The following is a 45,717-nucleotide window of genomic DNA, read 5'->3' as shown; positions in this document are numbered from 1 at the left end:
AGTGGCGGCTCTTGTCAACTTGCGCTATCGCTGTATTTAGGAAAGATGTCTATTATAAACATAACATTCAGCCCTCTTTTTTAGTGAGATACAGCTCTTCAACCTGCTTTCTAGCCCACTCGGTCTTCCTTAAAAACGTCAAGCTCGATTTGATGCTGGGGTCGTTATTAAAACACCGAATATCGATCAACCTGCCCAGTTCGGCCCAGCCGTAATCCGCTACCAGCTCGGTAAGCATCCTTTCCAAAGTAACGCCGTGCAGTGGATTTCCCGGTTGTTTGTCACTCATAGCCTAATCTTCATGCTCATAACGTCGTTGTATCGCTTCATCTCGCGCATCATTGATTTCCCGCATGATGCTGCGAACATCGGCGACTTTATTACTGGCCTTGAAACGGCCGGTCAATTCGACTTGCGGAGTCAAATCACCTGTCTCATAGAGTTTCCAAATCTCTTTGCCATACTCGGTAGCAAGCAGTTCGGGAGCAAAGCGGCCAAAATAATCGGCCAAATTGTCAACGTCGCGCTCCAGCATTCTGGCGGCATTATTGTTCGCCGCCGCATCAACCGCCTGAGGCAGATCGATGATGACCGGGCCGTTGGCATCTACCAGGATGTTGTATTCGGAAAGGTCGCCATGCACCAGTCCGGCACAAAGCATCCTGACCACTTCCTTAATCAGCAAGCCGTGATATTCAAGGGCTTGCTCCCGGCTCAATTCAAGATCGTTCAATCTGGGCGCGGCGCTGCCATGTTCGTCAGTCACCAACTCCATCAACAATACACCCTCGACGAAGTTGTACGGCTGCGGAACGCGCACACCGGCGGCGGCAAGGCGGTATAGCGCATCGACTTCGGCATTTTGCCAAACCTCTTCCTGCTGCTGCCGCCCAAACCGGCTGTTTTTTTCCATCGCGCGCGCCTGACGGCTGTTTCGCACCTTGCGACCTTCCTGATACTGGGCCTGCTTGTGGAAACCGCGTTTGTTAACATCTTTATAGACTTTAGCGCAGCGTATCTGGCCTTCGGAAAGAACAACGTAGACAGCAGCCTCTTTACCGCTCTTTAACGGACGGATAACCTCGTCGACAAGGCCATCCCGCACCAATGGTTCAATACTTTTTGGAGTTTTCATAGCCGCCCTTATACGCTGCCCTGGTAAAAATTAAAAATATTAGCGACGTTTTTCTTCGACATAGATTTGATCCGGTAATTCTAATGTTTATATTTTAGTTTATTTTGTGGTATTGACGTCACGGGTGAGCAATTTGCCTTCAGTTTGCAACCAGGACAAAACTCCCTCCCCTGCAACACGCCCGCTGGCAAAACAGGCGGTTAACAAATAGCCACCGGTCGGCGCTTCCCAATCCAGCATCTCACCGGCGCAGAATACGCCCGGCATCGAACGTATCATTAACCGTTCATCGACTGCTGCAAAGGTAACGCCGCCCGCACTGCTGATAGCCTCATCAATCGGTCTGGCCGCGACCAGCTTAACCGGCAACGCCTTGATCGTTTCGCAAAGACGAATCGGGTCATCAAAATCTTGTTTCGACAAAACTTCCCTCAACAAGCCGATCTTTAAGCTATCAATGCCGATCCGCTTACGGAGATGATTTACCACTGTGTTCTTGCCGCGCGGCTTTGAAACGCTGCCGATCAGAAACCGTTTGTCCTTACCGGGAGCAAGATCGAGATAAATCAACGCTGTTCCCGATGCCGTAATCTGATCACGCAACAGTGCGGACATCTTATAAATCAAGCTGCCTTCAACGCCATCCGCAGTGACGACCAACTCGCCCAGTTGACAAAACTCATCGCCGACCGAATTGACAAAAGACGCCTGCACTGATTTCAAAGGCTGTCCGGCAAAACGATTGCTAAAAAACTCGCTCCAACCTACGTCAAACCCGCAGTTTGACGGCTGTAGCGGAGCGACCGAAACACCTTTTTGAGCCAGCAGCGGCGCCCAAGCGCCTGTAGAGCCAAGTCGCGCCCAGCTACCGCCGCCTAAAGCCAGCACCACGGCATCGGCCCTGACTTTCACTTCACCGTCAGGGGTTAAAAAATGCAGGCCCCCATCATCCCAGCCTAGCCATTGATGGCGCATATAAAAACTGACAGCGTTTACACGCAATCGGTGCAACCATGCGCGCAATAAAGGCGCGGCCTTCATATCGACAGGAAATACTTTGCCTGACGAACCGATAAACGTTTCAATACCTAAATCCCGCACCCATGCTCGTAAAGCCTCAGGGCCAAACGTATCGAGCATCGGTTTGATATTGGCTCGACCAGAGCCGTAACGAGATAAGAACTTATCGAAAGACTCGGAATGTGTAATATTCATTCCGCCCTTCCCTGCCATCAAAAATTTCCGTCCCACGGAAGGCATTGCATCGTAAAGATCAACCTTCACACCCGCTTGGCTTAAAACTTCCGCAGCCATGAGTCCGGCAGGGCCGCCGCCGATAATTGCAACGGCTTGGTGGTTATCTTGGTTCCTTTCCGCCAGGCTTATCAATCTATTACTGATTGTCTTACTCTCTATAATTAAATTGATTTATTGCTATTTAAAGACTATCCGCATAACAAACAACAGCTATTATACAATACCATTTTGCCCTTGAATTCATAAAAAAACCGCTATCCACTCAAAAAACCAAATGAATCCCGCCAATTCCAATATTTTTAAAAACATACCGGAGCAATTACCGGAAGAACTGTTCGAATGCATTTTCAAGCGGGAGAATATTCAAATTGAACGCATTGTATCCCAAGGCCATATTACTCCGGCAGGACAATGGTACGATCAGGATTGGGATGAATGGGTCATACTGCTTCAGGGACAGGCCATTATTCTTTACGAAAAAGACCGGCAGACCTTTCATTTGAATGCCGGCGACTATTTACTGATCCCTGCACATACCAAGCACCGGGTTGAATGGACTCTGCCTGACCTCCACACCCTCTGGATGGCTGTTCATTTACATTAAACAGAGCTTTATCGAGTCTGCGTTGCCCGTCCATTTACATATTTTACACAGCCTGACACATACATTATTTAACTTGATTTTGAGTCTATTTTTATACTTTTTTCAGGGTGGATGAAATAGATTAATCGCATTGTAATAAATTCGTCAAAAAGCGAAGTTATACTTTGGGGCTATGAAAAAAACCAAAATTGAAAAACATAAGCTTCTACTTCGGCATCTAACCCTTGATGATTACGATAATATTGCGATTTTAATGGAGCATGTTTACGGTAATTTAGGCGGAGCCTGGAAAAAAGACCAGTATACGTCCCAGCTTACTCGCTTTCCTCAAGGGCAGATTGTCATTGAAGATAACGGAAAACTGGTCGCCGCAGCATTAAGTATGATTGTCGATTATGCCCGCTTCGGCGATGTCCATACCTACGCGCAAATTACCAGTAACGGTTACCTGACCCACCATGACCCGCACGGCGACACCTTGTACGGCGTTGATATTTTCGTCCATCCAAAGTATCGGGGACTGCGCTTAGGCCGAAGATTGTATGATGCGCGCAAAGAATTATGCCGAAACCTGAACCTGCGCCGCTTTATTGCCGGCGGACGCATTCCCGGCTATGCCAAATATGCCGACAACCTAACGCCGGTGCGCTATATCGAAGAAGTCAAAAACAGGGAAATTTATGACCCGGTACTTTCGTTTCAGTTGTTTAACGGCTTTCATGTCCGTAAAGTATTGACCGGCTATCTCCCTGTCGATGCTGACTCAAAAGGCTATGCGACGCTGCTTGAATGGGTCAATCTTGATTATGTAGAAAAAACGGCTTCACTTGGCGCGTCTAAAAGTGTCATCCGCTTAGGCGTTGTGCAATGGCAGATGCGAACGCTGACCAGCGTCGAAGAATTGCTCAAACACGCCGAATTTTTTATTGATGCGGTAGCCGGTTACCATGCCGATTTTGTGCTCTTTCCCGAGTACATGAGCGCGCCGCTGATGGGATTGTTTAATGATAAAAACCCTCCCGACGCCATTCGCGCGTTAGCCGGTTTTACCAGTGAAATCAGGAATGGCTTATTGGAAATGGCGATGTCTTACAATATCAATATTATTGCCGGTTCCATGCCCGAGTATAGCGCCCATGAACTCTATAATGTATCGTGGCTGCTCAGGCGCGACGGTACTTTCGAGGCTCAATACAAAATCCATGTCACCATTGATGAAGTCAGCTGCTGGGGCGTTCAAGGCGGCAATGCGTTGAAAGTGTTCGATACCGATTGCGGCAAAATCGCAGTATTAATCTGTTACGATTCCGAATTCCCCGAATTGGCACGCTTGGCAACCATGCAGGGCGCGCAAATCATTTTTGTGCCGTTCTGGACCGATACCAAAAATGCCTACCAACGGGTGCGTTATTGCTCACATGCCCGCGCCATTGAAAATGAATGTTTTGTGGCGATTACCGGCAGTGTCGGCAATTTACCCTATGCTGAAAATATGGACATCCAATACGCGCAAGCGGCCATTTTCAGCCCCAGTGACTTTTCATTTCCGCATGATGCGATATTAGCGGAAGCCACTCCAAACACCGAAATGACATTAATTGCCGATGTTAACCTGGATCTATTAAAGCAAGTCCGTACTCGCGGCGCTGCACGTAATCTTACTAATAGACGCCCGGATTTGTATCGTTTAGAGTGGTTCTAAATAAAATCCCAAGCAACAGTGACTCAAAGCAGCTGGGTTGTCCAACTAGGGAATTTATTCATTACTTAAATTTAATAATGCTACCCTAGGTTACTTATGACATCTCCTAAAACTGTTCTCGTCGTCGGCGGCGCCGGCTATATCGGCTCCCATATGGTCTGGCTACTCGGCCAAAAAGGCGTCAATGTCGTTACTCTCGACAATCTTTCCAGCGGACACCGTGACGCGGTATTGCATGGCCAATTCGTACACGGCGATATTGCCGACCGGCTGATACTCGATAAAGTGTTTCGCGAACACAAATTTGATGCTGTCATGCATTTCGCTTCGTTCATCCAGGTCGGTGAATCGATGCAGGACCCCGCCAAGTATTACCAAAATAACGTCGTCAACACCCTGAATCTGCTCAACGCAATGTGTACTTACGGCGTTGATAAATTCATTTTCTCATCGACCGCCGCCATCTTTGGCGAACCGGACTATACCCCTATCGATGAAGCCCATCCGAAACAGCCTATTAATCCCTACGGCTGGAGTAAACGGATGGTTGAGCAGGCCTTAGCCGATTACGACCACGCTTACGGTCTCAAATCCGTGTGCTTGCGTTACTTCAATGCGGCCGGAGCGCATCCTGCCGGCTTGCTTGGCGAGCGGCACGATCCCGAAACGCACCTGATCCCGCTGGTATTGCAGGCAGCCTCCGGCCGCCGTCCGCACATTACCGTTTTCGGGCGTGATTATGATACGCCGGACGGCACCTGCATCCGCGATTACATTCATATTCTTGATTTGGCCGAAGCGCATTGGCTGGCTCTGCAATATCTGCAATCAGGCAACGATTCTAACGCATTTAATCTGGGCAATGGCAACGGCTATTCCGTAGAGAACGTCATCCAGGCGGCCAGGCGAGTCACCGGCAAGACTATTTCAGTACAGGAAGGCCAACGCCGTGAAGGCGATCCCGCCCGGTTAGTGGCCAATGCCGATAAAATAAAGCAGGAATTGGGTTGGCAGCCTGCCTATGCGGACTTGGATGCGATAGTGGAGCACGCTTGGCGGTGGGAATATAACCACACGCCCGATTCACAAAGATCACATAAACTTCAAATACCACGCGCGGCGGCAATTACCGCTTGACCTAATGCCAAACCACCATCGTTCATCGGATAGCGTTGCGGCGACAGCACGGTAAGACCGTGCTGCTGCAATTGCCCGGTCACCGCTTCCAATAACAAGCGGTTTTGAAATACACCACCGCTGAGCACTATGTTATCAATACCTGTTTGGCGGCTAAGATCGTTCAAAAGCGCAACTGTAGCGACAACCAAGCTGTGGTGGATACGGGCGGCAATGCGAGCTTTATTAACACCTTGCTTAAGATCGGTCAGCACCGCCTGCCATAATCCTAGCCAGTTTAACACCGACAAGCCTTCGCTACGGTCGATTGCCCAAGCTTGCGGATAGGATTGCTCATCCGAAAACAACGGCGTCGCCAGAATTTCCAGCGCAATCGCAGCTTGACCTTCATACTGGACCTGTTCACTATGCAGGCCCAGTGCAGCGGCAAAAGCGTCGAACCAGCGGCCGCAAGAAGTGCTGGGCGGCGAATTGATATTTTTGCCGATCATCGTCGCTACGGTTGCAAGCGGTTTGCTCGCCAATAACTTGATAACGTCCAAATCGGCATAATCCTGTTGCAGCGATTGCCAGTCGAAATAATGCAGCAGTTGCGCATAAGTATTGCGCCAAGGTTCGCGCATGGCCTGCACGCCGCCGGGCAAAGCGATAGCCTGGAAATGGCCGAGTCGGGTGTAATGCTTATAATCGCCCAACAGAAATTCGCCTCCCCATAATCCGCCTTCATCACCCATACCCAAACCGTCGAAGATCGCGGCCAATACCGGCGGCGCATCCAGCGCGACACCATGTTCGGCCAGACAAGCGGCCAGATGGGCGTGATGATGCTGCACCGGTACTAAAAGCGCCGCTTCGGATTCGGCCAATAATTGGCCGTATTGCTTCGATAGATAGCCCGGATGATGATCGACCGCAACGTACTGGGGCTTGAATCCATACAATTGCTTGTACAAACCGATAGCATTGCGGTAATCGGCTTGAACAGCAGCATTTTCCAGGTCTCCGATATGCTGGGAAACGACAGCTTGGCCGTTTTTCAGCAAACAAAAACTGTTCTTAAGCTCCGCCCCCATTGCCAGAATATTACCGGCCTGCTCGAAACCGGGCGGCAATACCAATGCCTCCGGACTGTATCCGCGGGCCCGGCGCAGTATGCGCATATTGCCGGCCATCTCCCGCATTACCGAATCGTCCAGCCGATTGACGATGTCCCGGTCATGCAGCAGCAGATAATCGGCAATGCCTGTCAGCTTTTCCCGAGCCTCGTCGTTGTCCGTGCATTGCGGTTCGTCGCTGATATTGCCTGACGTCAGCACGATAGGCGTATCCAAATCCTGTAATAACAACGTGTGAAGCGGCGTATAAGGCAGCATGAAACCGAGCTTGTCATCGCCCGGCGCGACACCAGGTGCAAGCGTTAAACCATGCGCTGACAGCAGCACTATCGGCGCGGCTTTGTCGTGCAGAGCCTGCTTTTCCTGATCGTTCAGCATCGCATAGCGGACGATGGTTCCCACATCCCAGGCCATCAACGCAAACGGTTTGGCATAACGGCGCTTGCGTTCGCGCAGCCGGTTGACCGCATCCGCATCGGCCGCGTTGCAAGCCAGATGAAAACCGCCCAAGCCTTTAATTGCAATAATGTAGCCTTGGCGAATCAATTCGGCGGCCTGTTTTAGCGGGTCGATGCGATCCGGCGTCTGGCCGTGGCTATCTTCCAGCCAAACCTTGGGACCGCAGTCCGGACAGCAATTAGCTTGGGCATGGAAGCGACGGTCGGCAGGATCATCGTATTCCTGCTGACACTGCGGACACATCGCAAACTTCGACATGCTGGTATGACAGCGATCGTAAGGCACACGCCGGATAATCGACAGGCGTGGCCCGCAGTGGGTGCAATTGGTGAACGGATAGCGGTAGCGGCGGTTGCCGGGATCGGCGATTTCGGCAAGGCAATCAGGGCAAGTAGCTGCATCGGCAGCGATAGGCGTCTCTATACCATTTTGCCGGCTGGCGACGATGCGAAATTCCTCTCCATCTTGCTGTTCGCCCAGGGTTTGCACCTCCAGACTGTCAAGCTTAGCCAGTGGAGGAAGTTGCAGCGGTATCTGCCGAATGAAAGTCTCAAGGTCTTCGTTGCTGCCAAAGGCATGAATCATCACGCCCAGTCCGTCGTTCCAGACCTCGCCGGTCAATCGGTATTGCCGGGCCAGTCGCCAGATTGTCGGTCTGAAGCCTACGCCCTGGACAATGCCGCGAACCCGAATCGCCCTGCCGTGCATTAACAGATACGCGGCAACTGCTCGCCAACCGGCCAGTCGACAATACGGCGGCCGCCGAAAGCCGTGGTCATTTGCACGAAATGATGCTCGTCGGCAATCACATTGCCGATGATTGCTGCATCAAAGCCTAATGGATGTTGCCGCATCACCGCCAGCAACGATTCGGCAGCAGCGGCATTGCAGATGCAGACCAGCTTGCCTTCATTGGCGACGTACAACGGGTCCAAACCCAGAATTTCGCAGGCGGCTTTGACTTCGGACTTGATCGGAATCTGCGCCTCGTCGATAACCATGCCGACGCCGGATTGCTGCGCCAGCTCATTCAATGCGGTCGCCAAACCGCCTCGGGTCGGATCGCGCAAGCAACGGATGTCGGCAGGCGTGGCGGCGACCATGTCGGCGACCAGCGAATTGAGTGCTGCGGAGTCGGAAACAATCGTCGTGTCAAATTGCAGATTTTCCCGTCCGGCCATGATTGCAACGCCGTGATCGCCGATCGAGCCGCTGACTAAAATCGCACAACCCGGTTGCGCACGATTGCCGGAAATATTGACGTCTTCCGGCACAATGCCGACGCCGGTGGTGGTAATGAACACGCCGTCGCCCTTGCCTCGCTCAACCACTTTGGTATCGCCGGTAACGACAGGCGTACCGGCGCGTTTGGCGGCGGCTGCCATGCTGATGACGATTTTTTCCAGATCAGCCAGAGGAAAGCCTTCTTCCAGAATAAAGCCCACCGCCAGATACAGCGGCTTTGCACCGGACATAGCGACATCATTAACGGTGCCGTGCACCGCCAGTGAACCGATGTCGCCGCCCGGAAAAAACAACGGCGAAATGACATGGCCGTCGGTGCTGATCACTAGCCGCCCAGCAGGCACGGTAAACAGCGCTTGGTCGTTACGCTGCCGCAGCAAGTCGTTGTCGAAATGCTTGATAAATAACTCGTCGATCAGTTGTGCCATCGCGCGACCGCCACCGCCGTGGCTTAGGTCGACTTTACCGGTAGCTATATTTAATTTAATTGTATAAGAGTTGGGCATAGGAATGATTTTTGGTAACTGCTCAGCAAATGCTGACTGTCAATATTTGATACACGATGATTTACTACTTTTGCCAAGTTTCAAACACCTCAGTCAAGTCAACAGCCAACTCAGGGAATAAGTGCGGTGTGGCGATGTCATCGTCCGTATACATGTGTTTAAGTTGGTAATGCCCGTTGTCATCCAGGACAAATTGATGAATCGCTTGGTCATTGGGATAAACAATCCAGTATTCCTGCACGCCGCTTTCTCGATAGAGTTCATATTTGATTTGCATCTCCCGCTTGGAATTGCCTTTGGATAAAATCTCAATAATCCAATCGGGCGCACCATTGCAGCCTTGTTCGTCCAAAACGTCAGGATTGCAAATAACGCTCAAATCAGGCTGGACAACGGTATGGATGTCTTGACTGGCTAAAACGGATTTTTTGCGGTCGTATAGGCGCACATCAAAAGGTGCGGCATAAACGCGGCACTTTTTATGTTTGAAAAAAAGGTGCAACAATGTCGTTAAATTCGCAGAAATGTCTTGATGCTTCACATTCGGCGCAGGCGACATCAGCATGATTTTGCCTTTAATTAACTCAATGGCTTCATCCAGTTGCCAGGTCAAGTAATCGGCATAACTGTAAGTTTGGGTTAAATCTAATTGCGATAATTGGGTGATTTTAGGCATTTTGTTTAATCCTCTGTTTATTCAAAGCTACCAACTTGGCGAGGCCGTTTAAGGTAAAACCGTTCGTGGTGAGCTTACGAACCATGAACGGCTTCCGCCCCCTCGACAAGATACCGTTATGGTATTGCCGCTTCTAATTCGATAGCTTGCATAGGCTAAACACTATTCAATCAAACAAGTCTGAACCTTAAAAAGGTGTCGCGGTAGCGACTCAAAATCAATCCCGCACCCGTCCATAAGACCAATATGCCGCACAAGCTCCCTCCGAAGACACCATACAAGACCCCATCGGATTTTCCGGCGTACAAACCGTACCCAGCAACTTACAATCCTGAGGCTTTTTAGCGCCGCGCAAAATAGCCGGGCATTCGCAACCTTTGACATCGGAAGCCTGAATCGCAGGCATATTAAAACGCTGCTCGGCATCGAGATCGGCATAACCGGCTTTGAGCTTTAACGCGCTGTCGGGAATCAAGCCCAATCCGCGCCATTCGAATTGCGGCCGCAACTCAAACACTTCCTGCACCAGCGCTTGCGCTTTCAGGTTGCCTTGCCGGGTAACGGCGCGGCTGTATTCATTTTCGACTTCGTGGCGGCCTTCGTTAAGTTGGCGGATCAGCATCAAGGCCGACTGCATCACATCCAGCGGCTCGAAACCGGCGATGACTATCGGCTTGGCATAACATTCGGCAAATGTTTCATAGGGTTGGCTGCCGATGACGGTGCTGACGTGGGAAGGTCCGAGAAAAGCATCAATCGCGACCGGTTGCGGCGCATCGAGTATCGCTTGCATCGCGGCAGGCGTCAGCACGTGGTTGCAGAACACCGAAAAATTCGCCAAGCCTTCGGCCTGAGCTTGCTTGATCGCGACGGCGGTAGGCGGCGTGGTGGTTTCAAAACCGATTGCGAAAAACACGACCTGTTTTTCGGGGTTTTGTCTGGCGATTTTCAATACATCTTGCGTCGAATAAATCATCCGAATATCCGCGCCGCCCGCCTTGGCTTTCAGCAAGCTGTTGCGGCCGGTGGCCGGAACCCGCATCAAGTCGGCATAGGTGCAGAGAATCACGTCTTGTCGCTCGGCCAGTTGTATTGCATTGTCGATGCGACCGGTCGGCAATACGCAAACCGGACAACCTGGGCCGTGGATGAATTCGACATTGTCCGGCATTAAATCCTGAACGCCGTAACGGAAAATAGCATGGGTATGGCCGCCGCAAAACTCCATCAGGCGATAATGCCGGTCGGGATCGACGGTTTGCGCAATCGCCTTGGACAGTTGCTTGGCAAGATCTTGCTGCCTGAATTCGCTGATGTATTTCATACGTCTGACATTAACCCGGCTTCGGCAAACAAAGCCAACGTTTTCAAGGCTTCGTCCTCATCGATTTTATTCAGCGCATAACCGACATGCACCAGAACGTAATCACCGAGCGCGACATCATCGACCAGGGCCAGCGACACTTCGACTTTGACATTGCCGACCGATGCGGTTGCCATGTTGTTGGCGGGATCAAGGGCGACGATTTGAGCGGGTAAAGCTAGACACATAATTTTGTTTTTGATTAAGGTTTTGGGGTTAGGCCGTTCTGTTTAATTGCTTACGTAACTCTACCGGATTACGCCTCAAATCAAGTACGGCGATAACAACAATGGCGGTTTTGGAAACATCGTAATAAATCGCAAAAGGGAATCTCTTCGCCAGCATTCGGTAAAGCCCGAATTGCTTACTGTGTATACCTCCATACAATCTAAGCGATTCAATGTCCGCAATAATACTGTCAAAAAAATAATCACCGATCCCTTCCTGATTATTGTCATAAAATAATTTTCCTTGCCGCAAATCAGATGCTACTTGCTCTAAAACAACCAGCTCTTTAGACGTCATCGGTTGGTATTTTTTAATTCTTGCAAAGAAATTAATGTCGCTTGTTTTGAATTGAGCAGTTCCAATCTGTCGTTAAGTATATTCTGATGCCACACAGGGGATTCTATCTGCTCCTGTTCATGACACAGACTATCCCAAATTTCTTCCATCAACATGATTCGTTCGGAAACCGGCAGGGCTTTTATTTCAGTAATCGTCATTAGCTTACCTTTTGGTTGTAGGGTACGTAGTACGCACCGCTTTTCAGCACATTGCTAGGCATAATCAATACGCTGCAACTCCAATTCGGCCTTCAACCAGCGCAGCCAGCTATCCATCCCCTCCCCTGTTTTGGCCGACAACGACAGTATCTTAATGCGCGGATTGACCTGTTTTGCATACTGTATACATTGCTCTGTATCGAAATCCAGATACGGCAACAGGTCGGTCTTGTTCAAAATCATTAAGTCGGCGGCATGAAACATATCGGGGTATTTAATCGGTTTGTCCTCGCCTTCGGTGACCGACAAAATCACCACCTTATGCGCTTCGCCCAGATCGAATGCCGAGGGGCAAACCAGGTTGCCGACGTTTTCGATGAATAACAGGCTGTGATTTTTCGGCTGGAGTGTTTCCAGCGCATGGCCGACGCGGTGTGCATCAAGATGGCAACCTTTGCCGGTATTGATCTGCAATGCCGGTACGCCGGTGGCACGGATGCGCTCGGCGTCGCGAGTGGTTTGCTGGTCGCCTTCGATGACAGTAATGTCGAGGTCCTCTTTCAGCCGGACGATGGTTTCAGTCAGCAGCGTGGTCTTGCCGGAACCGGGACTGGATACCAGATTCAACACCAGCATACCGCGCTCGCCGAAATAGCTACGGTTTTCGGCGGCATAGCGATTATTTTTGGCCAGAATATCCTGTTCGATTTGCACCATCCGCTTTTGGCTTAAGCCCGGCGCATGAGCATGTTCAGCATCGTGGTCATGATGATGGTCGTGATCGTGGTGTTCATGATCATGCGGATGTTCGTGGTCATGATCGTGCGAGTGGGAATGGCCCTCGCCGCAGCCGCATACGCCGCACATTATTCTACCTCCAGTTCTTTGATTCGCATTTGATCTCCGCTGTTGACCTGTAATTGATGGCTGCCGCAGTGCGGGCATAGATCGTATAACTGCTGCACAACCACATTGCAGCCGCACGGCATGCACCAGGCTTGGCCCGGTACTTCGATGATTTCAAGCTGAGCATGTTCGGCCAGCGAACCTTGTACGACAACGTCGAAACTAAAACGCAATGCCTCGGTTTCGACACTGGCCAACGCGCCGATTTCCAACCAAACCGTTTTGACTCTGCTGTATTGTTGGGCTTCAGCTTGCTGTTCCAATACCTGCAAAATGCTTTCGCAAAGCGACATTTCATGCATGGCTATCCCTGCCATGTACCCTTCGGGCAAGTGCAAATTTGTTCCAAACAGATTTGTCATGCATGGTTTTCTATCTCGTTTCGACTGTCTGTCAAGTTTAACGCGTATTGTACGCAAGGATCTACCGCGTTGATATAAAGTTCCGCTTGCCGTTGCAAATCGTTTAGGTTTTCGGCTTGCAATTGTTTCAAACCTTGAGCGACGACGCCTTCGGGATGAAAATTCCATTCGGTGGGCGCGATGATTTGATAATCATCTACACGTCCTTGCCGTAATTCCAGACGATGGATTAACAGGCCGCGCGCCGCTTGGACCTGAGCCAAACCTATGCCATCGTTAACAACATTGATTGTCGGTAATTTTATCCGCATCAAAAGCTGCCTGAGTTGGGATGGTATTAAAGCGACTTCCAGCAAGCGGGACAGCATTCGGACAATCAGGCCGTTACCGTAACATCTGTGCATCCCGGCGATTAAAGGCTGCGACAGTTGACGATTTAACAGCGTCGTTTCAAAACAGCGGCCTTGCCAATGCGGCATTCGGCTGAAAGTTGCCAAATCTTGTCGTTGCAACTCCCGGTTTAATACTTCTGCCTCAAGCTCGGGCAGGCAAGCAATATTATTTTTCCCAATTGCCGCCCAGTTCCGGCTATATAAATGATTTAGCAAGCTGGCAGGTAGCGCATTATTTTGCCGTAGCCAATTCTTCAACTGCACTTCGTCGGCTAACTCTTTAAATTCGGCAAGCTGGTCGTTAAAAATCGAAATATCAATGAGCACTTCCAATTCATCGATCAGTTGCAACAACTGAGCGGTATCGACATTCAGACAACTATCGAACTTGAATGCCTCACCGTGCCGAAACAAATGCCGCTTGAACAGCGCATCGAATTTAAGCAGCCTTACCAAGGCTTTTTTATCTTGAGCGAGACCTATAAAAACCGGCCAATCCAGCAAGATACGCCAGGCGTGTTCGCGCAAGGTTTCAAGTTGCACCAGCAGGTCGCGGGCTGAATCCAGCTCAGGTTCTTCCATCATGCCAAGAGCCGAGCGGCAGGCCAGCATTGCGGCATAAGCTTGGGCGTTGCCGCACAAAGTAAATAGCAGCGGAACTATTTCGAGTACCTGTTCAGGGGTTTTGCCTATTAATACCTTCGCTATCGATTCAGGCCGGCTGGATGCGATTTGCACTCCGCTCACCTTGCCGAAGTCATGATACAAATCGATGATGATAGTACCGGCCGGTGTCACTCAACGATTTCCTTTGCCGATAGCGCCGCGCAGCAAGTCACGACGGCTAACAGTACGCGGCGCCGTTTCGGCCAGAAGGCCCTGTAACGCAGATTCTGCCGTCGCAAGCGCGGCGGCTTGATTCTCGAATTGGAACATCGGCGAGAACAAAGAGCAGAGTGCGTAAGTATCTATTTGCGTTTCGGTACCCAACGTAAATTCGAATGTGCCATACGGAAAGTGCTTGTCGATTTTTATGCCCGGTGCTTGCTCTTGCCAAGCGCTGTCCGGTCCCGGCAACAACATCAGATTCATGAACCAGGGAGTAATCAATACGCCGAGCCAGTCTTCGCCAAAACGGTTAAAGCCGAAGGCCTGCACAGAAAGCGCGAAGTTAACTACCGGCAAGTCACGCATGCGCTTATCCAATATTTCATTGAATGTTGTTTCCAGCGTATGCCGGATTTGCTCGTTATTTTGCCAGATCATTATTTAACGTAGCGTACACCATGCGCGCAAAAAAGAAGTCTTTCTCATTTCCTTGAGTCACTGCCATTAAGTTAAGCACATTGACACCCCGTAGGAGCGGGCCGTGCCCGCGACATTTGGACAGCGATTGCAAAACTTTTAGCTCCTTCATCGCGGGCACGGCCCGCTCCTACAATGCTTAACTTAATGGCAATGACACAGTAACGAGTTTTTTCTTCGTGTTCTCGGCAATAGCTCCTGCATTGCTCTACCTCCTGCATCTATGCAGTCGTTCTTGCCTTCGTGGTGAGTAAATACCCTGACACAACATAATCAATCATCCAACACCAAAAAATCCTGTTTTTTACTATCGCACTCAGGACAGCTCCAATGATCGGGTAATTCAGAAAAAGCCGTGCCGGGCGGTATTTGCCAGACCTCGTCACCGACTGCCGGATCGTACGCATACCAACAGATTTTGCACTCCAGCCGGGTTTGCGGCGGCAACTTCGAGGCGTCGCTGCCGAAGGCTCCGGCGAAAAAGGAGTCATTCATAAATACACCTTAAGTATCTCCTGCAAACGCTCTTGGCTGTCGGCTATATCTTCCGGCGAAGCGCAGGCCACGCTGGGTACATCGCTGACTTCCAGGGTATTGAGAATCAAGGTATCTTCCGAATTGAAATATTGCACCCACCAGACGAAAGTGGTGCCGGTGGCGGTGATCCGGCAGTTGCCGTAGCCGCGAGACAATATCGTCACCGAACCGCCGCCCAAGCGTTGCGCCAAAAACGCCAGATCCTGCTCCGTCTGCGGCAACAGGCTCAGATTGATGGTGTGCGCTTCGCCGCCCGGCCGGTATTCGGCGATTTTGGCGTTCAGTTCGGCCAGTAGCGGCGGCGCATTCATTACGCCCGGCGGCAACGCAGTCCAGCGGGTATCGATTTGTGCTGCCGTACCGTTAAAGGCCGATTGCGAGAGCTGCTGCGGGATAATGCCGACTTCCAGCGCATCATCGACAATCTGCCGCTGGACATTGAGTTTTTGTAAGCGCCAAACTCCGGCCAATACCGATTCCTGGATGCGGATGCTTTGCGCGCCGGAACAGATCACGCTGACTTCGCCTTCGCCGAGCAGTTCGTCGATAAACCGCCGGTTGTCTGCATTCAGCTTTGTTAATTCAATAGGTTCGGAAAGCGAAGGAAAAGCTGCCAGATTCTGCTGCAATTTCAGCAAAATGGTTTTAGCCTGTGCCAAATCCTGTGCGTTTAAATCCGTAGAAATTTGCGGCATGGCATAAGTGGTCATTTCCTGCGGCATTTGCAGATATTCCAATGCAACGCCGTCTTCTTCCGACGGTTGGCTGCCTTGACCGAAAATTGGGAGTGATATAGAAGTCATAATGATCGTGATTATTCGGTAGGGCGCGCCGTGCGCGCCTTTTCCCAAGTTTGAAGGTTTCGTGCAACTCTGGCGCGCACGGCGCGCCCTACTTTATTTAATGACCGCCGCATACTTTATCCAAATCGAAGCCGGGCGGCTGGCTGGGCTCGGAAGCCAAAATCCCTGCGGTTTCCTGCATAAACTCATGCCAGTTGCGGATGCCGGTGATGACGCCCAAATACTCGCCGTTACGCAAAAACACCAATGACGGCCAACCGGTAAAACGAAACCGCGCCTGCAATTCGCGTTCAATGGCTTTGGCAATGACTGCCGCTTGCAGCTGATCGCTAAATACTTTGACCAACTCCGGCAAGATCACCGCAACATCGCTGCTTTCGGGAAACTGGGTGGGTTCGTTGCAAAAAAACAGCACGACATTTTCATTGCCGTAAACGAAATGATCGTAACTGTCCGCGTCCAACAATGGATAGCCGTGGCGGGTTTGCAGTTGCTCAAGCAGCGGCGATGTCATGATTTTAAAAACTCCGGCAATTGCGGTTCCCTGCCTACAAGGTCGGGAAATAAATGATCTATTCGATTGTCGCCCTGCATCGCCAGACGCATAGCTTCCAGCGCATCGGCGATTTGCTTGGCTTTTTGTTCGCTAATTACTTCACGGGCTGTATCGAGAAAAACCAGCAGCCAAGTACCGGCAGGTTGAGGGCCGACCAGCATCATGTCGATCAGGCTTTCCTGTCCGCGATAAAGGCAGCGCGCCGATTCGCCATGCGTCTCGACAACTTGCATCGGGATGCCGATGCACATCAGTATTTACCCCGATAATCGACATCAACCTGCACCGTACGCTCGTCGGCAGACTTCCGCGGGCGCAACTCAAAGCCTTCAACCTGCAGCACCCGGTCGTCGCCGATCCGGCAGGCTTCGGCAGCTGTCGGGCGTTCCTGTTCGTAGCGTTGTATGTTCAGCACCGGGTCAACCAAATCGCCATCGCTGTCAGTTGTTTCCGCAGGGATGCCGAAAGCTTGCAGATAAGTAAGCGCCATATCTATCGCCGGTTGAATTTGCGCCTTAACCATTGGCCTCAAGCTGCCGCCGTAGTCGTCCAACTCTTCGGGCTGTACGCCGATCAACAGCAAGTGTTGCGGATAGCTGCCCAACATTTGCGCCATCGCCAGCACTTCCTGAAATCCGGTTTGATGCAGGCTCATTTTTTTTGCGCCGAGAAACTTCGGTACATCATCGTTTTCTATCCGCTTTAATGTGCCGGGCGGCAGTCTATAATCGATCGCATCGAACACGACCAACACATCAGCGGCTTGGACATGCTCGACCAGGTAAACGCCTTGAGTGCCGCCGTCCATGACTTTGACGCAATCGGGAAAACGGTAGTTTTTTTGCAGGCGTTCAATCACGCGAACGCCGAAGCCTTCGTCGGCCCAAAGTACGTTGCCTATGCCCAGTAATAAAATGTTCATGGTTAATCCTGAAAATTAATTGTCCACGAAAGACACCAAAAGAAACGGAATACGGATAAACACTGATTTTTCTGGCTCCCAAACTCCTGCTTCCTAGACTACGTTCCCAAAGCTGGAGCCGGGGAACGAGCGAACTTTCGAACCCCGCCTGTTCAGAACGTTGCCAGCTAGACCTTCCAGGTTTTAAAAACCTGGAAGGTCTACATATCAGCAGGCTTTTTTCGTATCTTTCGTGCTTTTCGTGGACAAAATCAATGAACATCATCTACCGGTTTATCGTCTTTGAAAGTGCGCCAGCCGGTCACTATCGTGGACAACATGCTCTGCCGCGATAATTTATCCTCGCGCACCGCGACATAGACATGGATCAGCACAAAACAAACGATCAGCCACATAGCCAGATGATGCCAGCTATGCAGATTTTGGCTGTCGCCGAAAATCGGCAGCACCCAGCTGCTAAACATTGCATGCTGCCAACTGCCCTGCCCAGTGCCTTCGCCGTAAAGCGCAAAACCGGTGACAATCATAAACAGCGCGCCCCAAACAAAGATGAAATGCATGGATAGCACGGCTAAAGGATTATGGCCGATATACTTTTTCGGCTCCTTAACCAAAAAGGCATACCACAATATTTCATGGCCGACACCCAGCCAGAATTCCCACGACAACAAAGGCGGCATAAAGATTTGGCGGGCATGTTCGTTACCGGCATAGGCCCAGTAAGCCCGAAACAGCAATCCTATCGCCAACAGGTAGCCGGCGGCGAAATGCAGAAATCGTACATAGCCCATCACGAAATGATCGGACGCTTCGCCGCCGACCGATGCGAGCGGCGAGGCGATTAAATAGCCTGTTACGGTCAATGCGACGATGACCAAGGCGTTCAAGCTGTGCCAGAGCCGTACCGGTTTTTCGTAGACGTAAACAGGTTGAGATGTTGAATCAGTCATGGCCGTTCCTTATGCAAGCAACAACCAAGCACCGATCAAACCGGTCATGGTTCCGTAAATATGGATCAAACCGGCCACATTGATACGTTGCGCAATCCAGCCCAAAGCCAGTCCGGAAACATGCAAAACCGCCGTAGCCGATACAAACCCTCCGATATAAGCGTATGCCGAAGCGTCAACCGGCATTTCGCTACCGTGCGCCAGTCCGTGCATTGAGGCAAAGGCAGCAATCGAAGTCAGGATAACCGCCTCCGATAATCTAGCCGTGCCGAAGCTTAGCGCTACGCCGACCAACAACAGCGAAAACAAAATAGCCGTTTCAACATAAGCAAAACCAAAGCCGGCTAAGCCCAACAGCGCCCCTACAATCATAAACGACAAAAATACGCCAATCGCCTGCCGGGCAAGCGAACGGCTTTGACCGCTCGCCCATAAACCCAATCCTAGCATCGCCAGGAAATGATCCAGACCCAAAAACGGATGCTGGAAACCGTGACTGAAACCGCCAGTCGGCAACAAGCCGGTATGCGCCGAAGCGGCCTGGGAAAACGCGATAAGTCCTGCGATCAATAGTATTCTTTTCATAATCAAGCTCCTCAGCGTACTTTAACTTGGGTTAATTCGGTGCCGTCCGGGCTGATGATATGCGTCGAACAGGCCAGGCAAGGATCGAAACTGTGCAAGGTGCGCAGGATTTCCACCGGTTCCTCCGGACGCTCGACCTTGGTATTCATCAATGCCGCTTCGAATGCGCCGATATTGCCTTTCTCGTCACGTGGCGAACCGTTCCAGGTGGTCGGCACTACGCATTGATAATTGGCAATTTTGGTATTTTCGATTTTCAGCCAATGCCCCAACGCACCGCGCGGCGCTTCGGTAAAGCCGACGCCTTTGACGCTGCTCGGCCAGGTTTCCGGGTCCCATTTCGCGACGTTCGCGGTCGCCAAATCGCCGGATTTGATATTGGCGATCATCTTGTCCATGAAGTAGCGCATCTTGCCTGCCGCCCATTGCGCTTCCAAACCGCGAGCAGCGGTCCTGCCCAAAGTCGAGAACAACGCGGTAACCGGTACATCCAGCGTCTTCAACACGAAATTGATTTGCTCGGTAATTTCCTTGTTGCCTTGCGCATAGCCGATCACATAGCGCGCCAACGGGCCGACTTCCATCGCATGACCGCGCCAGCGTGGGGCCTTGATCCAGGAATATTTGGCCGCTTCATCCAGTTCCTTGATATGAGTACGGTCGCCTTTGGTGTTCGGCCCCAGCTTGTAGTTAGGTTCGGTAACGCCGTCCCAAGGATGCAAGCCCAGCGATTCGTCCGGGTATTTGTACCAGGAGTGCGGAATGAATTCCTTGATTTGCTCGGGATCGGTCAAATCGACTTCATGAACTTTGGTCAAATCGCCGTTGATGATCGCGCCGCGCGGCATCAATAAATTCGATGCAGAATAGTCGTTCGCGTTATCGGGGATGTCTCCATAAGACAACAGGCTTTGTCCGGAAATACCGCCGCCGTACATCCAGCCTTTGTAGAACCCTGCAATAGCCAGTAAATCGGGGATGTAAACCTGGTCGATAAACGTGATCGTGCGATCGATCAGCGACGACACCAGATTCAAGCGCTCCATGTTAATCGCACCGCTGGCGCCGACGCCGTCGATATTGATCGCACACGGCACGCCGCCGACCAGCCAGTTCGGATGCGGGTCTTTGCCGCCGAAAATGGTGCGGATTTTCATGATGTCTTTTTGAAAATCCAACGCTTCCAGATAATGCGTGACCGCCATCAGATCGGCTTCCGGCGGCAACAAATAAGCCGGATTGGTCCAATAGCCATTCTTGAACGGGCCTAATTGGCCGGACTCGACAAACTTCAGCAAACGGTTTTGGGTATCGCGGAAATAACCGGGCGACGATTTTGGATTATGCGGCGAAATCTTTTGTTGCAACGCCGAGGTCGCAACCGGATCGGCTTTCAGCGCATTAACCGGGTTAACCCAGTCCAGCGCATGCAAATGATAAAAATGCACTAAGTGATCCTGCACCTGCAAGCTTAGCTGCATCAGGTTGCGGATCGAATTGGCATTTTCAGGAATCGTAATTTTTAACGCATCCTCGACCGCGCGCACCGAAGTCAACGCATGGGTGCCGGTGCAGACGCCGCAGATGCGCTGTACGAAAGCCCAGGCGTCGCGCGGGTCGCGGCCTTTTAAGATCACTTCCAGACCGCGCCACATGGTGCCACTGGAGATTGCGTTGCGGATGATGTTGTCTTCGTCGATGTTGACTTCACAGCGCATGTGGCCTTCGATACGGGTAACCGGGTCGACCACGACGCGACGGCCTGCGTCATTCAGGTTAAAGCCGTTGGGGGTATTTGTAACTGTCATTGTTGATCTGCTCCTGATTGGTTAGCGTCCGGTTTTTTAGAACGATTCAACGCAGTCAATCCGGCATGCGCGGCAATGCCGACGCCGACTACGGCTGCTGCGGTACCGCCGACCGCGTCGGCGTTGGCTTCGATACTAAAATCGTTAATATCGGTCAGGCGCTGGTAAAAGCCGCCCTTATCCCAGAAACCGTCCTCAGAACAGCCGATACAGCCATGGCCGGCCTGAATCGGAAACGATGTGCCTTCATTCCAGCGCACCGTCGAGCAGGCGTTATACGTGGTCGGGCCTTTGCAGCCCATTTTGTACAAACAATGTCCTTGCCGTGCGCCTTCGTCATCCCAATGTTCGACAAACTGTCCGGCATCGAAATGCGGACGCCGATAACATTTATCGTGGATGCGCTGGCTGTAAAACATTTGCGGGCGGCCTTGACGATCCAAGGTCGGCAGTTTTTCGAAAGTCAGCAGATAAGCGACCACGGCAGTCATCACTTCGGCAATAGGCGGGCAGCCGGGTACTTTGATAATCGGCTTGTCGGCCAGGCCGGGTATTTTATGGGTCGGCGTCGCGCGGGTCGGATTGGGATGTGCAGCCTGTACGCAGCCCCAGGATGCGCAAGATCCCCAGGAAATAATCGCCTTGCAGCTTTCGGCCGCGTATTTGAGCTGCTCGACGAACGGTTTGCCGCCGATGATGCAATACATGCCGTCTTCGGCCAACGGCGCGTTGCCTTCCACAGCCAGGATATAGTTGCCTTTATATTTTTCGACGATTTCATCGACGATGGCTTCGGCGTTATGACCTGCCGCCGCCATGATGGTGTCGTCATAATCTAATGACAACATCGACAGAATCACATCCTTGGCTAAAGGATGGCCTGAGCGAATAAACGATTCGGAACAACAAGTACATTCCAGGCCATGCAGCCACAACACCGGAATGCGCGGCTTGGTCTCCATCGCATGAGCGATTTTAGGAGCGAAAGCCGGGGAAAGTCCTAACGAGGCAGCGGTCAGGCTGCAAAACTTGAGAAAACTGCGGCGCGTGATGCCCTGCCTGCGCATGACATCATAAAAGGTTTCATTCATTCAGGAACTCCTGGTGTATTTGGCTACTTGAAGAATGCACGACCGGCAAATGATCTTGAACGCTCTTCAATGCCGCGTTTCCAAAACACTCGATCTTTACCGACATGAAACCGGCCAAGGCATGGCGGGTAACCGTTTTATTCGGCGTGTACCGAAGTCGCTTGGAAGCGCTTATTGTTATTATGCTTAATTTTTTATTATCTCTAAGCAACGATCGCCACCGTTATCCAGCCGACGTCGCCCCACATTGCTGGAGCAACATCTATGCCGAATCAGCGCTAGCCAAGAAACCTTTGTATTTGTGGGAGAAATAATGCCGAGGGAGACAAGGGAAGATCATTTAATGTCTGCTAAACAACAAATGCGACAAAAAGAACAGCGCTTTGCAGTAAAGCCTACATATAACCGAATACAAGCATCGAAGCCATCGACGACCTAGTGATCGCTTCGTATTTTGAAGAGTCGATTGTTAAATCCGGTACGGTAAGTCCATCCGACTTTTCGGTTACTACTTAAATGATAATTTAGAGACGCTAAACCTGCTTTTGGCAGAAGTCAGGCGGGTTAAGACACGCGAACAGTGAAGTCACATGTCGCGCCCCTTAACCCGCCTCTCATGAAGATTCAAAAGATAACAATTACGCCAAACTATATTCGCGCTTATGTTTCCCGGAGATACGTACTTATTTACCGCCTGCCGGAAAGCTTACTTAGACCGAGTGCAAGCACCGCAATCATTAGCGATTTAGTTTGGTGCTTCGTAGTCATCAATTATGAATCCGGCATTGCCGCCAGACGGTTCTCCAGTTCGGCGCTAACCAACGTATCGTAATGACGCTGCAGGATAGAGTCGGTAGGACGCGGAAAAAGAGCGGATTCAATTTCATTTTGCAGATGAGTGAGAAAATTTTGCGTGCCTGTTGAATCCTCGGAAACACTCAATTCTGAATTCGAGCAGGAATCACAGGCTGCGTCAGAGGGTTGGGAAGATTTTGTGCCACCCAATGGTAAAAAAGCAAATGCAGTAATTAAAAGCATAACCAGGAACAACAGAGTAACTTCGAACATAACAATACCTCGCTATTATTGAAAAACACAAGTACATGCATCTGAGTGATACCGGTACTCATGTTTTTTGGCAAGCAATTAGAATGCCACCTTACTTTAATATTTAACAAGTTGATTTTTAATACTAATTTATTTTTCAACATACGCGGCTTGATATTTTTCGCAACAATTTGTCGGTAATCCATCAATACTGCACAACAACTGTTCATTATCGAGCAACCATTCCGCGAGTCACTACGGGAGGTCTCTATCGAGTTTCTGCTTTACTGTAATAGCTGCGTAGAGAATTTCAGCGATATGCTTCGGCTTGCTAAAACCGCCGTTATTGATCTGTTGCTGACAGGAAAAACCATTGGCGACTATCGCCGCTTGCGGTTCGGCGCGCAAAGCCGGAAACAGCGCCAGTTCGGCCATGGCTTGCGAATCGGCGTAATGCTCCGCTTCCAGCCCGAAATGTCCGGCCATGCCGCAGCAGGACGACTCGATCAGTTCGAAATCAAGACCGTCCACGGTTTTCAGGACTTTGCGCATCGCCTTCATCGCGCCGACGGCTTTTTGATGGCAATGGCCATGTACCAGGACACGTTCACCGCCGGTCTTGAAAGCCAGCGGCCAGCGTTTACCGGTTTGTTCCCTGGCGATAAACTCTTCCAGCAACAACACCCGTTCCGCCAGCTTGGCCGCCGTTTCACCCAGCCCCAATTTCAGGTATTCGTCGCGCAAGCTGAGTATGCACGACGGCTCCAGGCCGACGATCCAGCGACCGGCGTCAATATGCGGCCGCAGTGCTTGCAACAACCGGGTGGCTTCGTTCCGGGCCTGGTCTATCATGCCGTTGGAAAAATAGGTGCGCCCGCAGCACAGCGATGTCGGGTTATTCTCGTCCGCACCGGCAATCTGTACCGAATAGCCTGCTGCATTGAGCAGATTGACAGCGGCTTCGGCCACGGCTGGGTTGAAATGGAGGTTAAATGTGTCAACGAACAGTACGACTTCGCGAACCGGCGTTGTTGATTCAGGATAAAACGCATTTTCCGCAACGGGCTTTTCCCGGCTGTCATGCTCGGCGGGAACCGGCAACGGCGCCTGGGCCGCTATGCCCAGCAATCGCTCGACGATCCGCGCCAGCCAGCCATAACGATTGCGCCAGATCACCAGCTTTCTAACCGGCGGCCAACATAATAGTTTCGGCAGATGCGCCCACAGAATATGGCGCAAAGACAATCCATCCGCTTGACGGCGTTGAGCCAAATATTCGGCTTTGATCAGCGCCATATCGACTTCATTTTCACACTCGCGCTTACAGCCTTTGCAGCTGACGCACAGGCTCATCGCCTCGGCCAGTTCAGCATCGAACAGCGCCTTATCGTCAGCCGCGTTTAATGCCGTTTTTAACAATTTGACCCTGCCGCCCGGCGACAACGCGGGATTGCCGGTTACTTTAAAACTCGGGCACATCACGCCTTTATCGAACTGTTCGCACTGACGGCTGCCGATGCAGACGGCCACTGCCTTGGCAAAATCGCCGCCGCTCTTCGGAATATCGGCATAAGCATCGCCCATGCCGGCGTTTTGATAACCGGACCAATCAAGAAAAAGTTTCATCGTTATTTACTGGTGAAATAATGCTGCCAAGCAAAAACAACGCCATGTACAAAATGCTGTTGCACCGGGAAGCGAGGCTATTCATTCTGTCGAAAAACCGACAATCGGCCCAGTTAAAGCCGCTTTACGACAATATTATCTTGCAAAATAGACTGAGCTCTGTGAGGTGCATATAAATAAAAGGACTTGAATACAACCTGTTGTGTAAGTGCATTTGTCGTCTAAAAAGATGAGTCAATGCCACTCGGATTAACAAGGTCAATCATCATGCCAAAATACAAACCTAACCATTCGCACAACAAAGCGACTACAAATACCAAGCATAACCTGCCGAATATTTTGATAACATAATGCTTATCAAAACAGCCTGCTTTTTACCGGGCTTTATCTGCATAATTTATCCCAACGCTGAAGTTCGGCGACTTCTAAATAGGCCGAGTGATCTTTCTCATTTTTATCCATTCAACCATGAGGTTAACACCATGCCCAGACCTAAAAACAAAACAGTCAGCATTATCCCGAAAGCCGAGGAAAAAAAGACCTTATCTAGCGCTCAAAAACAGTTTAATAGCCTGACTAAAAAAATCGATAAGCAAAAAAAACTGCTGCTTGAGTGGAAAGAAACCATTCCTTCATATCGTCAACAGATAAATCAGGAATACGAACCGTTAGAAGATGTTTTAAATAACCATAAATCAGAGTGGGTGGGATTATTGGATCAGTTATACGATATGCCGCTATTCAAAAAGACGGATAAATTAAAAATCAAGCATCTCATTTGCGAAGTATCCGGGGATTTAATTGCCGAGTTTAATAAAGATGAACTGAAGCCTTTATTCAACAAGTACAGTGATGAAGATTACGATACCCTTAATCAGGAAACTGAATCCGCTGTTGGCGATCTGATGAAAAGCATTGCCGAAGGTATGTTTAATGTGGATCTGGGTGATGATGTCGATATCAGTTCGCCGGAAAAATTCCACGCCCATTTGCAGGAAAAGCTGCGTGAGCAAGCACCGCCTGTTAAAGAGCGTAAAAAAACCAAAAAGCAATTGGAAAAAGAAGCGCACCAACAACAAGAAGAGGCATTGGCAAGTAAATCGGTTCAAGAGGTTTACCGTAAATTGGTTGCCGTACTACATCCTGACCGGGAACCGGATGCACAGGAACGTGAACGCAAAACGGAATTGATGCAACGCGTAAACACCGCTTACGGCAAAAAAGATCTATTGCAGTTACTCGAATTACAGTTGGAAATTGAGCAAATCGATCCGGCGCATTTAAGCAATATTGCCGACAGCCGTCTGAAATATTTCAATAAGATACTAAAAGAGCAGTTATCTGAGTTAGATCAAGAAACGCATCAAATAGAAAACATGTTCAAATTGGATTTAAACATGCCTTTTTATGCACCGCTATCACCCAAGCAATTGATGTCAATGTTGAAAAACGATACCCGAGCATTGCAGGCAGATATAGATGCCATTCAACACGACCTAGAAGCTTTTCAAAATCCCGTTTTGTTTAAAGCATGGCTAAAAAATTACAAAGTTCCGAAAAGCCCTATCCACGACGATTTTGATGACTTGTTCTTTGGCGGCTTGATGCCGTTTGGATTTAAATAAGCACGCCTGTTGATTTGATCGATTCAACGTATAAGGTGAGCATCACATTCATCAACAACGAACCCTTAAAGTTCAATAAAAGAATTCAGAACTTGGCATATTAAACTAATGGCCTGATTACGCTGGATCTACATAACTTTTCACAGCTCACCCGCCTGGACTAAGGCGGGTTATCAACATATCTTCAAATCACCCAGGCCTCCCTACCCAGTGCAAGCTTCGCCTCGGCAATTGACTCCAGCATTGCTCTACCTCCTGCATCCTTGCAGTCGTAAAGCGCCTACTTTTAGTGCCTGTACTCCCCGCCGGAATATGGGGAATCAGCTCAACCACGCAAACAGCCTGTCATCAAAACTTCATCATTCTGTCATTTGAAATTCATGAACCCGACACACAACTGACACCTTGATTCTTTAAGGTATTCCTATCTTTATTTAGCCATGTGGATACCGATGAAAAACACAGATGCAGTAATACAGCTCAAACCATCCAAACGATTGGAATGTTTTGTTATCGCCAAGGATGGTGTGTATGCCGCAGGCCAGCCGGGAGCGGGCGCGGCGGCAGACTCGGAAACGCTAATACAAGAAGCCCAGGCATTGCGTTTTCGTGTGTTTGCCAAAGAGATGGGCGCAAAGCTCAAAACCGAATCGGAAGGCCTGGATTATGATGAGGTGGATAGCTATTGCGATCATTTGATTGTCTATGACAACGCCAATAAAAAAATAGTCGGTTACACGCGCCTGCTTAACCAGGACCAAGCGGAACGCCTCGGCCGATTTTATTCTCAAAGCGAATTCAATCTGGATCAGGTATTAACATTACCCGGCCGTTTCCTGGAAATAGGTAGAACTTGCGTTGATCCTGATTATCGCGGCGGCGCGGTTTTAACCACGCTTTGGTCGGCACTGGTTCAATACGCGCTTGAAGGCCAGTTTAATTATTTACTCGGTTGCGCCAGCATTACTCCGGGCCCCAGCGGTTTTGCCATTGATGCGGTATATCGAAATATCGATGAAAAAAATATTGCGCCCTCCTCTATTCAAGTCAGCCCCAGCATACCGGTGCCAGACCAATTAAGATGCGAACGGGACGAGTCGGGCATTCCTCCTTTATTGAAGGCTTATTTTCGTTTCGGCGCCATGGTTTGCGGCGAACCTTGCTGGGATGAAGACTTTAACTGTATGGATTTATTCATGCTGTTACCGCTCGATCAATTGCAAGAGCGCTACAGCAAGCATTATATGAGAGGTTTTAACGCCAAGGATGGTGTATATGCCGCAGACCAGTCTGGAACGGGTGCGGCGCAGTAGGCCGGCAATGAAATCGAAAATACGGCTGTATTACAAACTTCTGCTGATCGTCGCCCTGTTTATCCATGGGCTCATGCTGGCTGCGGGTGTTTTTCCCGCATTTGATTTTTTTTATTCGGCGCGCGACGCAAAAATCAAAAAGAATACGATCAAAACTCGCTGGCTACAAAAGTTCAGCGCCATTGTTAACTTGCATATCATCCAAGACGGCGAGTTGCCGGAACGACGCGCCATTCTGGTCAGCAATCATATCTCCTGGCTGGACATCATTGTTATCGGCCAATATTTACCGGCTTATTTTATCGCCAAGAGCGATATTTCCAGCTGGCCTGTGATCGGTTATCTGGCCAGACAAGGCGGCACTATTTTTATCCGTCGCGGTGACAAACAGCATATCCGAACCACTGCCGAGAAAATGGCTTGGCTATTGAAACAAAACAGCAAGATTATTGCTTTTCCTGAAGGAACGACGACTAAAGGCGATGAGGTTTTACACTTTCATTCCTCTTTATTTCAGCCGGCCCTGCTAACCAAGTCAGCCATTCAGCCCGTAGTCCTTCAATATCAAGGCGCGGCCAAAGAACAGGCGCCTTTTGTCGGTGACGACGGTTTTGTTCCGCATCTACTCAAGATGCTGACGCTGGATAAAATCGAGGTAAAACTTAGCTTTCTCCCTGTCATTAACAGCTCAGGAAAAAATCGCCACACCGTCAGTCTTGAAGCAAGAGACATGATATGGAAAAAAATCTCAGGCGGTTTACCGGCGGATGAGTCAGATCCGCAGCCGCTAAAATCATCTCAAGGTTAATAGTTATCCGAGTTTCATCACTCTGTCACGAGCCCGTTATAAGCTTGTAACAGTTAAAACGTTAACCGCAGGATACGCTATGAAAATTTTAAGTTTAATGAAATTTGCTGATATTTTGACTGTTGCCAACCTGTGCTGCGGCATTCTTTCAATTTTGCTGGCAATTGACGGCTCTTTTTACTTAAGCGCATTGCTGCTGTTTTTGGCGGTAGTATTTGATGTGCTTGACGGAAAAATAGCCGGCCTGATGCATCAAAAGAATCTTTTCGGCAAACAAATCGATTCCATGTCCGATCTGGTCTCTTTTGGCGTTGCTCCCGCTTTGTTATTTTATTCGCTGAGCTCTCCCGGCGTTTTAGGCATTGCAGTCGCTTTGTTCTTTATCGCCTGCGGCATGCTGAGGCTTGCACGCTATAATATTTCTGACGCACCGGGATTCGAAGGCGTACCTATTACTGTGAACGGTGTGCTGTTCCCGATACTTTTTCTGCTGGTTGGCAGCTTCCCTCAAAGCCTGAATTATTGGCCGATAGTCTTCTTAATTCAGGGATTTCTGATGATTTCCACCTTTAAAATATCTCGGATATTCTGATCGCCTCCATTACTTGAATCCGAGAATCATTGCCCCAACCGTTTTTTTGGGAGCAACGCTGTACCGGACTATAACTGCTGATTCGGTTTTATGACTGCCATTAAATTCCCTGAACTCGAACAACTTGAACGTATCATTGAGCAGTTAGGCGACCGCGCCCAAATTGAAGTCATAGAAAAAATTCAATACCAGGATCATGAATTCCCCATCCATTGCATTACCCTGGGATCGACTCAGCCCGATATGCCTGTATTAGCCCTTTTCGGCGGTGTGCATGGACTGGAGAAAATCGGCTCTGAAGTCATCTTGTCTTATATGGAAACCATCAGCCAGTTGCTGGACTGGGATGAAGAATTCCTGGCCCGGCTTCAAAAGTCCCGGCTGGTTTTTGTGCCCATCGTCAATCCGGTCGGCGTTTACCTCGGTACGCGCTCTAACGGTAACGGCGTTGACCTGATGCGCAATTCGCCTGTGGAAGGCATTGGCGCAACCCGTATTTTCAGCGGTCATCGCATCACGCCTCGCCTGCCCTGGTATCGCGGCGACGTATCTAAAATGGAAAAAGAAGCGCAAGCTTTATGCCGCGTAGTGCAACAACATCTGTTCAATTCTCCGTTGTCGATCGCCCTGGATTTGCATTCGGGATTCGGTATTCAGGATCGCTTATGGTTTCCGTATGCCTCGCGCAAAACCCCGTTTGCTTTTCTAGCTGAAACCTTGGCCTTGAAAGAACTTTTTGATCGTTGTTACCGGCACCACATCTATAGAATCGAACCGACCTGTCAGGAATATATGATTAACGGCGACCTGTGGGATTACCTGTTCGATGAGTTTGTGCAACGGTTTGAGGCCGAACGTTTATTCCTGCCGTTGACGCTGGAAATGGGTTCATGGCTTTGGTTGCGTAAAAGTCCTATGCATCTTTTCTCTCGCCATGGCTTGTTTCATCCGCTGCTGCCACACCGGCAGCAACGGATTTTCCGGCGGCATTTCATGCTGTTTGATTTTTTATACCGTAGTCTTTTGTACCCTGACAAATGGACACAACTTAAACCACGACAAAAAGCGGCTTATGAAAAAAAAGCGCTAGGTTTTTGGTATGAATAAAGCGCTGGGAAAAAACTGGATTCTGCTGAGAGGTCTGGCGCGTGAGTCGGGGCATTGGGGCGATTTTGCTTCCCTATTACAATCGGCATTTCCGGATGCTCAAATAACGTTGCTGGATTTGCCCGGTACCGGTTGTTTTCATCGGGAAACCAGTCCAAACACAATCAAGGCGATAACCGACAGCGTACGCCGTCATGCTCTCGACAGCGGTGCGATACAACAACCGGCAACGATTCTGGCACTTTCGCTGGGGGCGATGGTCGCCTGGGAATGGATGCACCGCTATCCTCAAGACATTTGCCGCGCAGTTTTGATCAATACCAGCTTTGCCGATGTCAGTCCCTTTTACCATCGGCTACGCTGGCAAAATTATAGAAATTTTGTCGCATTAGCGATGGTGCGCGACTTGTACGACCGGGAAATGGCGATTTTGCATTTGACGAGCAACCGCCGCAATCGGCATAAAAAGATAGCTCGTGTCTGGGGAAAAATACAAAAAGAGCATCCGATAAGTCTTAAAAACAGCTTCCGCCAGATTTTGGCGGCCGCCACTTATCGGCCCGGCGATACTAAGCCGGAGCAACCGGTTTTATTATTAAATGGATTAGGCGACCGCCTGGTATCACCGGCCTGCTCGGAAACGATACAGAAAAAATGGAACCTGGAACTTCGCCGCCATCTCTGGGCAGGCCACGACCTAACCTTGGATGACGGCCCGTGGGTAGTGTTGCAACTGAAAGATTGGCTGAGCAATCAATAAAACAAGATTCGGCGTAGGGCGCGCCGTGCGCGCCTTTGGGGGCACGAAGGCGCGCACGGCACGCCCTACGCAAACAATCTATCCCTAACTTTCCACACCTCCGCAAAATCCAGCTTTTTCCCTGAAAAAACCAACTGCTTGCTTTGTGCATCCTGCCGTTGTTTAAGATACTCGCTGACATTCATCCAGCGGATAACATCCTCGCCGCGCATTTCGTCATGCTGGCGAATCACTAAATAAACATCCACCGGCTGGTTTTGCCAATATTGCAAATGCCGGTCGTTTGTTACGTCAAAAATTTCCTTGCCGTCGCGTTTACGGCTACGCAAATAGGAATTGCCGCTTTTAAGCTGCACATAAATCTTCCTGCCGCTGGCTTCGCCGGTTTCCGGGCCTTTAAATTCCACTTCACTATCGATGCCGTAATCAAACATCGCCGTGTAGCAAATAAGGACTATTGGCTCTATTTACTCAATGTTTCAGCAATATCTAATCGAAGAAGCAGATTTTGAATAGTCAAAACCAAAACAAAACAGGGTTGAACCTCACCATGTAGAATAGAGGCCATATCCGCTGCAAAAAGAATTTCCCCAGAAGACGCTTGTTCTACAAGCTCTTCAATAAGCACCAAAATTTCTGGACTAGACGCCAATAAATCTCGCAAATGTCGCAAGGAGTTTTCCAGCCCCACATAGGCCGAGGTTAGTGCTTCTTGCTCCAAAAGAGGTCGGTCTTTAGCCCCATAACCAAACTGCTTTATTCCTGAAATTTCAACGAGAGGATCAATTACTGCTGTAAACGCTCGTGCTCGTATATCATCCAGTACGGCTATCCCTTCCTGTTCCAACCATACTTGAGCCAAACCCTTCTGTGGAAAAAGCGTATCCACACCACCGATGGTCAGGTGATCTATCGCAATTCCGTTTATCAGTGGAACCAGAGTTAAATTGCGTCCGAAACCAATAGCCGCTCGTATACTGTCTTTATTTTCATCCACGATGAACGGCCAGTCGGCAACATCCTCAATGATTATGGTAATAAGTATCTCTATCGGAGGCCATGGAGCAACTTCATTTTCTTTGAATCGAGCATACAGATTTATTGACAAAGAAATAGCAACCAAAGCTTGCTTGATTTCGGTAATCGGCGCTCAGTTGCACCACGAGCTACATGAGCAGCGAGCCGGAACGCAGTTTTCCGTTGCGCTTTTGGTTTATGCCAAGTTTGAATTGGATTTACATTACGCACACCAGATTCCCCTGCCATAAAACGAAGTCCCTCAACAATCTGTCGAAGTCTTTGCAATTCTTTAGGTGCCACTTCATCCAACAACTCCCATGGTTCGTTCTCAGTAGCAGCATCGATATGCTTAAGAATCCCACCAGTCCAGGCAATATAACAGTTGGCATCTTCCGGCAACTTGTTAAAGCGCTTGATAAGGTTTACCGAACAGTCGAACAATACATTTTGAAGATCAGTGACAGCAATGTTTTTCTCGGCACTTCCCTTCCCAGTGGATGCTTGAGGTGAAAATCGTGGTGGTGTCAGCGTTTCCGCTTGGTTATTGTTAGAATTTAAGCGTTCGCAGTTAGCCTCACTGACCTTCCCCTTGCGAAACCATTCGTCTAAAACATTTTCCAAAGTTGCAACCAGACCACGAAGAATAATTGCTGCCCGACTCAAATAATCCGTATAGCTGGGTGCAGCAACTCGATCAGCGACTGCGATTCGCCATCGTTTGTTCCAATCGGGTAATGCTGATGGAGGCAGATTCTTGCGTGGAATACGCTTGGTTGCCAATTGAAAATCCCCGTAGCCAGCAATTTCCCCATCCTGACTTACCGCGTTTGATATTGCTAATTCAGCTTGTGGAGCAATGGCAAGCAGAAGTTCACACAAGTGAACTACCTCACTATGCGTATCTGGCTGACAAGAGGCCGCGACGCAATGTAAGTCAGCGCATACTGCCAAACCTTCTTCCTCATGCCGCAACTCAGGACGGGAAACCCACGGCACTTCGTCATAGATACGATCCAGCAAGGTTTGTTGTCCAGCGGCGTCAACCCAAATCTTTGCAATACCTGGGTCAATTAAACCCACTGTACCAAGCAAATTCGCAACATCCTCTATGCTATCGGCCTTCAAATCTGGCTGGATAGAACTTAGTTGATCAAGTAAATTACTGGGAATCTCGGTACCTATAATGGCACTGAGCAACTCATTCAATACTCTGAGGCAAGTCTTTTGCGAAAACAACTTGCTTGTTGTGTCCGAAGATAAGCGTGAAATCAATTGGTTGCGCGGATTATTATGCGCAGAGATTTCTATTGCCGAACAAAATGATCGGGAAGCTGCTTGCAAATGAGCAAGTTGTGGAATATCAAGAGGTTCAATACCCGGCAGGCCAAACAATGCAACACAAGTAAGTTGTGTTCTAGGTAGCGCCTGCACATCGGGACGCTTGAGCCATGCGCTAACACTAGCGACAATGTGAGCTTGCCCTAATCCCCGTAATGCACTAACTGCTATCACAGGATCAGGTTCTTGATTCAATCGGACGATAATTTCATCAACAAGTCTCTCCTGCCATTCTGCGTTGAGTTCACAAGTACGAACAATGAAAGTCTCTATATCTTCCGCAGGCAGACAATGCAAAGTCGTAGCGATTGTTCGCTCAGCGGTAGGTGGCGGAAATTCGTGACATAGATGAAATAATTCCTTAGCGCGAAGTTGATGTAGCGCACCGATACGCCCTGAACCGATGTCCCGAATCAGGTGTTCATCAAACAGACGCCGCAGAGCAAGGGAAATCTCTGCTTCTGAAAGTTTAAGTGCCATTGGTAACCGTTCCACATCAACAGTGGCACCAGCAGCACCTGCCGCTGCCGCCACTCTAAGAACAGCTAGTTCGCCGTCTCGTCCAATATCACGAACCCGATTAGCAACCTGAGCGCGTAACACATCGGTTAGACGGGTTCCTTCGGACAGAAAGTACGTATATTCCAACAGAAGCCCTTTGCTCTCTTGCCAAGGTTCGCGCCACCCTGCTGATTGAGTCTGAGAGCGCCTCCGAAGTTCTTTCCACAAACGTTCAGCCAGTTCATCATCACCTACCTCACGGATTTCAATGGCACGTGCCCGTTCAGTCAAGGGAAATAAGTCCTCTTCCCGAGCCGAACCCAATAGAATTATTCCCGGTAGCGAAGCCGCTTCTCGAGCCAACGCGTCCCATCCCTCGGTAAGGCCACGACCAATATCGTCAAACGCGAATCCAACGGGAGTTTGGATTGAAGCTCGATATGTTTTAACAAAACTAACAAGAGAAGAAACCTGATCGACTGAAAGGCTGCGAATACGGAACCATTTCTCAACATGGCTTGCTGCTCTAGCCACTTCCCACATGAGTGCAGATTTTCCTGATCCAGATGGCCCGACAATTAAGACGTTACGTCGCGCATCAAGCGCGTTCAATGTACGTTGCCGAGCGGCAGGGCGCTCAACAACCAAACCTGCGGCGAGATGTCCAGGTTGGACGTCCATACCAAGATAAAAGTGTGGATCGTCAATGGGAGTTAAAAAATCAATTTCTTCGCATATCCTCTCCGGCGGAACAATAGGACGCGCATAGGGTTTAATATCTTCATTCGTAAATGATTGGTTATCTTCATCAGCCCTGCTACGGCAAGCTGCCAACAAATTTAAAAACGCTCCCTCAGCCTCATGCCGAAAATCCACATACTTAAAACGCCGCAATGCATCAGGCAACTTGCAATCATCCAGCAGCAACGGAATAAACCGCCGCCCTTTATTCGACGGGTCGCGAAACAACACCGTGCTGCGCTCCATCTTCACCCAATCCGAACCCAACGCATGTTCCGACAAACACAGAACCAGCACCCGCGCCGCTTCAAGCCCATGCTCGACAGCCAGATAAATATCGTCACCCGGCTTAATCGCCCATTCATCAAACCAGACCCGTAAACCCTCCGCCCGCAAGCGTTCCGCCAAGCTTCGCACCCGTTGCTTGTCGTTAACATTGTGGCTCAAGAAAATATCGAAAGAAAAAGCTGTGTTCATGTGCATCCTGTCCAGACTCTTTGTGGGCTTTATTGATAAAAAACGCATTGTCGTTGTGGCGGACATGATACTTTCGCCGCTAGGCTTTGTCCTAACTTTTATCCTGCGCTACACTGGGGCTTGCGTTATTCTGGCGCGCACGGCGCGCCTACGGTTGTTATGTCGGATTATCATGACTGGCGTGGGTGCGTAGGGCGTGCCATGCGCGCCTTTTCGTGGTGTGAATAATCAATACTCTTTTGCTATTTGGGCGCGCGCGGCACGCCCTACGAGGTTGTTATGTCTAATTATCGACGGGTTTATGTGCCGGGCGGGTTATATTTTTTCACGGTGAAAACCTTCCGCAATCAACGCTTCCTGATCGATGACGATGTCCGGGGGGCGTTGCGCGAAGGAATTGAATTTACCCGGCAAAGCAAACCTTTCGATATTGTTGCCTGGGTGCTGTTGCCCAATCATTTACATTGCATTTGGCGCTTACCGCCAGGCGATGCGGATTTTTCCGCTCGCTGGAGCATGATTAAACGCACCGTGACGCAACGTTGCAGTGCACGTTTAAATCGCCCGGAATGGCAGAGTGCGCGGCGACTTAAGCGGCAACAAGGCACGCTCTGGCAACATCGCTACTGGGATCATTTGATCCGCGATGAAGACGACTTCAACCGGCACATGAATTATGTTCACTGGAACCCGGTTAAACATGGGTTTGCGGCCAAGGTCGCGGATTGGCCGTATTCGAGTTTCCACCGGCTGGTGCGTAGCGGGTGGTATGTTGAAAGTTGGGGAGCAAAAATTGTTTTCGATGACAACTGCGAATTCGGCGAATAAGACTCACGATCTACTTGAGAAAAGGCGCGCACGGCGCGCCCTACTTGAACTTGCTCATTGGCTCATCTTTCTACAGCAAGCTTTCACCCGTCGTTTGAGCTATCGTAAAGCTAAAACACCCGGTAGGGCGCGCCGTGCGCTCCTTTTCAATCTAACCCAATCATTGGCGCGCATGGCACGCCCTTAAGTCTCCCCACTGTCACGAAATCTTAAACAAACGTTCATGTCTTTGTCACAGAAGAGTTTTATTCTCCATCCTGAAGGTTAATGCTTTTCATCCTGTAAATGATCGTCAACGACTTTTGCAGTGTTTCCTTAGGAGGATAAAGATATGAAACTGCTCTATTCCATTCATAAATACGACGTTTTCATGTTCACCTGGCTGATCAATGCCAGAATGCACTCCACCTTAACCAAGTTTAGCCGTTATATCTCAAAAACCGGCGACGGCCAGCTGTATGTAGTCATCATCGGCTTGCTCTATTGGCATGAAGGCATTGAAAGCCGGTTCCTGCAAGCTGTCCTATTGGCTTTTTTAATCGAAAGGCCGATTTATTTCGTATTGAAAAACGGCCTGAAGCGCAACCGCCCGCAAGCCGCTTTACAAAACTTCCGCAGCACTATTACACCCTCGGATAAATTCAGTTTTCCATCCGGCCATACTTCCGCCGCTTTCATGATGGCGACTTTACTTGGATATTATTTACCCCCGTTAATGATCCTTCTTTATTGTTGGGCGACATTGGTCGGCTTCTCCCGTGTGGTATTGGGCGTGCATTTCCCGACCGATATCTTAGTAGGCGTCATTTTGGGCATCAGCACTGCACTCTTTAGTTTGGGACAAATCGTTATATGAGAATTTTTTACGGTGTACAAGGGACCGGTAACGGCCATATCACTCGCGCACGGGTTATGGCGAAAGAACTTTATGCCGCCGGAATTGACGTCACTTTTCAATTTACCGGACGCCCCGCGGATAAGTATTTCGACATGGATGTTTTTAACGGCTATCAATCACGCACCGGCCTGACTTTTCACACCGAGAAAGGCCAGGTCAATTATTTTAAAACGGCTCTTGATGCAAAACCCATCACTTTCATAAAAGATATAAAGTCCCTGGATTTGAGCGGCTATGACCTGGTGATCAGCGATTTTGAACCGGTCACCGCATGGGCGGCCAAAAAACGGAAAATACCTGTCCTAGGCATCGGTCATCAATATGCGTTTAATCATAAAATCCCCAGAGAGGGATCAGACCCTATCGCCGACCTGGTCATGAAGAGCTTTGCCCCCGCCGATGTGGGCGTCGGTCTGCATTGGCATCATTTCGGCCAACCCATTTTGCCGCCCATCATCGACACGCTCGAAACCCCCAAAAGCATCATCAAAAACAAGATTATTGTCTACCTGCCTTTCGAAGATCCCAATGAAGTCATCCGGCTTTTATCGCCTTTCGAGAATTTCGATTTTCATGTGTATTCGCCGGAAGTGGTTCCATCAAAATTCAGCCACATCACCTGCAACCCGTTGTCGCGCGACGGTTTCCAAAAAGATTTATACGATTGCGCCGGGATTATCAGCAATGCCGGGTTTGAGCTGGCCAGTGAGTCGTTGCAACTGGGCAAGAAAATTCTGGCTAAGCCGCTGCATGCGCAAATGGAACAGATTTCCAATGCCGCGGCATTGCATCAATTAGATTACGGCCATGTCATGCACGATCTGGACAGTTCAGTTATTGAACACTGGCTGCATGACGACCGCGCCGTTCATATCACCTATCCCAATATCGCCAAAGTGCTGGTGCAATGGATACAAGACGGTATGCCTGAAATGGATACCGATTTTGTTGAAGCGGTCTGGAGCACTGTGGAAGTTTTGCAGATTAAGCAGTAGCTTGTTAACGCGCTGCCCATTGAAACCGCGAAAAAACGCTTCCAAGGAACGGTCCCGCTTGTTCAAAACATTGCCACTTAGACCTTCCAGGTTTTGAAAACCTGGAAGGTCTCCGATTAGCTTGTCTCGTGCCTTTCGCGTGTCGCCTACTTTTGGTTTTCGTGCACAGTGCGTAACATCAGTTTATTATCAGGTTACAACAAATGGTCGACTGTAGCGGCTTCAATTAGCGGAATTCATTATCCGAGCCCCGAACCACCAATACTTGGGCAAAGCCCCCGCCGAGGGTGCGAAAATTGGTCGTTTGCCCTTGGTATAAACGGGCACTCGTCAATTGCGTCCGGCCTTTATAAACATAATGGCGCAGATCAAGTTTAAAATCGACGATTTTATTTTCCACCTCCAGTTGCCGCTCACTAGGTTGCACTAGCGTTTGCGCAACATAATCATTCTGCAAAATATCGGCAAAAACCCGCTTGGTCAATTTATCACCGCGGTAGGCTGCTTTACTGCCATAACCCTTAGCTGGCTTGAAAAACAAGTGCTTTCTGGCAGCCCACAATATGTCAGCCTGATCAGGATTTACCGTGACGGTATGAGCGATGCCGGTAAGCAGCACAGCCCTGGTTTTCTCGTCAACGCCCATATCCAGCAATGCCGCTTCGTCAGTCAGTAACGCCAGGTTTCTTTTATCTGCGTAAAGTGCATGAGCCTGTGGATGGGGAGTAACGACGACGGCTTTTGCCAGGTAGGCTTCGAGTAAAGGCCGATGCGCCGCCGCTTCCAAGCCGAAATCCGTCAGCCGATTGTAGACCAGGTCGATGCGCTGGTTTTCGTACCACAGCACGTGGTTACGAAATACCAGCTCGGACGGATCGCAAATAACGGTGCGGATGTTATGTCGTTCAAACAGATTCCTGAACAATATAAACTCCGGCAGCATATATTGGGTTTCCGGATTTTCATCGACTATAGCGATCGAATATAAAGGATGTCGACAACGCTCGGCATGCCATTCTTCAAGAAACATCTCGATAAATGCTTGTTCCGGATCAGGACTGCCTGTTGCATACGCGAGTTGTGCCAATACTTCTTCCGCCGCCAAGTCACCGCAGAGTTTTTGTGTACGCGTAGCGATGGCATTGAGTAAAGCGCCGCCGGCATTGGTGTTGATTTCAATTAATTGCGGACCTTCGGCACTCAAATGAAAGTCATATCCGAAAAAAACGCCGTGCGCCTTGGGTATGAATTTAGCGGAAGCCGGAGCGTATACAAGAACGCGCTCCCGGTAAGCCGGCAAAGCGACAACATTTTCTACTGCAGCAATAATCTCGCGCTGTTTTTTTATACAGGTATCGGTAACAAAAACCGCGGATTCGGCAAACATGTATGGACGTTCTTCAACAATCATCCGGTACAGATTAGTGTCGTCTTGCTGATGCGATAATTCCGCCTGCATTGCATCGCGGTTGAGCGATGCCCAGCGGCATTGGCTGTTGAGTTGTTCGGCACTTTGTTCGCAATGATGCCCGGCGGCCGTTTGTAATTGGCATGAATTGGATAGGAGCGTCATTTAAACTTTATTTGTTGCCGGCAATGGTATTCACCAAACTCGTACGGGACATCTGTAATCATTTAGTACAGTCGATTGATAATGAACGGGCGCTAATCATAGAACAAACTGCAACTTATACCCATCAATAATTTTTGCCGGTCAAATTTGATGTTTTTCGACTATAAGTGATATGACTCATTAATTTATTAAACTGTGTTATATAACATAATTAACAAGACCAATTTCAACTAAGCTCAATTAAAGTAAATTAAAATCAATACGTTAAATATTGGCATCATTCATGCTTTAAGTTTGTTTTTGTTACTTAACCGCATAGAAGAGGTGAAAAATGAGTCAGCAATCAGCACCCACAGAAATTAAAAAAACCGATAACGGCTCTCTGTTACTGGGAACCGGTCTAGTTGTTGCTTCGATGATTTTAGTGCCTGCTTTGGCCGTCAGGCTTGGCTTGGGAGCCAGCCTGACCGGAGCATTAAGAATTGCCTTGATGAAAGCCTCAAGCCGGGCGGTTAGCGGTACACCTGATATATCCAAAGCAGCTTAACCATCATAGCGGCTATTTTTACGAAGACATTGTGTCAATGTATTAATGACAGCTAAATTTTCGTAGAATAGCCTCAAGTTTCTCCCCATCCAATTGAATGGACTGTCTGAACTTATACATCGTCAGTTAACGGCCAAAATAAAACCTTTACTGTTGGAGGAAAATTCATACTTTGTTGAAATCGCCAGCAGACTAAATAACGTAATCAAGCATAATGAATGATACTAAAGAAGTGTGCGATCTTTGTGGGTTAGTTATCGAAACACCGGGTTTTACATTGAAAACTAAAGAAGGCGATAAAGCGTTTTGCTGCGAAGGATGCAAAGGTATTTATCAATTGTTAAATGAAGATCAGATTTTGCCTGAACCTAATCAGGATTAACTATTCGCCGATTATTTAAATTATTAAGGAAAAATCGATATGAAGCTCGCAGCTAAAGAAGTCGTTAAAGGGTCAATTGTTTCATCTACAGTACATACGGGGAATAAACTGATGAGTAATGTTGCTAAACATCCGGTTCTGGTTTTTGGTTTGGGCGTGGTAGCCGGCTATCTGGTCTATAAATACAGGAAAGAAATAATTTCCAGCACAACTAAAGCCGTAGATGCCGGCAAAGATTTTGTGTTGCAACAAAAAGAAAACCTGGAAGACATAGTCGCAGAAAGCAAGGAATAACAAAGGATTTCATTTAAAGCAGGTTCATTCTTACCGAATGCGTGACTTCATTAACGGGTGCTTTTCCTGTCTGAATAAATACGGGGCACCCGTTTTGTTTTTCCAGAGGCTTACTTAAAGTTATGTCTATCCAAAAAGAATTTGTGCTGCGTTATCGTGTGGACGGGCATGTAAGATTTCAAATACCTGCCCAAATTTGCGATGTTGATGTGGCCAGAGCGGTAACGGACGGGCTTTCCGGAATAGATGGCGTATACCGCGTTAAGCTCTATCGCAGCCAGCGAAAATTATCTATTCGTTTCGACGAAGCCGTTTGCGATTTCAAATCGTTGGCCAGGCAATTGTTTAATTTGCTTGCCGAGCTGGAAAAACAAGGCGGCTTAAATCCAAAACCGGTTGCAAAACCGGTATCGTGGAAAGATAAAGCCAAATCCGGATTAAACAATTTTAAAGCCACGCGCTGGGCCAAGGAAAAATTCGGCGATGCGAAAGAGACCGTACAAGCGGCCAAAATCATCACTAAATTGGGCATGAAAAAGCCCACGGCGTTCATAAAAGACCCGGAAAAAGCCGTTATTGATTTTTTAAACGATATTCTGGTGATCTTTCTTATCCGGCTGCACTGGAACAATATTACCCAGCACTGGTTAGTCAGACCTCTTAAGCATCGTTATGAATGGATGGCTCTATTCTATATGTTCTTTTTGCTGGTTCGCTCACGTAGACAAAAATAGACTCTTCATGAGTCGGTGCATTTCATAGATAAACTCATACAGCTACTTGAGGCTGATGCCAGGAAACCGTTTATTACAAATACGGTTTCCTGATCGAACCGCTACCGGCTGTCGCATTCCTCCGGCATATTTTAAGAACTGTCGTTATATGAATACACAATCTCCCATCCCAAAAAATTTCCAGCTGGTTCATCAATTAAATCGGCGTATCAGGATTGTTTCGCCTATCCTGAAGAACGATCAAGAGCGCTGCTATATCTTCGAAATCCTGCTAAAGAAACGGCCGGAAATTAAAAGGATACGCTCAGTTTACGCGTTGGGTTCTGTCGTTATTCAGTTCGATCACATCCGTTTGCCGAAAAAGAATTTGCTTATCCTGCTGGATGCGGTGCTGGCTAATATTGCCCGGAGACAAGCCGAACAGCAAGAACAACAAAAGAAGGTCTTTGACGGTTCGGTACAGGAAGTAGATCTCGCTGTTGAGGGCATGACCTGCGCATCCTGCGCTTTGCTGATAGAAATGGTGCTAAAGCGCGATCCGCGAATCAAACAGGCCAGCGTCAACTTCGGCACCTCAACCCTGACGGTTCATGGTCAGTTAGCCAAGGATGACGTGAGCGCCAAGGTTGCGACTCTAGGCTATCAAACCTACGCGATGGATACCTTATCCCAACGTAAAAAATTGATCGAAAAAGAGCAGCAAAGGATTGTTGTCGCTAAACGCCGATTTGTTTGGTCTGCAATTTTGAGTTTTCCTGTTGTCGTTGTCGGCATGAGCATGCCGACATCGCGCTGGTTGCACTGGCTACAGTTTGCGCTGACCACGCCGGTGGTGTTCTGGCCGGGCTGGACTTTTTTTGCCAAAGCCTGGCGTTTGGCAAAACAACGAACGGCGAATATGGACTCATTGATTGCATTGGGCGTAGGTTCGGCTTATGGCTATAGCCTGCCTGCATTATTCAGGCGTAGAGGCCATCTCTACTTTGAAGCAGGCGCGGCCATTATTACCTTTGTGTTGTTGGGCCGCTTTTTAGAAGAACGGGCAAAAGGCCAAGCCGGGGAAGCGATACGTAAACTGGTCGATTTGCAACCGCAAACCGCAACACTGATCCGTGACGGCCAGGAAATCATCATTGCGGTTGACGATTGCGCGATAGACGATGTGCTGCTGGTGCGTCCCGGCGAGAAAATCCCGACCGACGGTATCGTCATACAAGGCGTATCGACGGTCGATGAAGCCATGGTGACCGGAGAAAGCTTGCCGATCGTCAAAGACGTCGGCCATCAGGTGATTGGCGGCTGCGTCAACGGCAACGGCGCGTTGCGTATCCGCGTAACAGCGGTGGGCATGGATACCGTATTGGCGGGCATCGTGCATATGGTCGATCAGGCGCAGGCAACCAAGCTGCCTATTCAAAAACAGGTCGATAAAATTTCCGCCGTGTTCGTACCTTCCGTGATGGTGTTGTCGGGCTTGACCATGGCCGGGTGGCTCTTAGCGGGCGCGCCGTTCGGCTTTGCTTTCGGCAACGCAATCACCGTATTGCTGATCGCCTGCCCTTGTGCACTGGGCTTGGCAACTCCCGCTGCCATTATGGTGGGGGCTGGCCAAGCCGCGAGCGAAGGCATTTATATCCGCAACGGAGAAAGTCTGGAAACCGCGGCAAAGCTTAATGTCGTCGTTTTCGACAAAACCGGCACGATTACCGAAGGCAAGCCTAAAGTCACCGACTTGCTTAAATTGTCGCGAATCAGCGCGGAAAAAATAATCCGCCTGGCCGCCTCGGCGGAACATAACTCGGAACATTTCCTGGCCAAGGCTATCGTCGCCTACGCCAGGGAACAAGCTATTGAATTACAGGAATGCGCGCATTTTTATAGTGAAACCGGCCGGGGCATCAAAGCCGGCGTAGACGGCAAGGAACTATTGCTGGGCAACAAGGACTGGCTGTTGGAACAAAACATCGAGGTTGACGGCTTATTGACGGCGGCCGGCGATTTTTCCGAACAGGGCAAAACACCGGTATTCATGGCAATCGACGGCAAGGCGGCGGCGGTATTCGGTATTGCCGACAAGCCAAGACCGCAAGCGATACAAGCCATCCAACACCTGAAAAAACTGGGCATCCATACGCTGATGGTCACTGGCGATACCGAAAAAACCGCTCACTATATCGCCGCCAAAGTCGGAATTGAAACGGTCATTGCCAATGCCAAACCGGAACAAAAACTGGCGATCATTCACCAGTTCCAGCAGCAAGGTAAAAACGTCGGCATGATCGGCGACGGCATTAACGATGCGCCGGCTCTGGCGGCTGCCGATGTCGGATTCGCTATCGGTACCGGTACCGACATTGCGATTGAATCGGCCGATATGACGCTGGTTCACGGCGACATCACTAAAGTGACCGAGGCTATACAGTTAAGCACCGATACCATCAGGATTATCAAGCAAAACCTGTTCTGGGCGTTTGGCTATAACGTTGTCGCGATTCCGGTTGCGGCGATGGGGAACCTGAACCCGATGATAGCCTCGGCCGCGATGGCCTTAAGCTCGGTTTCGGTTATTGTTAACTCATTAAGATTAAATAAAAAATAGGATCGCAATGGATCATTCAATGATGGATCATGGCATGCAGCATGTGGTTGCTGCTGCCGGTGGATTCGACTACGGACTGGCCTTTATGGCCGGCGTATTGGGTAGCGGACACTGCGTCGGAATGTGCGGCGCGCTGGTTTCAGGATGCTTTATGAAGTCAGGCATGAAGCCCGGTGCTTCAAGAAACTATTTTCCGTATTTGGTTTATCAGATTGCCAGAATACTCGTTTACACCCTGGTTGGATTTGCCGCCGCTGCGCTTGGCGTCGTTCTGGTTTCCAGCGGCATGCTGGGTAAAGTTCAAAGCCTGTTGCAAATGTTTGTCGGCTCCGTGGTCATTTTTCTTGCCTTGGGCATACTAGGCTGGATTCCTTTCCAAGGCTCGGTAAAACTGCTGCCGATGACCGTATTGCGCCGAGGTTTTGCTGAGTCGAGAAGCCAAGGCCCTATCCTTGGCGCAACGATTGCCGGATTATTGAACGGCTTGATGCCCTGCCCGTTAACCTTTGCGATGGCGGTTAAAGCGACCTCGGCAACGACTATCATGGAAGGCGGCCTGTTAATGCTGACCTTTGGCGCAGGCACACTGCCAACTATGCTATTCGTCAGCGTGGCGTTCGGCAAAATGAGCGCCCACTTTAGAGGATTAATGTTGAAGTCAGCGGCGCTGATTATGATCGCGATGGGCTGCAACACGATTTACATGGGCCTATCGTTTTATGTGGCGGAAAACTTTCAGCAGCATAACTTCATCCACGACATTAAAAACGAAATCGACGTGGTTATCCTATTTCTGCAACAAATGCTTGAATACTATAGCGGCATGATAAAAAGTATTCAGGGCGATTAGCTAGGGGCGCATCGCGCCCCATTTACAAATACAAAAAATCAGGTTGATTTTAAAACATTCCAACCGGCAACCCATTTCGATAATCAAAATATCTGATATTGCTGCGCCCCATTCCGACTGAGCATGACAACCCCGGTTAACGCTTTGAATGCAAAGCATCGTGATTTTGCTCAGTGACAGAGGGCTCAAACGAACTGACAGGATTGAGTTTTATGAATGGGACAAGGTTTTTCATTATGTTTTTCAACAATCGCGGAAACTGCTCTCGTTCATATCGAAAAATCTTGTTTTGCATAATTGCATAAAAATAGTAAGCAGGCACGGCGATAATCAGACCCCACATGGTGGTTATTAACGATTTGTCGATGGCTGACACCAGCGCTGACATATCTCTTTTACCAACAATGGCAAATTGCTCGAATGTTCCCATAATGCCGACTGTTGTCCCCAGTACACCCAGCAATGGTGCGATAACATAAGCCGTGGATAGAGAAGACAGCGATTGATAAAGTCTATCCATAACATCATCAATGGGCGTGGGATTGACATCGGGATGAATCGACTCACCACGCTCGCCCGCTTCAATGTAAGACAAAATGACTTTTGCCAGCGGTGAAGAATGCAACATCAGACGTTCACGGAACGAATCGAACGCCTGCTGATTGCTTATGCCTTTGGCTTCTTCTATCAGATCCTGCGGCATTACACGAGAAATTCGTAAGTCCAAGAATCTTTGTAAGATAATACCTAAGGTATAAATTGATAGAGGAAGTAGCGCCAACATGGTGATTCCACCCTGAAGGACATACTCGTCAAAATAGTTTTCGCTCATTTCCATAGTTGTTATTTTTAAACGCAAACAAAAGATTAGGACTTACGCAAAATTAGACTTTAAGTGTCGTCAATTCAACCCAAAGTTGG

At 49.3% G+C, this 45,717-nt stretch carries 48 protein-coding genes; 18 read left to right on the top strand and 30 right to left on the bottom strand.

Annotated features, from left to right (window positions below; all coding sequences use genetic code 11):
* Window positions 1-67: 67 nt before the first annotated feature.
* From V7051_RS18710 to V7051_RS18700, 3 genes are all read right to left on the bottom strand, one after another.
* Window positions 68-289, bottom strand: coding sequence for a VF530 family protein (locus tag V7051_RS18710; RefSeq protein ID WP_333877406.1), 222 nt, complete (start codon window positions 287-289; stop codon window positions 68-70).
* 3 nt (window positions 290-292) lie between these two features.
* Window positions 293-1,135: a PA4780 family RIO1-like protein kinase gene (locus V7051_RS18705; protein ID WP_333877408.1), complete on the bottom strand. Its 843-nt coding sequence runs from the start codon at window positions 1,133-1,135 to the stop codon at window positions 293-295.
* Between the two features lie 99 nt (window positions 1,136-1,234).
* Window positions 1,235-2,524, bottom strand: coding sequence for a TIGR03862 family flavoprotein (locus V7051_RS18700; protein WP_442919672.1), 1,290 nt, complete (start codon window positions 2,522-2,524; stop codon window positions 1,235-1,237).
* 142 nt (window positions 2,525-2,666) lie between these two features.
* Here V7051_RS18700 and V7051_RS18695 point away from each other — a divergent pair, with 142 nt between their 5' ends.
* The 3 genes from V7051_RS18695 to galE all read left to right on the top strand — a co-directional run bounded on the left by V7051_RS18695 (window position 2,667) and on the right by galE (window position 5,835).
* A complete protein-coding gene (locus tag V7051_RS18695; protein WP_333877410.1) occupies window positions 2,667-2,996 on the top strand; it encodes a cupin domain-containing protein in 330 nt (109 codons plus the stop codon).
* Window positions 2,997-3,168: 172 nt separating this feature from the next.
* Complete coding sequence (locus tag V7051_RS18690) at window positions 3,169-4,698, top strand: bifunctional GNAT family N-acetyltransferase/carbon-nitrogen hydrolase family protein (RefSeq protein WP_333877412.1); 1,530 nt, start codon at window positions 3,169-3,171, stop codon at window positions 4,696-4,698.
* A gap of 96 nt (window positions 4,699-4,794) precedes the next feature.
* Complete coding sequence (galE, locus tag V7051_RS18685) at window positions 4,795-5,835, top strand: UDP-glucose 4-epimerase GalE (protein ID WP_333877414.1); 1,041 nt, start codon at window positions 4,795-4,797, stop codon at window positions 5,833-5,835.
* Here the strand turns inward: galE and hypF are convergent.
* From hypF to V7051_RS18575, 22 genes are all read right to left on the bottom strand, one after another.
* Window positions 5,802-8,117, bottom strand: a complete 2,316-nt coding sequence (gene hypF / locus V7051_RS18680; RefSeq protein WP_333877415.1) for a carbamoyltransferase HypF — start codon at window positions 8,115-8,117, stop codon at window positions 5,802-5,804. The genes galE and hypF overlap by 34 nt on opposite strands.
* A complete protein-coding gene (gene hypE / locus V7051_RS18675; RefSeq protein WP_333877417.1) occupies window positions 8,117-9,160 on the bottom strand; it encodes a hydrogenase expression/formation protein HypE in 1,044 nt (347 codons plus the stop codon). Before hypE ends, hypF begins: the two co-directional genes overlap by 1 nt.
* 64 nt (window positions 9,161-9,224) lie before the next feature.
* Window positions 9,225-9,836, bottom strand: coding sequence for a Uma2 family endonuclease (locus V7051_RS18670; RefSeq protein ID WP_333877419.1), 612 nt, complete (start codon window positions 9,834-9,836; stop codon window positions 9,225-9,227).
* Between the two features lie 217 nt (window positions 9,837-10,053).
* Complete coding sequence (gene hypD, locus V7051_RS18665) at window positions 10,054-11,160, bottom strand: hydrogenase formation protein HypD (protein WP_333877421.1); 1,107 nt, start codon at window positions 11,158-11,160, stop codon at window positions 10,054-10,056.
* Window positions 11,157-11,387, bottom strand: a complete 231-nt coding sequence (locus tag V7051_RS18660) for a HypC/HybG/HupF family hydrogenase formation chaperone (RefSeq protein ID WP_333877423.1) — start codon at window positions 11,385-11,387, stop codon at window positions 11,157-11,159. Before V7051_RS18660 ends, hypD begins: the two co-directional genes overlap by 4 nt.
* A gap of 28 nt (window positions 11,388-11,415) precedes the next feature.
* The gene (locus V7051_RS18655) at window positions 11,416-11,724 is read right to left on the bottom strand and encodes a type II toxin-antitoxin system RelE/ParE family toxin (RefSeq protein ID WP_333877425.1); all 309 of its coding nucleotides are present in this window, start codon (window positions 11,722-11,724) and stop codon (window positions 11,416-11,418) included.
* Window positions 11,721-11,924, bottom strand: coding sequence for an addiction module protein (locus tag V7051_RS18650; RefSeq protein WP_333877427.1), 204 nt, complete (start codon window positions 11,922-11,924; stop codon window positions 11,721-11,723). Before V7051_RS18650 ends, V7051_RS18655 begins: the two co-directional genes overlap by 4 nt.
* Before the next feature lie 54 nt (window positions 11,925-11,978).
* A complete protein-coding gene (hypB, locus tag V7051_RS18645; protein WP_333877429.1) occupies window positions 11,979-12,791 on the bottom strand; it encodes a hydrogenase nickel incorporation protein HypB in 813 nt (270 codons plus the stop codon).
* On the bottom strand, window positions 12,791-13,192 hold the full coding sequence (hypA, locus tag V7051_RS18640) for a hydrogenase maturation nickel metallochaperone HypA (protein WP_442919673.1): 402 nt from the start codon (window positions 13,190-13,192) through the stop codon (window positions 12,791-12,793). Before hypA ends, hypB begins: the two co-directional genes overlap by 1 nt.
* On the bottom strand, window positions 13,189-14,382 hold the full coding sequence (locus V7051_RS18635) for a nickel-dependent hydrogenase large subunit (RefSeq protein ID WP_333877430.1): 1,194 nt from the start codon (window positions 14,380-14,382) through the stop codon (window positions 13,189-13,191). The genes hypA and V7051_RS18635 overlap by 4 nt, the downstream gene beginning before the upstream one ends.
* On the bottom strand, window positions 14,383-14,850 hold the full coding sequence (hybE, locus tag V7051_RS18630; RefSeq protein WP_333877432.1) for a [NiFe]-hydrogenase assembly chaperone HybE: 468 nt from the start codon (window positions 14,848-14,850) through the stop codon (window positions 14,383-14,385).
* Window positions 14,851-15,162: 312 nt separating this feature from the next.
* Window positions 15,163-15,384, bottom strand: coding sequence for a rubredoxin (locus tag V7051_RS18625; protein WP_333877434.1), 222 nt, complete (start codon window positions 15,382-15,384; stop codon window positions 15,163-15,165).
* Window positions 15,381-16,229 (bottom strand): hydrogenase expression/formation protein, encoded by an 849-nt coding sequence (locus V7051_RS18620; RefSeq protein ID WP_333877436.1) that lies wholly within the window; start codon window positions 16,227-16,229, stop codon window positions 15,381-15,383. The genes V7051_RS18625 and V7051_RS18620 overlap by 4 nt, the downstream gene beginning before the upstream one ends.
* A gap of 97 nt (window positions 16,230-16,326) precedes the next feature.
* Window positions 16,327-16,743: a hydrogenase gene (locus V7051_RS18615; RefSeq protein WP_333877438.1), complete on the bottom strand. Its 417-nt coding sequence runs from the start codon at window positions 16,741-16,743 to the stop codon at window positions 16,327-16,329.
* Window positions 16,740-17,036, bottom strand: a complete 297-nt coding sequence (locus V7051_RS18610; protein ID WP_333877440.1) for a HypC/HybG/HupF family hydrogenase formation chaperone — start codon at window positions 17,034-17,036, stop codon at window positions 16,740-16,742. The genes V7051_RS18615 and V7051_RS18610 overlap by 4 nt, the downstream gene beginning before the upstream one ends.
* Window positions 17,036-17,707 carry a HyaD/HybD family hydrogenase maturation endopeptidase gene (locus V7051_RS18605; protein ID WP_333877442.1) on the bottom strand — a complete coding sequence of 224 codons (672 nt, stop codon included), beginning with the start codon at window positions 17,705-17,707 and terminating at the stop codon, window positions 17,036-17,038. The genes V7051_RS18610 and V7051_RS18605 overlap by 1 nt, the downstream gene beginning before the upstream one ends.
* Window positions 17,708-17,958: 251 nt before the next feature.
* Window positions 17,959-18,657 (bottom strand): Ni/Fe-hydrogenase, b-type cytochrome subunit, encoded by a 699-nt coding sequence (cybH, locus tag V7051_RS18600; RefSeq protein WP_333877445.1) that lies wholly within the window; start codon window positions 18,655-18,657, stop codon window positions 17,959-17,961.
* A 9-nt stretch (window positions 18,658-18,666) separates the two neighbouring features.
* Window positions 18,667-19,242, bottom strand: coding sequence for a HupE/UreJ family protein (locus V7051_RS18595; RefSeq protein WP_333877447.1), 576 nt, complete (start codon window positions 19,240-19,242; stop codon window positions 18,667-18,669).
* Window positions 19,243-19,253: 11 nt separating this feature from the next.
* Window positions 19,254-21,050, bottom strand: coding sequence for a nickel-dependent hydrogenase large subunit (locus V7051_RS18590; RefSeq protein WP_333877449.1), 1,797 nt, complete (start codon window positions 21,048-21,050; stop codon window positions 19,254-19,256).
* The gene (locus V7051_RS18585) at window positions 21,047-22,141 is read right to left on the bottom strand and encodes a hydrogenase small subunit (protein WP_333877451.1); all 1,095 of its coding nucleotides are present in this window, start codon (window positions 22,139-22,141) and stop codon (window positions 21,047-21,049) included. Before V7051_RS18585 ends, V7051_RS18590 begins: the two co-directional genes overlap by 4 nt.
* Window positions 22,142-22,912: 771 nt before the next feature.
* Window positions 22,913-23,209: a hypothetical protein gene (locus V7051_RS18580; protein ID WP_333877453.1), complete on the bottom strand. Its 297-nt coding sequence runs from the start codon at window positions 23,207-23,209 to the stop codon at window positions 22,913-22,915.
* 234 nt (window positions 23,210-23,443) lie between these two features.
* Window positions 23,444-24,814 carry a (Fe-S)-binding protein gene (locus tag V7051_RS18575; RefSeq protein WP_333877454.1) on the bottom strand — a complete coding sequence of 457 codons (1,371 nt, stop codon included), beginning with the start codon at window positions 24,812-24,814 and terminating at the stop codon, window positions 23,444-23,446.
* Window positions 24,815-25,296: 482 nt separating this feature from the next.
* Between V7051_RS18575 and V7051_RS18570 the strand changes: the two genes are divergently transcribed.
* The 6 genes from V7051_RS18570 (at window position 25,297) to V7051_RS18545 (ending at window position 31,019) form a co-directional block, all read left to right on the top strand.
* A complete protein-coding gene (locus V7051_RS18570; protein ID WP_333877456.1) occupies window positions 25,297-26,439 on the top strand; it encodes a J domain-containing protein in 1,143 nt (380 codons plus the stop codon).
* A gap of 452 nt (window positions 26,440-26,891) precedes the next feature.
* Window positions 26,892-27,752, top strand: a complete 861-nt coding sequence (locus tag V7051_RS18565) for a GNAT family N-acetyltransferase (protein ID WP_333877458.1) — start codon at window positions 26,892-26,894, stop codon at window positions 27,750-27,752.
* On the top strand, window positions 27,715-28,560 hold the full coding sequence (locus V7051_RS18560) for a lysophospholipid acyltransferase family protein (protein ID WP_333877460.1): 846 nt from the start codon (window positions 27,715-27,717) through the stop codon (window positions 28,558-28,560). Before V7051_RS18565 ends, V7051_RS18560 begins: the two co-directional genes overlap by 38 nt.
* A 79-nt stretch (window positions 28,561-28,639) precedes the next feature.
* Window positions 28,640-29,152, top strand: a complete 513-nt coding sequence (pssA, locus tag V7051_RS18555) for a CDP-diacylglycerol--serine O-phosphatidyltransferase (protein ID WP_333877462.1) — start codon at window positions 28,640-28,642, stop codon at window positions 29,150-29,152.
* A 90-nt stretch (window positions 29,153-29,242) separates the two neighbouring features.
* Window positions 29,243-30,259 (top strand): M14 family zinc carboxypeptidase, encoded by a 1,017-nt coding sequence (locus V7051_RS18550; protein WP_333877464.1) that lies wholly within the window; start codon window positions 29,243-29,245, stop codon window positions 30,257-30,259.
* A complete protein-coding gene (locus tag V7051_RS18545; RefSeq protein ID WP_333877466.1) occupies window positions 30,252-31,019 on the top strand; it encodes an alpha/beta fold hydrolase in 768 nt (255 codons plus the stop codon). The genes V7051_RS18550 and V7051_RS18545 overlap by 8 nt, the downstream gene beginning before the upstream one ends.
* A gap of 65 nt (window positions 31,020-31,084) precedes the next feature.
* On the opposite strand, the gene V7051_RS18540 is transcribed toward V7051_RS18545, so the two are convergent.
* From V7051_RS18540 to V7051_RS18530, 3 genes are read right to left on the bottom strand one after another with little or no spacing between them, the layout of a single operon-like run.
* A complete protein-coding gene (locus V7051_RS18540; RefSeq protein ID WP_333877468.1) occupies window positions 31,085-31,453 on the bottom strand; it encodes a DUF4365 domain-containing protein in 369 nt (122 codons plus the stop codon).
* Window positions 31,454-31,482: 29 nt separating this feature from the next.
* The gene (locus tag V7051_RS18535; RefSeq protein ID WP_334181167.1) at window positions 31,483-32,142 is read right to left on the bottom strand and encodes a hypothetical protein; all 660 of its coding nucleotides are present in this window, start codon (window positions 32,140-32,142) and stop codon (window positions 31,483-31,485) included.
* Window positions 32,118-35,096, bottom strand: coding sequence for a toll/interleukin-1 receptor domain-containing protein (locus V7051_RS18530; RefSeq protein WP_333877472.1), 2,979 nt, complete (start codon window positions 35,094-35,096; stop codon window positions 32,118-32,120). Before V7051_RS18530 ends, V7051_RS18535 begins: the two co-directional genes overlap by 25 nt.
* Window positions 35,097-35,375: 279 nt before the next feature.
* On the opposite strand from V7051_RS18530, the gene V7051_RS18525 reads away from it, so the two are divergent.
* From V7051_RS18525 to V7051_RS18515, 3 genes are all read left to right on the top strand, one after another.
* Window positions 35,376-35,924 carry an REP-associated tyrosine transposase gene (locus V7051_RS18525; protein WP_333877474.1) on the top strand — a complete coding sequence of 183 codons (549 nt, stop codon included), beginning with the start codon at window positions 35,376-35,378 and terminating at the stop codon, window positions 35,922-35,924.
* A 331-nt stretch (window positions 35,925-36,255) separates the two neighbouring features.
* Window positions 36,256-36,780, top strand: coding sequence for a phosphatase PAP2 family protein (locus V7051_RS18520; RefSeq protein ID WP_333877475.1), 525 nt, complete (start codon window positions 36,256-36,258; stop codon window positions 36,778-36,780).
* Window positions 36,777-37,817 carry an MJ1255/VC2487 family glycosyltransferase gene (locus V7051_RS18515; protein ID WP_333877476.1) on the top strand — a complete coding sequence of 347 codons (1,041 nt, stop codon included), beginning with the start codon at window positions 36,777-36,779 and terminating at the stop codon, window positions 37,815-37,817. The genes V7051_RS18520 and V7051_RS18515 overlap by 4 nt, the downstream gene beginning before the upstream one ends.
* A gap of 226 nt (window positions 37,818-38,043) precedes the next feature.
* Here the strand turns inward: V7051_RS18515 and V7051_RS18510 are convergent, their stop codons facing one another.
* Window positions 38,044-39,390 (bottom strand): hypothetical protein, encoded by a 1,347-nt coding sequence (locus V7051_RS18510; RefSeq protein WP_333877477.1) that lies wholly within the window; start codon window positions 39,388-39,390, stop codon window positions 38,044-38,046.
* A 331-nt stretch (window positions 39,391-39,721) separates the two neighbouring features.
* On the opposite strand from V7051_RS18510, the gene V7051_RS18505 reads away from it, so the two are divergent.
* The 6 genes from V7051_RS18505 (at window position 39,722) to V7051_RS18480 (ending at window position 44,796) form a co-directional block, all read left to right on the top strand.
* A complete protein-coding gene (locus V7051_RS18505; protein WP_333877478.1) occupies window positions 39,722-39,937 on the top strand; it encodes a hypothetical protein in 216 nt (71 codons plus the stop codon).
* 214 nt (window positions 39,938-40,151) lie between these two features.
* Complete coding sequence (locus V7051_RS18500; RefSeq protein ID WP_333877480.1) at window positions 40,152-40,319, top strand: heavy metal translocating P-type ATPase metal-binding domain-containing protein; 168 nt, start codon at window positions 40,152-40,154, stop codon at window positions 40,317-40,319.
* A gap of 39 nt (window positions 40,320-40,358) precedes the next feature.
* Window positions 40,359-40,613: a hypothetical protein gene (locus V7051_RS18495; RefSeq protein WP_333877482.1), complete on the top strand. Its 255-nt coding sequence runs from the start codon at window positions 40,359-40,361 to the stop codon at window positions 40,611-40,613.
* A 122-nt stretch (window positions 40,614-40,735) separates the two neighbouring features.
* Window positions 40,736-41,347 carry a hypothetical protein gene (locus V7051_RS18490; protein WP_333877484.1) on the top strand — a complete coding sequence of 204 codons (612 nt, stop codon included), beginning with the start codon at window positions 40,736-40,738 and terminating at the stop codon, window positions 41,345-41,347.
* A gap of 148 nt (window positions 41,348-41,495) precedes the next feature.
* Complete coding sequence (locus tag V7051_RS18485; RefSeq protein WP_333877486.1) at window positions 41,496-43,946, top strand: heavy metal translocating P-type ATPase; 2,451 nt, start codon at window positions 41,496-41,498, stop codon at window positions 43,944-43,946.
* A 7-nt stretch (window positions 43,947-43,953) separates the two neighbouring features.
* The gene (locus V7051_RS18480; RefSeq protein ID WP_333877488.1) at window positions 43,954-44,796 is read left to right on the top strand and encodes a sulfite exporter TauE/SafE family protein; all 843 of its coding nucleotides are present in this window, start codon (window positions 43,954-43,956) and stop codon (window positions 44,794-44,796) included.
* Window positions 44,797-44,932: 136 nt separating this feature from the next.
* Here the strand turns inward: V7051_RS18480 and V7051_RS18475 are convergent, their stop codons facing one another.
* A complete protein-coding gene (locus tag V7051_RS18475) occupies window positions 44,933-45,628 on the bottom strand; it encodes a MotA/TolQ/ExbB proton channel family protein (protein ID WP_333877489.1) in 696 nt (231 codons plus the stop codon).
* Window positions 45,629-45,717 lie beyond the last annotated feature (89 nt).

This window comes from Methylobacter sp., from assembly GCF_036845245.1.
In the GTDB taxonomy this organism is placed as follows: Bacteria; Pseudomonadota; Gammaproteobacteria; order Methylococcales; family Methylomonadaceae; genus Methylobacter_A.
Note: the sequence above shows the minus strand (reverse complement) of the source record. Positions and strands in the feature narration are given on the sequence as shown.

Coding starts and splice junctions, on each gene's coding strand:
- V7051_RS18710 (WP_333877406.1), bottom strand. CDS start 289: ATGAGTGACAAACAACCGGGAAATCCACTGCACGGCGTTACTTTGGAA.
- V7051_RS18705 (WP_333877408.1), bottom strand. CDS start 1,135: ATGAAAACTCCAAAAAGTATTGAACCATTGGTGCGGGATGGCCTTGTC.
- V7051_RS18695 (WP_333877410.1), top strand. CDS start 2,667: ATGAATCCCGCCAATTCCAATATTTTTAAAAACATACCGGAGCAATTA.
- V7051_RS18690 (WP_333877412.1), top strand. CDS start 3,169: ATGAAAAAAACCAAAATTGAAAAACATAAGCTTCTACTTCGGCATCTA.
- galE (WP_333877414.1), top strand. CDS start 4,795: ATGACATCTCCTAAAACTGTTCTCGTCGTCGGCGGCGCCGGCTATATC.
- hypF (WP_333877415.1), bottom strand. CDS start 8,117: ATGCACGGCAGGGCGATTCGGGTTCGCGGCATTGTCCAGGGCGTAGGC.
- hypE (WP_333877417.1), bottom strand. CDS start 9,160: ATGCCCAACTCTTATACAATTAAATTAAATATAGCTACCGGTAAAGTC.
- V7051_RS18670 (WP_333877419.1), bottom strand. CDS start 9,836: ATGCCTAAAATCACCCAATTATCGCAATTAGATTTAACCCAAACTTAC.
- hypD (WP_333877421.1), bottom strand. CDS start 11,160: ATGAAATACATCAGCGAATTCAGGCAGCAAGATCTTGCCAAGCAACTG.
- V7051_RS18660 (WP_333877423.1), bottom strand. CDS start 11,387: ATGTGTCTAGCTTTACCCGCTCAAATCGTCGCCCTTGATCCCGCCAAC.
- V7051_RS18655 (WP_333877425.1), bottom strand. CDS start 11,724: ATGACGTCTAAAGAGCTGGTTGTTTTAGAGCAAGTAGCATCTGATTTG.
- V7051_RS18650 (WP_333877427.1), bottom strand. CDS start 11,924: ATGACGATTACTGAAATAAAAGCCCTGCCGGTTTCCGAACGAATCATG.
- hypB (WP_333877429.1), bottom strand. CDS start 12,791: ATGTGCGGCGTATGCGGCTGCGGCGAGGGCCATTCCCACTCGCACGAT.
- hypA (WP_442919673.1), bottom strand. CDS start 13,192: ATGACAAATCTGTTTGGAACAAATTTGCACTTGCCCGAAGGGTACATG.
- hybE (WP_333877432.1), bottom strand. CDS start 14,850: ATGATCTGGCAAAATAACGAGCAAATCCGGCATACGCTGGAAACAACA.
- V7051_RS18625 (WP_333877434.1), bottom strand. CDS start 15,384: ATGAATGACTCCTTTTTCGCCGGAGCCTTCGGCAGCGACGCCTCGAAG.
- V7051_RS18620 (WP_333877436.1), bottom strand. CDS start 16,229: ATGACTTCTATATCACTCCCAATTTTCGGTCAAGGCAGCCAACCGTCG.
- V7051_RS18615 (WP_333877438.1), bottom strand. CDS start 16,743: ATGACATCGCCGCTGCTTGAGCAACTGCAAACCCGCCACGGCTATCCA.
- V7051_RS18610 (WP_333877440.1), bottom strand. CDS start 17,036: ATGTGCATCGGCATCCCGATGCAAGTTGTCGAGACGCATGGCGAATCG.
- V7051_RS18605 (WP_333877442.1), bottom strand. CDS start 17,707: ATGAACATTTTATTACTGGGCATAGGCAACGTACTTTGGGCCGACGAA.
- cybH (WP_333877445.1), bottom strand. CDS start 18,657: ATGACTGATTCAACATCTCAACCTGTTTACGTCTACGAAAAACCGGTA.
- V7051_RS18595 (WP_333877447.1), bottom strand. CDS start 19,242: ATGAAAAGAATACTATTGATCGCAGGACTTATCGCGTTTTCCCAGGCC.
- V7051_RS18590 (WP_333877449.1), bottom strand. CDS start 21,050: ATGACAGTTACAAATACCCCCAACGGCTTTAACCTGAATGACGCAGGC.
- V7051_RS18585 (WP_333877451.1), bottom strand. CDS start 22,141: ATGAATGAAACCTTTTATGATGTCATGCGCAGGCAGGGCATCACGCGC.
- V7051_RS18580 (WP_333877453.1), bottom strand. CDS start 23,209: ATGTTCGAAGTTACTCTGTTGTTCCTGGTTATGCTTTTAATTACTGCA.
- V7051_RS18575 (WP_333877454.1), bottom strand. CDS start 24,814: ATGAAACTTTTTCTTGATTGGTCCGGTTATCAAAACGCCGGCATGGGC.
- V7051_RS18570 (WP_333877456.1), top strand. CDS start 25,297: ATGCCCAGACCTAAAAACAAAACAGTCAGCATTATCCCGAAAGCCGAG.
- V7051_RS18565 (WP_333877458.1), top strand. CDS start 26,892: ATGAAAAACACAGATGCAGTAATACAGCTCAAACCATCCAAACGATTG.
- V7051_RS18560 (WP_333877460.1), top strand. CDS start 27,715: ATGCCGCAGACCAGTCTGGAACGGGTGCGGCGCAGTAGGCCGGCAATG.
- pssA (WP_333877462.1), top strand. CDS start 28,640: ATGAAAATTTTAAGTTTAATGAAATTTGCTGATATTTTGACTGTTGCC.
- V7051_RS18550 (WP_333877464.1), top strand. CDS start 29,243: ATGACTGCCATTAAATTCCCTGAACTCGAACAACTTGAACGTATCATT.
- V7051_RS18545 (WP_333877466.1), top strand. CDS start 30,252: ATGAATAAAGCGCTGGGAAAAAACTGGATTCTGCTGAGAGGTCTGGCG.
- V7051_RS18540 (WP_333877468.1), bottom strand. CDS start 31,453: ATGTTTGATTACGGCATCGATAGTGAAGTGGAATTTAAAGGCCCGGAA.
- V7051_RS18530 (WP_333877472.1), bottom strand. CDS start 35,096: ATGAACACAGCTTTTTCTTTCGATATTTTCTTGAGCCACAATGTTAAC.
- V7051_RS18525 (WP_333877474.1), top strand. CDS start 35,376: ATGTCTAATTATCGACGGGTTTATGTGCCGGGCGGGTTATATTTTTTC.
- V7051_RS18520 (WP_333877475.1), top strand. CDS start 36,256: ATGAAACTGCTCTATTCCATTCATAAATACGACGTTTTCATGTTCACC.
- V7051_RS18515 (WP_333877476.1), top strand. CDS start 36,777: ATGAGAATTTTTTACGGTGTACAAGGGACCGGTAACGGCCATATCACT.
- V7051_RS18510 (WP_333877477.1), bottom strand. CDS start 39,390: ATGACGCTCCTATCCAATTCATGCCAATTACAAACGGCCGCCGGGCAT.
- V7051_RS18505 (WP_333877478.1), top strand. CDS start 39,722: ATGAGTCAGCAATCAGCACCCACAGAAATTAAAAAAACCGATAACGGC.
- V7051_RS18500 (WP_333877480.1), top strand. CDS start 40,152: ATGAATGATACTAAAGAAGTGTGCGATCTTTGTGGGTTAGTTATCGAA.
- V7051_RS18495 (WP_333877482.1), top strand. CDS start 40,359: ATGAAGCTCGCAGCTAAAGAAGTCGTTAAAGGGTCAATTGTTTCATCT.
- V7051_RS18490 (WP_333877484.1), top strand. CDS start 40,736: ATGTCTATCCAAAAAGAATTTGTGCTGCGTTATCGTGTGGACGGGCAT.
- V7051_RS18485 (WP_333877486.1), top strand. CDS start 41,496: ATGAATACACAATCTCCCATCCCAAAAAATTTCCAGCTGGTTCATCAA.
- V7051_RS18480 (WP_333877488.1), top strand. CDS start 43,954: ATGGATCATTCAATGATGGATCATGGCATGCAGCATGTGGTTGCTGCT.
- V7051_RS18475 (WP_333877489.1), bottom strand. CDS start 45,628: ATGAGCGAAAACTATTTTGACGAGTATGTCCTTCAGGGTGGAATCACC.